At 55.5% G+C, this 48,424-nt stretch carries 39 protein-coding genes; 13 read left to right on the top strand and 26 right to left on the bottom strand.

The annotated features are described in order from the left end of the window. Positions 1 to 126: 126 nt before the first annotated feature. From ABJF76_RS19545 to ABJF76_RS19495, 11 genes are all read right to left on the bottom strand, one after another. Positions 127 to 309, bottom strand: coding sequence for a DUF2783 domain-containing protein (locus ABJF76_RS19545; RefSeq protein WP_413819942.1), 183 nt, complete (start codon positions 307 to 309; stop codon positions 127 to 129). Positions 310 to 311: 2 nt separating this feature from the next. Further along, a complete protein-coding gene (locus tag ABJF76_RS19540; RefSeq protein WP_413819943.1) occupies positions 312 to 1,931 on the bottom strand; it encodes an FAD-dependent oxidoreductase in 1,620 nt (539 codons plus the stop codon). Between the two features lie 11 nt (positions 1,932 to 1,942). Then, positions 1,943 to 2,893, bottom strand: a complete 951-nt coding sequence (locus ABJF76_RS19535; RefSeq protein ID WP_413819944.1) for an MBL fold metallo-hydrolase — start codon at positions 2,891 to 2,893, stop codon at positions 1,943 to 1,945. A 12-nt stretch (positions 2,894 to 2,905) separates the two neighbouring features. Next, complete coding sequence (gene fahA, locus ABJF76_RS19530; protein ID WP_413819945.1) at positions 2,906 to 4,162, bottom strand: fumarylacetoacetase; 1,257 nt, start codon at positions 4,160 to 4,162, stop codon at positions 2,906 to 2,908. Positions 4,163 to 4,164: 2 nt separating this feature from the next. After that, complete coding sequence (gene maiA / locus ABJF76_RS19525; RefSeq protein WP_413819946.1) at positions 4,165 to 4,800, bottom strand: maleylacetoacetate isomerase; 636 nt, start codon at positions 4,798 to 4,800, stop codon at positions 4,165 to 4,167. Next, on the bottom strand, positions 4,797 to 6,158 hold the full coding sequence (gene hmgA, locus ABJF76_RS19520; protein ID WP_413819947.1) for a homogentisate 1,2-dioxygenase: 1,362 nt from the start codon (positions 6,156 to 6,158) through the stop codon (positions 4,797 to 4,799). Before hmgA ends, maiA begins: the two co-directional genes overlap by 4 nt. A 233-nt stretch (positions 6,159 to 6,391) precedes the next feature. Beyond that, positions 6,392 to 7,627 (bottom strand): Tm-1-like ATP-binding domain-containing protein, encoded by a 1,236-nt coding sequence (locus tag ABJF76_RS19515; RefSeq protein WP_413819948.1) that lies wholly within the window; start codon positions 7,625 to 7,627, stop codon positions 6,392 to 6,394. A 10-nt stretch (positions 7,628 to 7,637) separates the two neighbouring features. Further along, the gene (locus tag ABJF76_RS19510) at positions 7,638 to 9,122 is read right to left on the bottom strand and encodes an aldehyde dehydrogenase (protein WP_413819949.1); all 1,485 of its coding nucleotides are present in this window, start codon (positions 9,120 to 9,122) and stop codon (positions 7,638 to 7,640) included. 6 nt (positions 9,123 to 9,128) lie between these two features. Next, positions 9,129 to 10,646: a tripartite tricarboxylate transporter permease gene (locus tag ABJF76_RS19505; RefSeq protein ID WP_413819950.1), complete on the bottom strand. Its 1,518-nt coding sequence runs from the start codon at positions 10,644 to 10,646 to the stop codon at positions 9,129 to 9,131. A 12-nt stretch (positions 10,647 to 10,658) separates the two neighbouring features. After that, entirely contained in the window at positions 10,659 to 11,198 is a 540-nt protein-coding gene (locus ABJF76_RS19500; protein WP_413819951.1) for a tripartite tricarboxylate transporter TctB family protein, read from the bottom strand. Positions 11,199 to 11,273: 75 nt separating this feature from the next. Beyond that, the gene (locus ABJF76_RS19495) at positions 11,274 to 12,218 is read right to left on the bottom strand and encodes a tripartite tricarboxylate transporter substrate binding protein (RefSeq protein WP_413819952.1); all 945 of its coding nucleotides are present in this window, start codon (positions 12,216 to 12,218) and stop codon (positions 11,274 to 11,276) included. Positions 12,219 to 12,331: 113 nt separating this feature from the next. Here ABJF76_RS19495 and ABJF76_RS19490 point away from each other — a divergent pair, with 113 nt between their 5' ends. The 3 genes from ABJF76_RS19490 (at position 12,332) to ABJF76_RS19480 (ending at position 15,272) form a co-directional block, all read left to right on the top strand. Beyond that, entirely contained in the window at positions 12,332 to 13,141 is an 810-nt protein-coding gene (locus ABJF76_RS19490; protein WP_413819953.1) for an IclR family transcriptional regulator, read from the top strand. Continuing rightward, the gene (locus ABJF76_RS19485; protein WP_413819954.1) at positions 13,138 to 14,484 is read left to right on the top strand and encodes an aspartate aminotransferase family protein; all 1,347 of its coding nucleotides are present in this window, start codon (positions 13,138 to 13,140) and stop codon (positions 14,482 to 14,484) included. The genes ABJF76_RS19490 and ABJF76_RS19485 overlap by 4 nt, the downstream gene beginning before the upstream one ends. A 131-nt stretch (positions 14,485 to 14,615) precedes the next feature. Beyond that, positions 14,616 to 15,272 (top strand): GntR family transcriptional regulator, encoded by a 657-nt coding sequence (locus ABJF76_RS19480; protein WP_413819955.1) that lies wholly within the window; start codon positions 14,616 to 14,618, stop codon positions 15,270 to 15,272. Here the strand turns inward: ABJF76_RS19480 and ABJF76_RS19475 are convergent, their stop codons facing one another. Next, entirely contained in the window at positions 15,273 to 15,980 is a 708-nt protein-coding gene (locus ABJF76_RS19475; protein WP_413819956.1) for a type 1 glutamine amidotransferase, read from the bottom strand. A gap of 83 nt (positions 15,981 to 16,063) precedes the next feature. On the opposite strand from ABJF76_RS19475, the gene ABJF76_RS19470 reads away from it, so the two are divergent. Genes ABJF76_RS19470 through ABJF76_RS19460 form a run of 3 tightly spaced genes read left to right on the top strand, consistent with a single transcriptional unit; the run spans position 16,064 to position 18,956 of the window. Further along, entirely contained in the window at positions 16,064 to 17,323 is a 1,260-nt protein-coding gene (locus ABJF76_RS19470) for a cytochrome P450 (protein WP_413822642.1), read from the top strand. Positions 17,324 to 17,340: 17 nt separating this feature from the next. Continuing rightward, positions 17,341 to 18,630 carry a glutamine synthetase gene (locus ABJF76_RS19465; protein WP_413819958.1) on the top strand — a complete coding sequence of 430 codons (1,290 nt, stop codon included), beginning with the start codon at positions 17,341 to 17,343 and terminating at the stop codon, positions 18,628 to 18,630. An 11-nt stretch (positions 18,631 to 18,641) separates the two neighbouring features. Next, positions 18,642 to 18,956 carry a 2Fe-2S iron-sulfur cluster-binding protein gene (locus ABJF76_RS19460; RefSeq protein WP_413819959.1) on the top strand — a complete coding sequence of 105 codons (315 nt, stop codon included), beginning with the start codon at positions 18,642 to 18,644 and terminating at the stop codon, positions 18,954 to 18,956. Between the two features lie 20 nt (positions 18,957 to 18,976). On the opposite strand, the gene ABJF76_RS19455 is transcribed toward ABJF76_RS19460, so the two are convergent. The 5 genes from ABJF76_RS19455 to ABJF76_RS19435 form a co-directional block, all read right to left on the bottom strand. Continuing rightward, positions 18,977 to 19,666 (bottom strand): FkbM family methyltransferase, encoded by a 690-nt coding sequence (locus ABJF76_RS19455; protein ID WP_413819960.1) that lies wholly within the window; start codon positions 19,664 to 19,666, stop codon positions 18,977 to 18,979. Between the two features lie 173 nt (positions 19,667 to 19,839). Beyond that, positions 19,840 to 21,060 (bottom strand): hypothetical protein, encoded by a 1,221-nt coding sequence (locus ABJF76_RS19450; protein WP_413819961.1) that lies wholly within the window; start codon positions 21,058 to 21,060, stop codon positions 19,840 to 19,842. 109 nt (positions 21,061 to 21,169) lie between these two features. Then, complete coding sequence (locus tag ABJF76_RS19445) at positions 21,170 to 21,463, bottom strand: type II toxin-antitoxin system RelE/ParE family toxin (protein ID WP_413819962.1); 294 nt, start codon at positions 21,461 to 21,463, stop codon at positions 21,170 to 21,172. Further along, positions 21,460 to 21,699 (bottom strand): type II toxin-antitoxin system ParD family antitoxin, encoded by a 240-nt coding sequence (locus ABJF76_RS19440; protein ID WP_413819963.1) that lies wholly within the window; start codon positions 21,697 to 21,699, stop codon positions 21,460 to 21,462. The genes ABJF76_RS19445 and ABJF76_RS19440 overlap by 4 nt, the downstream gene beginning before the upstream one ends. A gap of 44 nt (positions 21,700 to 21,743) precedes the next feature. Then, positions 21,744 to 22,553 carry a hypothetical protein gene (locus tag ABJF76_RS19435; RefSeq protein ID WP_413819964.1) on the bottom strand — a complete coding sequence of 270 codons (810 nt, stop codon included), beginning with the start codon at positions 22,551 to 22,553 and terminating at the stop codon, positions 21,744 to 21,746. A 281-nt stretch (positions 22,554 to 22,834) separates the two neighbouring features. On the opposite strand from ABJF76_RS19435, the gene ABJF76_RS19430 reads away from it, so the two are divergent. From ABJF76_RS19430 to ABJF76_RS19405, 6 genes are all read left to right on the top strand, one after another. Beyond that, positions 22,835 to 23,350: a hypothetical protein gene (locus ABJF76_RS19430; RefSeq protein WP_413819965.1), complete on the top strand. Its 516-nt coding sequence runs from the start codon at positions 22,835 to 22,837 to the stop codon at positions 23,348 to 23,350. A 134-nt stretch (positions 23,351 to 23,484) separates the two neighbouring features. Then, the gene (locus tag ABJF76_RS19425) at positions 23,485 to 23,916 is read left to right on the top strand and encodes a hypothetical protein (RefSeq protein WP_413819966.1); all 432 of its coding nucleotides are present in this window, start codon (positions 23,485 to 23,487) and stop codon (positions 23,914 to 23,916) included. A gap of 32 nt (positions 23,917 to 23,948) precedes the next feature. Next, positions 23,949 to 24,575 carry a MotA/TolQ/ExbB proton channel family protein gene (locus tag ABJF76_RS19420; RefSeq protein ID WP_413819967.1) on the top strand — a complete coding sequence of 209 codons (627 nt, stop codon included), beginning with the start codon at positions 23,949 to 23,951 and terminating at the stop codon, positions 24,573 to 24,575. Positions 24,576 to 24,590: 15 nt separating this feature from the next. Further along, entirely contained in the window at positions 24,591 to 25,055 is a 465-nt protein-coding gene (locus ABJF76_RS19415) for an ExbD/TolR family protein (protein ID WP_413819968.1), read from the top strand. Beyond that, complete coding sequence (locus ABJF76_RS19410; RefSeq protein WP_413819969.1) at positions 25,055 to 25,465, top strand: ExbD/TolR family protein; 411 nt, start codon at positions 25,055 to 25,057, stop codon at positions 25,463 to 25,465. The genes ABJF76_RS19415 and ABJF76_RS19410 overlap by 1 nt, the downstream gene beginning before the upstream one ends. Next, entirely contained in the window at positions 25,462 to 27,264 is a 1,803-nt protein-coding gene (locus ABJF76_RS19405; protein WP_413819970.1) for a hypothetical protein, read from the top strand. Before ABJF76_RS19410 ends, ABJF76_RS19405 begins: the two co-directional genes overlap by 4 nt. A 49-nt stretch (positions 27,265 to 27,313) precedes the next feature. Here ABJF76_RS19405 and ABJF76_RS19400 read toward each other — a convergent pair whose 3' ends face one another. The 9 genes from ABJF76_RS19400 to repA form a co-directional block, all read right to left on the bottom strand. Next, the gene (locus tag ABJF76_RS19400) at positions 27,314 to 29,578 is read right to left on the bottom strand and encodes a mechanosensitive ion channel family protein (RefSeq protein WP_413819971.1); all 2,265 of its coding nucleotides are present in this window, start codon (positions 29,576 to 29,578) and stop codon (positions 27,314 to 27,316) included. Positions 29,579 to 29,845: 267 nt separating this feature from the next. Further along, positions 29,846 to 32,110 (bottom strand): serine/threonine-protein kinase, encoded by a 2,265-nt coding sequence (locus tag ABJF76_RS19395; RefSeq protein ID WP_413819972.1) that lies wholly within the window; start codon positions 32,108 to 32,110, stop codon positions 29,846 to 29,848. Continuing rightward, positions 32,107 to 32,922: a PP2C family protein-serine/threonine phosphatase gene (locus tag ABJF76_RS19390; RefSeq protein ID WP_413819973.1), complete on the bottom strand. Its 816-nt coding sequence runs from the start codon at positions 32,920 to 32,922 to the stop codon at positions 32,107 to 32,109. Before ABJF76_RS19390 ends, ABJF76_RS19395 begins: the two co-directional genes overlap by 4 nt. Continuing rightward, a complete protein-coding gene (gene tagF / locus ABJF76_RS19385; protein ID WP_413819974.1) occupies positions 32,919 to 33,638 on the bottom strand; it encodes a type VI secretion system-associated protein TagF in 720 nt (239 codons plus the stop codon). The genes ABJF76_RS19390 and tagF overlap by 4 nt, the downstream gene beginning before the upstream one ends. Positions 33,639 to 33,642: 4 nt before the next feature. Beyond that, positions 33,643 to 36,816 (bottom strand): type VI secretion system membrane subunit TssM, encoded by a 3,174-nt coding sequence (tssM, locus tag ABJF76_RS19380; RefSeq protein WP_413819975.1) that lies wholly within the window; start codon positions 36,814 to 36,816, stop codon positions 33,643 to 33,645. Then, a complete protein-coding gene (icmH, locus tag ABJF76_RS19375) occupies positions 36,813 to 38,288 on the bottom strand; it encodes a type IVB secretion system protein IcmH/DotU (protein WP_413819976.1) in 1,476 nt (491 codons plus the stop codon). The genes tssM and icmH overlap by 4 nt, the downstream gene beginning before the upstream one ends. Before the next feature lie 263 nt (positions 38,289 to 38,551). Then, entirely contained in the window at positions 38,552 to 39,754 is a 1,203-nt protein-coding gene (gene repC / locus ABJF76_RS19370; RefSeq protein WP_413819977.1) for a plasmid replication protein RepC, read from the bottom strand. Between the two features lie 172 nt (positions 39,755 to 39,926). Next, the gene (repB, locus tag ABJF76_RS19365) at positions 39,927 to 40,922 is read right to left on the bottom strand and encodes a plasmid partitioning protein RepB (protein ID WP_413819978.1); all 996 of its coding nucleotides are present in this window, start codon (positions 40,920 to 40,922) and stop codon (positions 39,927 to 39,929) included. Beyond that, a complete protein-coding gene (gene repA, locus ABJF76_RS19360; protein ID WP_413819979.1) occupies positions 40,912 to 42,099 on the bottom strand; it encodes a plasmid partitioning protein RepA in 1,188 nt (395 codons plus the stop codon). Before repA ends, repB begins: the two co-directional genes overlap by 11 nt. 446 nt (positions 42,100 to 42,545) lie before the next feature. Between repA and ABJF76_RS19355 the strand changes: the two genes are divergently transcribed. Then, the coding region (locus ABJF76_RS19355) for a beta strand repeat-containing protein (RefSeq protein ID WP_413822641.1) at positions 42,546 to 48,424 on the top strand (5,879 nt) is incomplete at its 3' end.

Here is a 48,424-nt window from a genome sequence, read left to right as displayed (position 1 = left end):
GACACCAGCCGAGGTCTTCCGCGAAAAGATGCTGGAGGAGATGGACAGCAGCCCCTACCCTCTGAAGCAATAGGAGTCGCGGTTCAGGTATCGCTCACAGTTTCACGTATCGCGCACATCTGTCACTTATTTTGCGGCTTCCAAAGCAGCCCGCAACACGTCCCGATCACCGATGTGATTGGCAAGAATAAGGATCAGCCGTGCATTCAACGCGTCACTGTCTTCCTTGCTTAACCCCTGATGCGCGCCCAAAAGCTCGTCATAGAATCCATCTGGGTCGGAAATGTTCGGATTTAGATTAAGTTCCACGATTAATTCCTTTGCCCTATCGCAATGCGCACAGCTGTTTCGATATCCGAAGCCGTGGCTGTTGCCCAACGGGCAACCACGTGTTGGTCAGGGCGGATCAGATAAATAGCGCCCTCTGCATCCCCCAGATACCGCGCGGCAATGTCGCCATGCGGGTCATCGGTCTTTGTGTTCAATTGCACGGTCTCCAAACCAATCCCGTTCACATCCGAGATGTTCGGACCCTCAGTATTGATGGCAAGAACCGTGAAACCGTCCTGCAACTTGTTCAACAAAAACCCGTCGGCCAGCCGCGCATCAGAGCAAGCCGTGCCAACACGACTGCGCGCAGGGCCTTTCAAGGCATCCGGCCCATTCAGCGAAAGCCCGTCGTAAACGCAGGGCATCGACAACCGGCCAGAATTGACTAAAGGCCGCGCGAAAGCATGCTTTTGTGCCAGTTCCAAAACTGCATTGCGAAAGGTTTTGCTGATCTCGCTTTTAGGTGTCAGGAAGTCGGTGGCACGGGTCGAATTCAAGATGTTTTCATCGGCACCATGCACGCGTTCTTCGGAATAGCTGTCAAGCAAACTGTCAGGCGCAAGCCCTTTGACCACCAGGTCAAGCTTCCAGGCCAAATTGTCCGCATCTTGCACGCCTGAATTGGCACCGCGCGCGCCAAATGGCGATACTTGGTGCGCACTGTCACCTGCAAACAGAACACGCCCATAGCGGAACTTTTCCATGCGACGACATTGGAATGTATAGATCGACGTCCATTCCAATTCGTATTCAGCCCCCTCGCCCAGCATGGCATCAACGCGGGCGCGAATGTTCTCTTCCTTCAATTCCTTCGGGCGGTCGATGTCCCAACCAAGCTGGAAATCAATGCGCCAAATGTCGTCGGGTTGTTTGTGCAGCAAGGCCGAAGCGCCGCTATCTTTGAACGGTGGCTCAAACCAGAACCAGCGTTCGGTCGGGAAATCGGCGGTCATTTTGACGTCGGCGATTAAGAAGTTATCCTCGAACACCCGCCCGTCAAAACTGAGACCCAATAGATCGCGTGTGGGTGAACGCGCGCCGTCACATGCAATCAACCAATCGGCCTCTAACTGGTAGGGGCCATCAGGTGTATCAACCTCAACCGTGACGTGATCATTGTGCTGTTCCAATCCGATGACCGCGTTGCGACCCCTAATTTCAATCGGGCATCCATCGGCTTGCGCCTTGCGGATTTCATCCACGAGGAACTTTTCAAAGTAGGGTTGTTGCAGGTTGATAAACGCAGGGCGGTTGTGGCCGTCTTCAGGTTGTAGGTTGAACTCAAACACGCGTTCATCGCCGTGAAACACTTTGCCCACATTCCAAACCACACCCTTATCGACCATGGTTTGCCCCGCCCCAAGGCGGTCGCAAATCTCCAACGTACGTTTGGCAAAACAGATGGCACGGCTGCCCTGACCGACCCCTTCGTGGTCGTCCAACACAAGAACCGGCGTTCCTTTGCGCCCCAAATCAAGTGCGGCGGCCATACCGATTGGTCCGCCCCCCACGATCACCACAGGGTGACGCACGGGGGCCGTCGCGGCCACTTGTTCATAGGGGTACAGTTTAAACGCGAGGTCGTATCTGACATCTACCATCTGTTTGGATCCTATCCTTGCAACTGTGCCCACATGTCCAAATCGCGTTTGTCCGTCCAAATGCGAGGGTGCCAGATACCGCGCGCCTCGTCATAGGCGCGGCTGACGTTGAACGGCAGGCAGTGTTCGTAGATCGCGTAGTCCTTGAATTTCGGATCGCATTCCGCACGCACAGCGTCCCATGCATCCTTGAGGCTGCCGCCCTTCATCGCGACCTTGTGGGCGGGGCGATAGGTGCTGTCGACAAAATCACGTGTGCTTTCGATCGCACGTTCAACCGCGTCTTTGCCGATCAATGCAGCACCACGACCGGGCGCAATTGCGTCCACATCATAGGCCTTGATGTTGTCGAGCGTTTGGCCCCAATCACCGAAATAACCATCACCACAATAACAAGCGGAATGATCCTCAACGATGTCGCCCGTGAACATGACGTTTTGGTCAGGCACATGGATCACTGCATCGCCAGCCGTGTGCGCGCGGCCAATGTGTTTGATATCAACGCGACGTTTGCCCATATAAACAGTCATGCTGTCGCTGAATGTCGCTGTTGGGTACGTGAGGCCAGGGATGCTTTCATAGCCTTCAAACAAACGTGGGAAGCGTTGGAATTCGCTGTCCCAATCTTCTTGACCACGTTCCACCACCATCGCACGCGCGGCGTCAGACATGATGATCTGTTCTGCGCCGTAAGCCGAGGCCCCCAACACGCGCACCGCGTGGTAATGCGTCAGCACGACGTGACTGATTGGTTTGTCTGTGACTTCCCGCACTTTTTCGATGACCTTGTTGGCCAAACGAGGGGTCGCCTGTGCTTCAACGATCATAACACTGTCGTCACCGATGATCACGCCAGAGTTTGGATCGCCCTCGGCGGTGAACGCCCACAGGCCTTCGCCTACTTCGTCAAAGGTGATTTTCTTTTCAGACATATCCCCTTGGGATGCGAATGCTTTTGCCATTTTCTTAGTCCTTTATGCGGGGAATTTGATTGCAGGTAGGATCGTGCCTTCGCACGCGCCGAACCCAACTTGATAACCGTCACCTTTGGCCGCGCCGCGCAGGGTCAGGGTGTCGCCGTCCTCAATAAATGTACGCGTTTCTCCAGTGTCGAGCGTGAAGGGTTCACGCCCAGCCCAGCTGAGCTCCATCAGCGATCCGTATTCGGATTTTTCAGGGCCAGAGATCGTGCCGGACCCCAACAAATCGCCCGCGCTCATACCGCACCCACCGCTTGCGTGGTGGCATAGTTGTTCGGCGGCGGAATAATACATCCGGCTATAGTTGGTCTTGGAAAGCGAAGTCGCCTTGTCGGCCCCTGCGGGCTGCATCAACACCTCGAGTTCGATGTCAAACAAGCCGTCAGTTGTGCTGTTCAGGTAGGGCAGCAGTTCTTTTTCCCGTGGCGGGGTCGCTGTGCGGAACGGTTCCAGCGCGGCGGTGGTCACGATCCAAGGCGAGATCGAAGTACCAAATGCTTTACCCTGAAACGGGCCAAGCGGCTGGTATTCCCAACCTTGGATATCGCGCGCGGACCAGTCGTTGAGCAACACATAACCAAAGATCATCGCGTCGGCCTGATCAACCGTAATAGTCGTGCCGTGGTCACAAGATGTGCCCACAATCGCGCCCATTTCCAACTCGATATCCAAGCGCTTGGACGGGCCAAACGACGGCATGTCTGCATCAGGTGCTTTGGACTGCCCATTAGGGCGATGGATATCAGTGCCTGACACAACAACCGATGACGCGCGCCCATTATAACCAATGGGGATGTGCAACCAGTTGGCAGGCAAATCGGGTGAACCACGCAGGATCGCACCCATGTTTTGGGCGTGCTGTTTGCCAGCATAAAAGTCAGTGTATTCAGCGACCAACAAGGGCATGTGCAATTCGGCCGCTGCCAGCGGCACCAGATAGGGCTCGACTGCGGCCTGATCAGCAGACCCTTCGACCAGCATGTCTTGCAAGCGCGCGCGCAGTTTGGCCCAGACCTCTGGTCCCAACTCCATGACGTCATTCCAGAACGGCAGATCAAATGCGCCATCCTCGTCCAGCTCGATCAGCCCCGCGTCCTCAACAGCCGCCATATCAAGGATGTAATCCCCAATCGCGACGCCGCATCGCGGCTCGCTGTCATCAACCGAAAACACACCATATGGCAGGTTATTTAGGGGAAACGGAGTGTCCGCAGTGTTCGCGCTGGCAACCCAGCTTTTCATCAATGTCATTATCATACTTTCGCGTCAGGCTGATTGTCGGGGTGTGCATCGGCAAAGGCTTGGTTTTCCAGGCAAAGCTGCTCAATGCGCGTGATGTTTGGAAAAAGACTAAGGTCAACGCCCCAACGGCGGGCGTTGTAAACTTGGGCCGTGATACAGATGTCAGCGATATTTGGCACATCACCAAAAGCAAACTTATCACCTTTGGGTAACAGGGCTTCGACGGCCGAAAACCCTTGCTCCATCCAGTGGCACATCCAATCGGTTGCTTGTTCAGGCGTGGCGCTAAACCGCGATTTAAGCTGACCAATTATGCGCAAGTTGTTCACCGGATGCACATCAAGTGCAATCGTATCAGCCACGGCCATCACCTTGGCCCGCTGCAATGGATCAGCGGGGATCAATTGCGGATTAGGCCATGTGGCATCGATATAGCCCAAGATCGCCATCGATTGGGTCAACACTGTGCCGTCGTCCAGCACCAACGTCGGCACGCCCTTACCCGGATTCAGGCCTGCGTAGCCTTCGGCCCGCTGATCGCCTGCCACAAGGTCAACAGGCACCATGTCATAGGCGATGCCCTTTAGGTTCAGCGCCGCGCGGATCCGATATGATGTGGTTGAACGCCAGTAGGAATAAAGTTTCATTTCTTACCCGGCGTCCCGTCGAATTTCTTCTCCATGTCGGCCCAGCAATCGATGTAATCGTCCTGCAGCGGCGCTTTGGTTCCTGCAAATTCAGTCAACTGCTGAGGAAAGCGTGTTTCGAACATAAACGACATCGTGTTATCGAGCTTCACAGCCTTCAAGTCGGCGTTAGATGCGCCTTCAAACGCGTTGCGGTCCGGTCCATGGGGCAACATCATGTTGTGCAGGCTGATCCCACCCGGAATGAACCCTTTGGGTTTCGCATCGTATTGGCCGTAAATGTTGCCCATCAATTCGGACATGATGTTCTTGTGATACCAAGGCGGACGGAAAGTATCTTCGGCCACCATCCAACGTTCGCGGAATAGCACGAAGTCGATGTTTGCCGTGCCTTCTTGGCCTGACGGGGCCGTCAAAACAGTAAAGATCGAAGGATCAGGGTGATCAAACAAAACCGCACCAACAGGGCAATAGGTGCGCAGATCGTATTTCATTGGCGCATAGTTTCCATGCCACGCAACCACATCCAACGGAGACTGACCGATTTTAGTCTCGTGGAATTCACCGCACCACTTCACAGTGACCGTTGATGGCACTTCGCGGTCTTCAAAGGCAGCAACAGGTGCTTTGAAATCGCGCGGGTTCGCCATGCAATTTGCCCCAATGGGGCCACGGCCGGGCAATTCAAATTTCTGCCCATAGTTTTCACAAACAAATCCGCGGCCCGGGCCTTCCAGTACCTCGACGCGGTAGACCAACCCGCGTGGAATGATCGCGATTTCTTGTGGTGCGACGTCGATGATTCCCAGCTCGGTCGAGAACCGCAAGCGCCCCTCTTGCGGGACGACCAACATCTCGCTGTCCGCCGAAAAGAAGTATTCATCAACCATGCTTTCCGTCACCAGATAGACATGGGTCGCCATGCCCACTTGCGTGTGAACATCCCCCGCCGTGGTCATGGTGTGCATGCCGGTCAACCATGTCGATGGTGCGTCGCTATGGGGCAACGGATCCCAACGGTATTGCCCAAGGCTTACGACATCGGGCACGATATTGGGCGCCGATTTCCAATGCGGCAGATCGATTTTTGTATAGCGATGTGAATGCTTTACTGACGGACGAATGCGATAACACCACGTGCGTTCGTTCTGCCCCTGCGGCGCGGTGAACGCCGTGCCAGACAGCTGCTCACCATAAAGGCCATGGTTGCATTTCTGCGGGCTGTTCATCCCCTGAGGCAAGGCGTCTGGCAGGGCTTCGGTTTCAAAGTCATTGCCAAAACCGGGCATGTACCCAGCATGAGGGCCCGCCAAAGACGGAGCCTGCGTCATGCGAGTTGGATGTGTCTGGTCGGTCATCGTTGCCTCCTTGTCACGAGTTGATATGTACATAAAGGTTACGTTTGTAACTAACAACGCATTTTCAGGATAAATGGCCCTGCTGACCGCGATTTTGTTTCGTCTAATTATAGACCCATATTGTGGTCCAAGCCGTCGAATTGAGTCCGTGAAGTCACCAACACGATTTTCGCGCCTCCAACAGCCTGTTGCAGACCCAACGACGAGTCATAGTGGATCACTGCATCAGACGATTACGCAGTTTTCACAGTTCCATCTGCGCACCACGCGTCAAAAACCTCTAATGCCTTTTCGGCAAATCCTGCGTCGTTGATGTGATGCGGAATTCGTTGGGCAGAAACGTTCGCCGGTAAACTTTTTTCAATCTCATTTAAGAAAGCAGCCAACCCTTCGGCGTTATGCAAGTCAGCGCCTTCTCGGTCCCATTCACCCAAACCTTTTTCCGGCAAGATCATCGTGACAGGCCCCTTTGCAGTGGCAAGTTGTTCACAATGCGCCCGCGCGACTTGCTGGGTTTCCGCCGCTTGCAACACAATCGACGTCAACAAACGGTTGTGCGCGTGTTTCATATGGTTCGCCCATTTGTCATCGATCGGTTTCCAGCCAACCACATCCACCAAATCATAGCACCCTGGCGCCACAATTTGAGGGGTGCCGTTTGCGCCGGCGTTGGTCAAACGGTCTGCTCCGGCAGAGATATTCGAGCCTTGAATATGGTTGCCAAGTTCCTGAGTGCAAAAGTCAAACACGCATGCAAACGCCCCTTGCGCGGCTAGGCTTTCAAATGCGCGCCCACCCATGCCGGTGGCGTGGAATACCGCCACTTCAAAACCACGTTCTTCCAATGCTGGCTTCAACGGCACCATATAACGCAGCGCAGTTTTGCCGAGCGACATCATCCCGATCAATGGTTTGCTCTGGTTCATAGGCTCAACCGCGCGCGCAGCACCCAAAACAGCGCCAGCCGCCTGACTAAGCGACGCTTTGCAAACAGAATTGAGGCCATAAAGCCCGCCCGCCCAAAGGATCATCTGCGTATCTGCGGCCAACCGTTCGGCTGGAATTAAGGGCGAAAAGGACACGGTCGAAACGATGTATTTTGGCACGCCCAATGGCAAAGCCGAACATACATCCAACGCCAAATCCGTGCCCATCGTGCCGCCAAGAACAATCATTGCGTCAATCTTGCCTTCGCGGTGCAGGCGGGCGGTTAGTAATGCAGCCCCCTGCCCCATGATCTGCATCGCGGTGTTTTCATTGCCGCTGTCGATTGCAGCCTTAATCGAACTACCACCTTCTTCAGCAACGTCATGTTTCGAAAAATCACAAGGTTTCGACGGATCACCCAGCACCGACACATCCATCGTAACAACACGCCCACCTTGGTCGCGGATAACGCCGGCAAGATACCCAAGTTCGTCATCTTTGGTGTCATAGGTTCCAATCACGAGGATGGTTTTATCGGTCATTGGAAAGCTCCTACAGTTTGATCCATGCGGTCTTGAGGTTGACGTATTTGTCGATGGCATGCAGCGATTTGTCAGCCCCATTGCCCGATTGGCCAACGCCACCCAAAGGCACGGTGACGTCCGGCCCACCATAAGTATTCACATGCACAACACCCGTCCGCACACCAAGGATCATGCGATGCGCACGGCTTAGGTTTGATGTCCACACGCCGCCCGCCAACCCGTAAACGGTGGAATTGGCGATTTGGATGGCTTCTTGATCAGACGAAAACGGGGTCACACCAAGAACGGGGCCAAAGACCTCTTTTTGGGCCAAGGTCGCGTTTTGATCCACTCCTGTGACAATCGTGGGGGCCATGTAATAGCCCCCCGTTTCTTGAAGAACGCGGTTGCCCCCGGTGACAATGTGGCCACCTTCGGACTTCGCTGTTTCGACAAAGCCAAGGTTCGCATTTAATTGTACTTCAGAATTCACAGCCCCAATATGCGTGTTCATTTTCAATGGATCACCCACGCGCATAGCTTCAGCGGCTTTGGCGACGGCAGCGACAAATTCATCATGAATTGACGCCTCGACCAGCAACCGTGATCCAGCGACACAGACCTGCCCTGCGTTGCGGAAAATGCCGCCCGCCGCAACTTTGGCCGCCTCGTCTAGATTTGGTGCATCGGCAAAAATGATATTGGGGGATTTGCCGCCCAATTCCAGATAAACGCGTTTCATGTTCGAACGCGCTGCATATTCCATCAACCGACGTCCCGTACCGCCAGAACCGGTGAAGACCAAAACATCCACATCCATCGACAGGCCCAACGTTTCACCAACGACTGCCCCTTCGCCTGTGACCGCGTTCAAGACGCCCGGCGGCAAACCAGCCTCAAGCGCAAGATCGGCCATGCGCATCAACGACAACGACGCCGTTTCCGATGGCTTAAGAACAACGGAATTGCCCATCGCCAAAGCCGGCCCAAGCTTCCAAGCACCAATCATCAGTGGAAAATTCCAAGGAATGATCGCGCCGACAACGCCGACAGGCTCCTTGTGGATCATGCCCAAAACGTCAGAGGACGTCGGCGCGATCTCGCCGTACACTTTGTCGAGCGCTTCGGCATAATAACGGATCGTCGCAGCAGCCGATCCCGGCTCTGCCTTGATCGCCATGCTGATTTCAGTGCCATTGTCACGCACGCCAAGAACCGCCAATTCCAGCGCATGCGCCTCGATCAAATCGGCCCATTTCAGCATGACCTTTTTGCGCGCAGCAGGTGGTTGCCCCGCCCAACGCCCATCCTCGAATGCGGCACGCGCGGATGCGATGGCCGCCTCCATGTCCGCCTTTGTACCCTTGGCAGTGGTCGTCAAAACCTGACCGTCGATGGGCGATAGGATATCCATCACCTGCCCATCGCTGGCGGGCACGTGTTTGCCTTCAATCAGATGGTTAAATGCCGGAACTGGCTGCGCGCGGAGGCTATCAATTTGGGTTTGGTCCATGATGTCCTACCGTTGGAACGTATCAGAAAGATCGTGATCGTCATTCTCAGGCGTTGTGCGCCATTCCTTGATCAAGCCACGAATGTGCATGCCTACAACCAAAAGGATCACCACAAAAAGGATCGCCGTGATCGGGCGGTCGATCATATCAAGCGGGGTCTTGAGACGTGGCAACGCCGAGCGCAGTTTAACTTCCATGATGCCGCCCAAAACCATGCCCAAGATAATCGGCACGATAGGCAAATTCAGGCGTTTCAGGATCAAACCGAACACCCCAAAGCCCGCTGCGATCATGCAATCCGTCAGTGAATTTCGCAGGGAATAGACACCCACAAAGGACAACAGCAAGATCATCACACCCAAGAAACGGGTCGGGATGCGAATGATTTTGGTCAGCACATTTGTCGAGAACAGCAAAAAGATCATCACGATGACATTCAACGCGATCAACGCGAAATACAGGCCGTACACCAGATCGATATTGTTCTGGAACAACTGAGGGCCCGGAATAACATTGTGCACATAAAACACCGACAACATCATCGCCGTCAAAGCCTCGCCCGGGATACCAAGCGCCAAAAGAGGGATCATCGCAGCGGCAGGCACCGCGTTGTTAGCGGCTTCGGATGCAATCAAACCTTCAGGTGAACCTTTGCCAAACAGCTCCGGCTCCTTCGACGTCTTTTGCGCGTAGGTATAGCTCATGAACTGGGCCGTGAATTCGCCGGTGCCGGGGATCATGCCAAGCACCACACCAAAAGCGGAAGCCACAGTCGCGACGCGTTTGTGTTTCATCAATTCTTTGATGCCAGCGCCCATTTTACCGGTGATCGGCTTTGCCTCTGGGCTGCCATCGGGGGCCGTCAGCAAGAAAAACGCTTGGCTCAGCGCAAACAAGCCCAACACAACAACAATCAAGTTGATACCAGAACTCAGGAACGAATACCCAAACGTATACCGCTGAGTGTACGTCACAGCATCAAGGCCAACGGTCTGCAAAAAGATGCCGAACATTGCCAGCATGCCAGCGGCAAAAATTTGACCTCGGTGGGCCAGTACCACCAAAATGATACCCAACAAAGCGGCCAAGAAGATTTCCCGACTGCCAAACATTGGTGCGATCAATGCCAACACAGGTGACAGTAATATCAAACACCCGATGCCAAAGATGCCACCCCAGAATGACGCGGAATAAGCCAAAGATACGGCGCGGTGCGCCTCTCCTCTTTCGGTCATGGGGTAGCCGTCATAAGACGTCAATGCATTCACCGCCGTACCGGGAGTATTGATCAAAACCGCAGGTATTGCGCCGCCATACATGGACGATCCGTAAATCCCCAACAGCATCGTCAAACCCACAATCGGATCAAGCGAGAACGTGGCAGGCAACAAAATCGCAATCGCCACAGCAGGTCCAACCCCGGGAATTGCGCCAATGATGACACCCCCGATGGATCCAACCAACAAGGCCACCAACACGTCCCATCGAGCGAGCATTTCTAACCCGGCAAATATGTTTTCCATAACGTTTTCCGATCAGAAATAAGTCAGCATGATTTGGCGAAGCCCATCCGGCAGGCTTTCGTAAATCAGACCAGACGGTAAATTGACTTGCAGGAGCGTCTTAAACAACAAAACGATCACAAGGCTGGTTGCTACAGCCGCAATCAACATGCGTTTGCTGCGATATCCAACGCGAAGACTTAGGGCGACCGCAAAGACAATCGTTGTCAAAAGGTAACCTGTGTAAGGAAGGATGCTGGCGTATGCGATAAACCAAGCCGCATATTCCAAAGCAGAGGCCCAAAGCAAAACTTCCCGCCAACGGCCTTGAATGCGTTCAGACAACGCCGACCCAAGCAGGTGAAAAGCCGCAAACAGCGTCATGCAGCCCAGCGACACCGCAGGCCAAAAGCGTGGCTGTGCAAATAGTTTTGAACCAGATTTCCAGGTCGTCTGATCAGCAACTTGCAGGATCAAAAAGGCCGAAAGCAGAAATACAAACCATGCGAACACAATGTCGCCCGGTCGTCTGTAACGTTTAAACAGGTTTTGAAGAGTCTTAACCCGGGACATACGGTAACTCCGATCCTAAGCATAAGTTTAACCGGGCGGCAGATGCGCTGCCCGGCCAAGTTTAGGAATGTTGGCTTATTGGCCGAGAATTTCGCCAATGTGGCCCATCGTTGCGATGTCCTGTTCAATCTGCGTGACAACTTCGGCGGCAGGTTGCCAGTAAACCAAAGCACCGGTTTCAGCGGCCAATGTTTGTGCGCGCTCGGATGCCATTGTCTTTTCAGCGACAGCGATGATCTTGTCTTGCACGTCTTGCGGTGTGTCCGCATGGACAAACAGACCGTTCCAAAGCGATACGTTCAGATCAGGCGCCAGTTCGGCCACGGTCGGCGTGTCCGGCGTCAAGCTGATGCGTTCTGCACCGATAGAGGCCAGAACTTTGACGTCATCAATGCAAGGCAAGATCAGCTGAAGCGTCGTGTTGATCACATCAACATCGCCCGAGGCCAATGTGTTGCAATCCAAGGCATCAAACGCCGCATCAGACGCATAGGAAAAGCCCAATTCAGCCGCGAGGCCAAGAGTAACCTGCGTGGGCACCAAAGGTGCACCAAAGTGACCCAGAACAACGTCGTTGTCTTTTGCGTGTGCGGCAAGGCCCGCCATGTCATCGTATGGGGCATTGCCGCCAGCTGCGATAACGAATGGGTAAGTCAAAAAGTTGCCAAGGGGCACAAACGGATCAGGGTTCAGCTCTGGGATGCCGATCTGTGGGCCAACAACAGGGATCGCGATGATGAAAGACCCGATTGTGTAACCATCAGCAGGCGCGTTCGCCACTTCGATCGCACCGGGGAATGGGCCGCCGCCGCCGCCGGGCTTGTTCACAACAGCCGTTGGAACGCCATAAGCTTCTGAAAAGTCCTCGGCGATCATGCGTGTCAGCACGTCCTCAAGATCACCAGGAGGCCACGGTACAACAAACTCAACCGGTTTCTCTGGATATTCGGCCTGCGCACTGCCGGCAACCGCCGCCATAACCAACGCCATAGCAGAGGCGGATTTCATGATTTTAGACATTGTATACTCCCATTGATCGGTTCATATATCAAACCGTTGTTATTAAAAATAGCTTGCCCCGTTCACCGGCATGTGTCAAATTTTTTCTTAGATCGGGAAGGATCACGTATCCAATGTCGTCAGCATCCAAAGCACTTGAGCTACTTTCGCTTTTCACTTTGACCCAACCCGAAATCGGGCTGTCAGAAATGTGCCGCCTTGCCAAACGCGACAAGGCGACGACATACCGGCACCTGCAAGTTCTTGAAAAAGCAGGGTTCATCGAACAAAATACCACATCAAAACGCTACCGCCTTGGGCCTGCCTTGCTTCAGCTTGGTCGCATGCGCGAAGCAACGGTTCCCCGTAAAGAAGGGGCTGAAACCGCCCTGGTCGCCCTTGCGGAAAAAACAGGCGAAACGGCACACGTTTCGGTCCTTTCGGGGACAACCATGTTTGCTTTGATATCGCGCGAGTCGCCACAACACAGCACGCGCGCCGTCATCGACGTCACAAAATTCCCGCTTCATGCGACGGCATCAGGTGTCTGCGCAGTCGCATTTGGGCCCGACGATCTTTTCGATTTGGCCTGCAACGATCTTAAAACCTACACGGATCTGACCCCCACAACGCCCGAAGCATTGCAGGCGCTTGTCGCCGATACCCGCACTGTTGGTATGGCGCGTTCAGACGGGCGTTACCAAAGAGACATAAACAGCATTTCAGCTCCGATCTTTGATCAGACGGGACTGCTCGCAGGTGCTGTGTCGGTCGCCAGTGTCGCCTCCCGCTTCACACCCGAACTTGAGAGCATCATCCAAACCGAATTGATGGCAGCAAGCCGTCATATCACAAAAAGCTGGGGCGGAGTCATACCCGCCTCTATTGAAAAAGCATGGCTTCACGCCACATCACCTCATCAAGAATTGGACACGACGTCATGAAAGACTCGAACTTTCTAAAAGAACACAACGGTAAATTGATGTGGCACCCGATGACGTCCCCAAAGGACACGATCGACCAGCCTCCTAAGATCATCACCGGATCGCACGGCGTGAACATTACCGATATTGATGGTCACACAGTCGTCGACGGCGTTGGTGGATTGTGGAACGTCAACTTGGGGTACTCGTGCCAACCCGTGAAAGACGCAATTGCCGCACAGCTGAATGAACTGCCCTACTATTCAACCTTCCGCGGCACATCGAACGACGCCGCGATTGAACTGTCCTACGAGCTGAACCAATTCTTCGCCCCAGACGGACTGCAACGCGCATTTTTTACATCTGGCGGGTCGGACTCCGTGGAAACGGCACTTCGGTTGGCGCGACAGTACCACAAGCTGCGGGGCGAATCGGGGCGCATCAAATTCCTCAGCCTCAAAAAAGGGTATCACGGCACACATTTGGGCGGCGCATCAGTCAACGGCAACGCGAATTTCCGCACGGCTTATGAACCGCTAATGCCGGGCTGTTACCATATCCCTGCCCCCTACACCTATCGCAATCCGTTCAATGAATCCGATCCCGAAAAGCTAGCGCAGCTTTGCTTGCAAGCGCTTGAGGACGAAATCGCGTTTCAAGGGGCGGGCACCATTGCCGCAATGATTATGGAACCGATCCTTGGCGCCGGGGGTGTTATTCCACCGCACAAATCCTTTGCACCCAAGGTACAAGAAATCTGTAACCGCAATGGCATCTTGTTGATCACAGACGAAGTCATCACCGCCTTTGGCCGCACAGGTGCATGGTCCGGCGCGCGCCTTTGGGGCATCAAGCCCGACATGATGGCAACCGCCAAAGCGATCACAAACGGCTACTTCCCTTTCGGAGCCGTGATGCTAGGCGAACGCATGGTCGAAGTGTTCGAAGGCAACCCTTCCGCCAAAATCGGCCACGGCTACACCTATTCCGGCCACCCTGTCGGGGCCGCTGCCGCCCTAGCTTGTTTAGAAGAAACCAAGCGTTTGAACGTGATCGACAATGCCGCCGCACGAGGCACGCAGCTTTATGAAGGCTGTCTTTCATTGATGGAAAAGCACAACATCATCGGTGATGTTCGTGGGGGTCACGGCCTAATGACAGCCATCGAAATGGTCAGCGATCGCACAACCAAAGCGCCAATCGATGGCCCGACCACCGCAGTGGTGCAAGAAGTGGCCTATCAAAACGGTGCAATGGTGCGCGTCTCGGGTCCGAACCTGATCTTGTCCCCGCCTTTGATCCTGTCAGAGGACGAGGCCTCAACAATCTTGTCCGCATTGGACGCAGGTTTTGCAGCTGTCTGAAGCGGACAGATAGAACACAAGACAGCGTCGCGCTTTTAAGCGCCACGGGCGGGCCAGCGAATTGGCCCGCCCCGTTGCATTTGTACTAAGGTCAAATTAAGCCCGATTGCAGGACAAGAAGGCGTTCAGATATGGCCAAACCCAAGCAAACCGCCTCTGTCACCGATACGATCATCGCATGGATTGATCGCGGTGATTTACTTCCCGGCGGCCAGATTGACGAAAAACACCTGATGGATATCTGCGGTGTGTCGCGCACCCCAGTACGCGAGGCGTTGATCCAGTTAGAGGCCGACGGCCTGATGGTGCGCCATCCACGCAAAGGCATCCGCGTTTTCGAACCAACTGTCGAAGAATTCCTGTCTATTCTCGAACTCCATGCAAATCTTGAAGCCCATGCAACTGAACTGGCTGCGTTGCGGATTTCACCGACCCAAAAAACGGAACTGACACAAGCAGTTGCCGCATGCCGCGACTTTGCAAGCGCCGATCAGGCTGGCAATCATACAGAATATTACGCGCTTAACATGCGGTTTCACGAAGTCATCGCACTGGCCTCGGCCAACCCGTTTCTGATCGATCTGATCAAGCTGAATGCACGAAAGTTAATGGCCTACTACCGTCTTCGCTATCGCACCCCATGCGCGATCGAAACATCGGTACGTGAACATGTTACGATCGCTGAATACATTCTGAACCACGACGCCAAAGCAGCGCGGCAGGCCATGGCGGATCATTTCAATTACGACCGCGAAACTGTGATGCACATGATTGCATCGGTGCGGTAATCAGGCCCCCGCGCGCTCAAAGAACCGGACGATGGACTGGGCGAACAAATCCGTATCAGCCACCCGTGTCAAAGACGCCTGCGCCCGTTTCGCCACGTCTGCGGGCAGCTTATCCGCATATTCCGCCACCAATGCCGCGATGAAATCTGGCGTCATTTCGGGGTGATTTTGCGTGGAATAGACTCGATCCCCAATCACATACCCCGCCACCGGACAGCCATTGGTCGCAAAAATCGGCTCGGCACCTTTGGGCAATTGCGTGACCTGTTCGATATGGGCACCGTATTGCAGCAGGCTTTGCGAGGCATCTAGCCACGGCACAGCCTTAGTGACCTGCACATCCAACAGCCCGAACGCCCACCCATCGGGGTTGCGCGTCACCGCCCCCCCCAATGCAACAGCAATCGCCTGATGTCCAAAACAGGCACCGAAAATTGGCGTTTCACTTTGAAAGGCCACGCGAATCTGATCCAGCAATGGCGCAACCCACGGCATATAATCGTGCACAGACGCAGGACTGCCAGTGATGATCACCCCGTCAAAAGCGGTGATGTCTTGCGGGAAAATACCGTCCTTAACGGCAAAAACACTCAACTGCCAATCAGGTCTTACAGTGCTGATAAGGTTTATAAACTTCTCACCATCCTTGGGGTGTTCTTGGGCGAATGGGCTTTCATCCGTGTTCGTCATGAGAACCGCGATGTGCATTAATTCACTCCAAGGGCATGAAATTTATTGTATATTTATAGAATGTATCCGTATATTTTATCAAGCCACAAGGATGCTCCACAATGACGATCTGGATACCAACCGATGATGGGCATGCCGATCTAACCAGCCACGACACGTTTATGGCAGGCCCACCGCACAACACCTTCAAACGCCTGCGCGACGACGACCCGATCCACTGGACCGAATGGGCCGACGGCAAAGGGTTTTGGTCGATCACGCGGCATGCCGACATTTTAGAATTGAACGGAAACGCCAAGGTGTTTTCATCTGCCCACGGCATCCGCATGGAAGACCAAACCCCCGAAGAGGTCATCGCCCGCCGTACTTTCCAAGAAATGGACCCGCCAGAGCACATGAACACCCGCATTAAACTGGCCAAAGCATTTTCCAAAAGCGTGATCGAGGAATTCAACACAGACATCCGCATGCTGTGCACAGAGATTTTGGACGAAGTCCTGCCCGAAGGCGAATTTGACGCGACACGCAAGATCGCGCGGGTTTTGCCGATGCGCATGCTTGGCCGCATCCTTGGCACGCCGGATGAAGACCTACCTTGGCTTGTCGAAAAAGGTGACGCGCTGATTGCCAACACCGACCCCGACTTCACCGATCATGTTTTGGATAAAATGACGACGGATGAATTCCGCATGATGCCGTTCAATTCCCCCGCTGGCGCAGAGCTTTATACCTATGCCAAGGACATGATGGATAAAAAGAACAAAAGCGGCGACACCAGCGGCATCTTGCATATGATCCTGCAACCGGGTCGCGACGAGTCCACAATTTCCGAAAGCGAGTTCCGCAACTTCTTTTGTTTGCTGGTCGCGGCGGGCAACGACACCACGCGGTATTCGATTGCGGCAGGCATGCAGGCCATGTGTCATCAGCCCGAACTGCTTGGGCAAATGCAAGCAGGCGGTGACATTTGGAACACCGCACCGGACGAGATCATTCGCTGGGCCACACCCGCCAGCTACTTCCGACGCACCGCTTTGACCGACTACGAAATCCACGGCAAAACCATCAAAGCAGGCGACAAGGTACTCTATTGGTTTGCCTCGGCCAATCGGGACGAGGCCGTTTTTGACACCCCATTCCAGGTCGACTTGGCGCGCACCCCGAACAAACATGTCTCGTTCGGGCAAGGCGGCCCACATGTATGCTTGGGCATGTGGCTCGCACGCCTAGAAGTCCGCATTCTGTTTCAAGAACTCGCCAAACGCATCACAAAAATCGAAGCCGCAGGGCCACATACCTTCCTGCGTTCAAATTTCGTGGGTGGCATCAAATCGCTGCCTGTCCGCGTCACACTAAAATAACGAAAAGGGAGAGAACCATGGCCGACCGTCTAAGAGCAATGTTCTGCGATCACCTAAGCATCATGCGCGGCAAATACCTGCCCGCGTCAAAGATCAAAGATGATGAAACACGGTTCTGCCGTTCGACCTTTGGTGTGCACTATGACCGTGATCTTCTGCCAGCGCCAGGCGCTAAGATGATGGAAGGCCTGCCAGATATGGCGCTGCATTGGCGCGCCGACGACATTCGTAATGGTTGGGAAGCCAATACCAAGATTGTGTTGGGTGATCTGTTTGATGACGCAGGTGCTCCGCTAGCCTTGTGCCCACGCGGTGCGTTGAAACGTGCGGTTGCCGATTGGGGCGCGCATGGCCTGACCCCCAAAGCCGGGATCGAACTGGAAGCCTTTGCTTTCGTCCATGATGATGACGGCAATCTGGTGCCTTACGAAAGCAAAGGCGCGGTGGTTTACGGCACTGGTCCCTTTACAGACCCACGCGGCTTTAACGACAAAATCTGGGAAACTGCGGAACGGCTTGGTTTCCGCCTTGATATGATCACAGCCGAATATGACGCGCAGCAATTCGAATACACACTCGCGTTTGATGACGCAGTCAAAGCCGTCGACGACATCGTATTGTTCCGCCAAATGAGCCGCGAGGTCGCTTATCAATCGGGTGTGATCCTGACGTTTATGCCGAAACCCGTCGCCGAAGCTGGTGGTTCTGGTATGCACATCAATTTCTCATTCTCAGACAAAGATGGCCGCAATGTTGTCGCGGATGGCGATCAAGGCGGCCCTGACCACCTGACCCCACTGGCGCGTGGTTGTATTTCAGGCCTACTGACCCATCACCAAGCGCTTGCAGGTCTAATCGCACCAACTGCGAATTCGTACAAGCGTTTGGCCCCGGCGTCCTTGTCTGGCTATTGGCAAAACTGGGGCGGCGACCACCGCAACGTGACCACACGGGTCAGCACCGAAGGCGGGGCAAAGGCGCGTATGGAACACCGGATGGCGGATGCCTCTGCCAACCCATACACCGCAGTCGCCGCTGTTTTGCAGGCCGCACGTTTGGGATTTGAAGCAGGCGCTGCCCTTCCAGCCATGGAAACTGGCGACGGGTTTGAAACCACGGACGCTACCGAAGGCACCGCCACAAACCTTGCAGACGCGATCGCAGCGCTTGAGGCAGACACAGACCTTTGCGCAGCCGTTGGTTCAGAACTGTGCGCCAACCATATCTTTATGAAACAACAAGAAGTCGAAAAAACCGAAACGTTGGATGACGCCGGTTTGCGCGATTTCTATATGTATTTCGTTTAGGAGCGATGAAAATGAAAGTGAACTGGACGAAACAAGACGGTTCTTCCGTCACGACCGAAGTTGCAGCCGGCACAAACATGATGGAAGCGGCAATTGCAGGTAACATCACTGGCGTCATCGGCGAATGCGGCGGCAACCTGTCGTGTGCCACGTGCCATGTGGTTGTTGACCCGGCGTGGGCCAACAAAACCGGCGAAGTCGGCGATTTCGAAGACGCAATGCTTGACGCAACAGAGGCCGAGCGCACCCCAACCAGCCGTCTGTCCTGTCAGATCATTGCGGACGATGCGCTCGATGGGTTGCACCTGATCGTGCCATCAATCTAGCGAACCCTAACAGCGCAACCTTACGATTCCGGATCTTTAAATACGCGTCGAAACGCCAACAGCGCACCTCGAGAGCACCCGGGATCATAGGTCAAACCGCTCTTTGACATGCAGTCGACAATGTCTTTGATCTTACTTGCAGGATATCTTTTAGGGTGGATTTCCATAATGACCTGACGAACATGTTGGGGCCAAGGGCGATCAAACAAATGTTGTTCAGCGCCTTCGATGTCGATGATGACAATGTTTGGCCGATGTGCCCGGAACAGATCAGTGATTAAGACTGCAGGCACTTCAACCACATCCTCGGATGGTGACCGAGCGTCGGCGATGGAGGACCCCCAAAACACTCTCCCGACGCGAAACAACACCGTGTCCATATCGGCGTCGCGCCCAACCACCGCCCCATGAATAAGTTGGGCTTTTGATGCGCCATTTAAATCCAGATTATGGCGGATGACGTCCAACGTATTTGGGTTGGCTTCGACTGTGACAATATTGGCCGGATCAGTGATTTGCGCGCAAACAGAACTGATATATCCGACACCGCCACCAAGCTCTAAAACGCGGCTCCCCTTTTTGACCCGCATCCGGGCCGCGCGCGCTTCGCTTTCTTCATACTGACCAGATTGCATTTTTTTGGTCAAATTTGCATCAAGCAAGTGATCGGGCAGCTCAAGAACCACCTTGTCAAATTCAAACCGCTGCATCGTCGCCTCCCGCTTCGCCATCGACGAAGAATTATTCTTATCAAGCCTATACATGGACCTGCATCCGATCACAGGCGCCGTCTGACGACGGATGCCCGCTGCAACTAGCGGTGTAAAAGGTGTAGGCAAAAGAAGACCAGACCCTTTCGGGCCCAAACATTCAACCACTTACACTAGGCCGCAGCCGACAAGGCCTCCTGCACTTTATTTAAGGATGTAATGGCTGCAGCGCGTACGTTGACCGGTTTAAAACCGTTCTTTGCATCAACAGCCTGAAAAAACGGCGTATCCAGTTCGTTTTGATAGGCGCTAATCAGCGAACGCGCCGCTTCACTCAACTTACCACGTCGCGCCGCATCTGTTTCTTGCGCCAATGCTTCCAGCGCGCGTTCCAAACGTGAATCAAACGCGTCCAAATAGGAAATCAAAGTCTTGGATTCATTGGCTATATTGGGGAAATCGTCACCCTGGCACACTGTCACAATCTCGGCTTGCAGCTTGGTGATTTCGTCGCGCATGTCACTACGGGTTTTGATCCACTCAGCCCGCGCACGCTCAATCGGTGCGACTTTGTCCTGACCGCTTACACGGGACACCGCATCGCCCAATGCCTTGGCCGTTCCTGCCGCAATCTTTACGTCACCAGCCGCGATCTGCCCTTCCAAGACACCATGTGCCGCGCGCAATCGGTCAGCACCATCAACGCCCCCCAACGCATCAATGCGTTTGGACAATCCCGCCGCCACATCGGTCAGCTTGCCAAGAGCCGGATTCGGTGCGGCGCTTTGTTTATTCGCAACAGCATCTGCCAGCTTTGTTATGGCCTCTTCAATCTTGGCAAAAGTTGCATCTGCCTTGTCCAGATTTCCGCCCTGCATCGCACCAACAGCGTCCTTAAAGGCGTTCGTCAAAGGTGGTCGTGCTTCGGTCGGGACATCCTTCACCGCCACCTGCAATTTTGCGGCCCGTGATTTCAGTTGGTTCAACTGCTCATCTGCACCGTCATCCGCATCGTCGGCTTCGTCGGGGTCTTCGCCCAAGTCCTCGACGTCTTCCTCAAGGATATTGCCCTCGATATCCATCACCACGATATTCATCGCGATGCTTTCAAATTTGAGGAATTTCTTAAGTTTCTTGGCAGTCTGCGGCAACTCGCGCTCGCAGGTTAGCAACATCACCTTGCCCTTAACCTTGGCCGTACCAAAGCAGATTTTGGTTCCCGAACCTTCTCCGCGCGCACTTCGACCAAGAATCTCGGGATTTTTCTTGCGATCCAGAACGAACACGTCTTCTGCAGGATCGTTGCCCGGGCAGTAGGCAAAGTTCAGGTCACGTTTCTTGGCCAAAGCGACCAATTTCAATAACTCGGGACCGTGTAAGGCAATATCCGCCATTTCAAATATCCTGTTCGCGTGTCAAATGATCCCCGAAATTTGGGACTGCGCTTTGTTTTAGCCTACACGCAAAATCAAAAAGCTGACAATTGCGATATCCTAAATTCCTTCAAAACAAATGCGCATCGACATCCATACGTTGATGTAAGATGCGAACGACAATCGTGTCGCCGTCGTTTTGGCGATAATACAGCACATGCCGTCCGCAAAACGCTTTGCGATATCCGGCTCGAATGTGTTCAGCGCTTTGGTTGACGGTCACGTGGGTTGCAAGCCCTGCACAAGCCGCATCAATCGCGCGCAAATAGGTTTCGGCCTGCGCCAGTCCCCATGTCGTTTTCGTGTAATCCCAGATGTCATCCAAATCCGCACGCGCCGCCGGCGTCAGCAAATAGGCGGTCATCCCGCCGCGCGCCGCCCCGCCACAAAGGCATCAATATCGAAAGGTTCTGGCAGACCAGATGCCTCGCCCGCGTCCAACGCGCTGCGCAAGGCCGTCATCTGCACTTCGCGTTCTTCTAGCAAGCGCAACCCAGAGCGCACCACATCGCTGGCCGAAGCGTAGCGCCCCGCCGCGACTTGTTCATTGATGAATTGTGCAAAGTGGTCGCCAAGCGCCACCGAAGTTGTTCGTGTCATGCAAAAGAATGTAGCAAACTTTGGTACAAAATCAATGCCACACCTTAGCGCAACACACCCGACCCGCCGATGGACAACTTGGGCTTTTTCTTTGCCGCAGGGGCCGCAGCCTTTGGCGCAGGCGCAGCAGCGCGTGGCTTCGTCGCCCGGGTTGTCGTTGTTGTTGTCCTGCGCGTTGTTGTCGCTCGGCGTGTTGTGGTCGCACGCGGTGCCGCGGCCACGGGCGTTGGGCACGCCACATCGCCATTCAATATAATAGCCCGCATAAGATCATTCGTTGGCGCAGCATCCGGCCAATCGACCGACGCAAGTTGACCGAAATACTGGCCCACCGACCGCCGAGACCCCGGCCCCCAAGCACCATCAATGCCAGAGCGGTAACAATTCATACGCGCCAGTTCAATTTGCAAAACCCGGTTCAACTGATCCGCTTCCGGGTCAAGGTGCCCTTCTTCAATCAATCGGCGGAACATGTCAGGATCGCTTTCGCGCAACGCCTCACGCGCGGCCAGATCTTCCAGTGAAAAGCCCACTTGTTCCACTGTCGCAGGCAGCAACCGTTCAAGGCCGAATTCTTCTTCTAGGCCCGGTGCGATCAGCCCCACAATGATAGAAGGTTGCGGCAACCCGCCAGAGGTCCGCGCCGCCACCGTCGTTGCATCACCACGGACCAGTCCCAGCAATGGCGTGTCATTGGGTGCAGCAAAAGCCGCCAACACAAGGTTGTCGCCTTCCTCGGCAACATCGAACCCAATCGGCGCGATCTCAAGACCTTGCGCATAAGCAAAAGGTGCCATCTGCACAGACAAGGCAGCGACAAGACCACTTAGAATAGATCGACAAGACCGAAACACAGGCGATTCACCTTAATGACATTTGATAATGCTACGATACATACAGGCAGGCGGCTGTTTCTGCAAAGCCAAGATACCTTCGTCGACCTGATTCTTGCGAAAACCATGAAAAATCAAAGGACGCTACGGCACTGCAAAGGTGCCAAAACGGCAACAATCCGCTACAACCCATTGGAATTATAGGCGCAAAAACTCCGCAAACCGGCGAAATGTTGCAAGAAGCCCGCATTTGGGCCTGTTTTCGAATTCTTCCCCCTCAAAATTGCAAGAAGCTATGTTATATGTTGGTTATGAAAAACGTAGTCATCCTTTCGCTTTCGTTGGTCGCTATCTCAGGCGGCGCTGGTCTTGGCCTGTCGGCATTGCACGAATTCAACATGAACGTGCAAACATCCGCGCTGGCAACGCCAGACAACATTCCAACAGACAGCGGCTTTGTGATCCCCGATCATGTGCCAGATGCCGCGCAGTTCGCAACGCTCGCGCCGACGCTTCCAACTCCCCAAGTGATCGAAGCCCCCGCGTTAGCTCCAGTGGAAACAGCTGCCTTAGGTGATTTTGACTTAAACCAGATCGAAGTCGCACCTGAAGCAACCAAAGTCGCGCCAATCGCCCCAGCGGTACGCAAAGCAATCGCTGCCCCTGCCAAAGTGATGAAACGCCGCGCAGCAGCCAAACGACCTGCCGCCAAACGACCCGCAGTCGAGGCACCAGTCTTTGTCGCACAAGCACCCGCGCTTTTGGGCAAACAAGGGTCAGCCGCGCGCATCGACTATGTGATTGGGGTCTACCGCTGATTCACCACAAGGCAGCGCAAGGGTGACCTTAGCGCTTCCTCGCAGGAATTGACCAAACAAGAGTTGACAGTCTTCTACGAACTCTCGACTAATGCATACATCATTTTGACGTTTGCATTTTTCTGGAGGTTCGCATGATTCGTACCCTTTTGGCATGTAGCCTTGTACTTACCCTTTCCGGCACATCAGCGTTTGCACAGGACGCGACACCCGAAATTTCCCTTGAATTGAACCGCGCGACAGCCTCTTCCGAAGGGGGGTGCCAGTTGGTGTTCTTTGGCCACAACGGGCTTGATCAAGATTTTGAAGAAGTGACATGGCGCTTAGCCGTGTTCGGATCTGATGGCGTATTTCGCAACCTTCTGGGCCTGCCATTGGGCGCGCTTAGCGCAGGAAAGCGTCGGGTCGTGCAATACAACCTGCCCACAGCCTGCGCCGAACTGTCCGAAATCATCGTGAACGATGTCGCAACGTGTTCGCTGGCTGACGACACCGGCGCGGATTCCGATGCGTGCCTGTCACAATTGACCGTCTCTTCCCGTACTGACATTGCCTTCGGTCTTTAAACGACCCCACGGCGCGAAACGAGTAAACCGACATGTCTATTTTTCAAATTGCTTCCCTTGGGGTTTACGGCCTGCTGGCCATTCTGTCCCTCATCGCTATCGCCATCGGCTTTTACAAAACGGCGCAATTTTCGCGCATGGGTGTTGGTCGACGGGCCGAGGCTGAAACGATCCTTGATGATTGGCTGAATGGGCGCGTCGACCAAGCGATCAGCGCAGCAGGCCGCCGCCGCTCTGTTTTGTCACGCATTTTGCAGGCCGTTTTCTCGGGTATCCAAGCGCGCCCCACCGACGTCACCTATGCCGAAGAGCTCAGCCGCCAAACCGCCATTATCGAATTGGCCACCATGTCCGAACGGATGCGGGCCTTGGATATGGTTGTGCAGGCCGCGCCGATGCTTGGCCTTCTTGGGACAGTCATCGGCATGATCGACGCGTTTTCGGTGCTCGCTGTCGCGGAAGGTGCCGTTGATCCAACGACCCTTGCGGGCGGTATTTATGTTGCTCTGACAACGACGGCCGCCGGTCTTGTTGTGGCGCTGTTTGCCTTCTTTATTGCCACTTGGCTCGAAGGGCGCATCGACCGCGAACGCAACATGATCGAAGCCCTGATGTCCGCGGCCATCCACGGACGGGTCGACCCGAACACTGTCAAGTAATCGGGGCCGCAGGCAATGGCATCCCGCAAAGCACCCCTGCCCGAGCGCCCAAGGCGCTATAAGTTCGTGCTGACACCATTGGCTGACGCCATGTTTCAGTTGCTGATCTTTTTCATGCTGTCCTCAAGCCTTGCGCCCTATTCGCTCATCACCTTGAAAACCGCGCCACAAGACGTGGCGGATGCCGACACCGACAGCCTTGGCGCCGGGGCAGGCAATGATCCTTCGCAACCCGCACCGCCAGCGTCTGCCTCAAACACGACGTTGTGGACTGTCAACAATGGCACCGTGCGCTCGGCGGGACTTGACTACAACATGGACCAGCTCAGCGATCTCGCCTCTGCACTGGGTGAAGGCACACCAGGCAACGTTGTGTTGATCGTCACACCCCAAGCGCGCGTCCAAGACGTAGCGCACGCGCTCGAAGCACTTGAGGGGGCCAATGTCGGCGCCGTTCAGATCAGCCGAGGGGGTGCATAATGTCCAACACCCGCCTACCCGAAGTCCGCCGCGCAAGAACGATCGACAGCTCGCTAGCGATCGTGAACATCGTTTTGCTACTGATCTTTTTCTTTCTGGCCACCGGCACGCTTATCAGCTCGGATTCCGTCGAAATCGACCTGCCTGAAACAACCCAACTGCCTCTGGATCTTTTGCCTAAGCCGTTGTTGACGGTGGATGCAGATGCCGCAATGACATTGGACGGCGTGCCCTTAGAACCCGGCACGCTTGCCGCTTTGCTGGTCGATTTCCCAACTTTACACGTGCTTGCAGACCGCGATCTGGGCGCTGGCACTTTGCTGGACTTGATCGCCGCGGAAAATCTGGTGGCTGTAAACGTCAAACTGGTCACCCTGCACGGCAAAGCCGGAACCGAGGGCGAGCCATGAGCTTTCTGCCCCACGGACGCCCCGGTGGCCTCAGCTGGTATGGCTCATTTGCGGCGTCATTCTCGACACACGCGGCCCTTGTGTCTTTTGTCGTGTATTCAGGCGTCGTGATCCTAACACCGCGCCCACCCGAACCTGATGAAGCCCCGGAATTCACTGTCAGCCTTGAAATTCTTGATGCCAATATCATCGAAGAACTGGAACCCGTCGACGACACCAATCTCGTCCCCGAAGACGCGGTAATCACCGAACCCGACGCACCCGATGCCGAAGCCCCCGATGATCTTGCCGCCCTATCACCTGACGACCAAGAATTGCTTGCCCCAGAGGATGAAGCACTGTTGGCACCGGATGCAGAGGAACTGCTGGAACCCGAAGTTCAAGAACCAGACGTCCTAGAACCAGAAGTGGCCGAACCAGACGTCACGGAACCAGAAGTTACAGAGCCTGAGGTCATCGAACCAGACCCCCTGGAACCCCAGCTTGCGGAACCCGAATTGATCGCACCTGAACCGGTTGAGCCCGAACTTGCGGAACCCGAAATCATCGAACCGGAACCGACATTACCAGAACTGACCGAAATTCAACCCGAGCCCGAAGACACACCGCTCCTCGTGCCTGAAGAGCTGATTGAACCCGAGCCCGTCATTAATGACCCCGCCCCCGAAGAACAGGTGGCCGCGATCCCTGACTTGCCGGATCCGACGCCCCTGCCCTTGCCCGAACCCGATCTTGCGCTGGCCATCGATGATCTTAGCCCGATTGACGACACCGTGTTGAACCCGCTTGCCACCGGCGGCAGCGGTGTGGCCCCATTAGAAGAAGACGTGCTTGCGCTGTTGGCCCCTGAACCCGAACTGCCCGAGGTTCCGACGCTACAACCCGACGTCGTCGAAGACATCGCGCCAATCGTTTTGCCTGATGCAAATGTCGAAACGCCTGCCGTGATTGAACCAGAACCAGAAGTCGCGCCAGAGATCGTCGCAGAACCAGAGCCCGCATCAGAACCAGACATCATCACAGAACCAGACGCGGTCGAGGAACCAAACGTCGTCGAGGAAACGCCAGAAATCCCCGAAGTCGCTCCTGACCTTCCCGACCCAGACGCAGAACCGGATGCCGAAACACAAACTGCCACAGCGCCCACGCGCGCGCCGCTGGCCAATCCTTCGGCCTCAGAAATCGCGATCGGTCAATTGCTGCGTCGCATCCGCGCGACTCCGCAAGAACAGTGCACCCTTGCCCTGCCCCGCCGCGTTGTTGGTGACGGCGCGCTGGCCGGTCTGTCCATGGTCGGCGCACGCGAAGACCAACTTGATGCGCTTGCCCGGCGCATCACTGACGGCCTTGATTTTACGCCTGTGCAGACGCTCGAATTGCTCGATCCCCGCCAATGCGCTGCGCTTGATGCCTTGCGCCAAAGCGAAAGCTATCCCGCCAACCGCATCGGGTTGTCGTTGGACACGGCCACGCTGACCAACGGTGATTTGCTATCCGGCCGCATCGTGGGCGCAGGTGGTCTTTATGTGACGCTGCTTTTGGTGGACGACAACGGCGTGGTTCAAGACCTCGCGCCTTTCGTGACACTGGACGGAAATACGCCGCTCTTCGAAGCGCCCGTGGCGCGGTCAGGCCCATCGCGTGCCACGCGTCAAGTCCTGCTTGCCATAGGCACTGCGGGCGCACCGCTGGATTTGTCCGAAAACATCGGACAAGAGGCCCAAGACGTGTTTGGCCAGATCCCGTCCGAAGTACTGGAAAATATGGTGTTCGGGGTCACGACCTTCGATGTTCAATGATCGTCAAAGGCGCGCACGCATTAAGCCACTTCAGTTAGACCTGCCCGACTCACCGATCGTCTTTCTGCCCATCTTGGGGCAACTGCTCTTGCGCCGCCTGAGTGGCAGCAGCGGCTACCGCCGCACGGTCATCCGCCGTCAGGTCTTTGGCATCCATAGACGGCAAAGCAACACGGACTTCGCGACGGGCAAATTCAATCCCGTTTTCTGCAAAGGCAGCATTCACGCGATTAAAGATTTCCTTGCGCATGGTAAATTGCGTGCCTGGCTTGGCCATAAACTTGCCCCGAAACACCATGCCCACGTCATCAATTTCCAGCATCCCTTGCGATTTGAAAGGTTGTAGGAAATCGTCTTTAAATTCGTCCAACGTCAGCATGTCCTGACCGATTTTCTTAAAGATCTTTTTGACCTTATTCGGATCCGTATCAAACGGCACAGTAAAGCGCAGTTTCATGATCACCCAATCGCGCGAGAAATTGGTGATCTTAGGGATTTCGCCATAAGGAATGGTATGAACCGGGCCTTTGTGGTGACGCAATTGCATGGACCGGATCGAGATTTTCTCAACCGTGCCCATCGTGCCTTCGACCTCGACGTATTCGCCTGTGCGAAAGGCATCATCGATCAAAAAGAACACACCTGACACAACATCAGTGACCAGCTTTTGCGCACCAAAACCAATGGCCAGACCGGCGATACCAGCACCTGCCAACAACGGCGTGGTGTCGACCCCAATGTTGCCAAGCCCAAGCAGCAGGAACACGATGACAATCGTGGTTTGAGACACCAAAAGAATCAATGGCAACACTGTCGAAAGCCGAGACCCACCTGCCCCGCCGCCATCACCGCCAACCGCTTCCTCGTCGGGCATGTAACCTGCTGCCGTCTGTTCCGCCGCAAGCTTGCGATTGAAATACAGCGAAACGATTTCGTAAATAAGATAGCCAATCGCGACAATGAACAGGAATTCCAAAAGTTTGGCGGCAAGCTGCGGACCAAAACCGGCAGTGGCGATATTGGACGCCGTGATACCCCAAAAGCCTGCGATCAACATCAGGACAATCCCAAACACCACCACCCGTCCGATCCGTACAAAGGAGCGTTTAGCGGACAAATAAGCACGTTCGGCCACGGGTCCTTCGCCGCTCATTGCGGGGGACAGATGGCGCACCAGCCCACGGATCAACGTGTCCATTGCTGGTGCAAAAATCATCAACGTCATTGTTTTGTAGTGCGGTGCGCCATTCAACAATTCTAAATTGCCATAGCTGACGATGATCTGGATAAGCCACCAAATGCCCACCGTGACGGCAATGGCAAAATATGGAAAAGCACGCGCAACGCGATCTTCGGCGGGCGAAATATCAGTCTCAAAACCGCGCATCATCGTCACCATAGCCGCACGGTATTTCCAAATCACCGCCGCAAGGTAGACATGAACAGCAAGGTTCAGCCAAAACCTAACGCCCGCTTCACCACGTGGTAGCCCGTTAAATTGATTGAATTGGACCAGAACAATGGAAAACCCGATCAGAAACGCGAAACCAAAGTTGTGGAACACCATGGCCTTTGCGGATCGGTCATCAACATTCAACAGCCTAAAATGTGGGTTATTTGGCGCGACCATGAAGCGGCCAATCGCAACCATCAAACGTGGAAAAGCGATAAGGTACGGGGCGACCAACCCAACGACGCCACCCAAAAAGGGCGGCATAATAGACATACCAATGTTCATCGCGACAAAGATGAAAACAAAGACGGCAACAATCTCTCGGGCGAGGCGCTGCACTAAGAAAACAACAGTTTCCCGAAGCGTAATGTTGTCAAAGTCAGCCGGTGGTTTGATCTGCCACTTTTTGATCAGGCGACGGAAAATCAATTCAGCAATGGTCGCCCCACCAAACATAACGATCAGATAGCCCAGTAACTTAAGCAGGCCGTCCCCCCCAATCTTGCCATAAAACGTTGCAAAAGCCTGAGGCTGCTTTTCAAAAAACACTGGCAGTTTTTCTACGGACAAGGCCACCGCACCCACGACACCTGTCGTCGCATGGTGAAACAATTCAGAAAGGGCTTCGTCGTCATCAGCTTCATCGGCTTGGGTATTCAACTGATCCAGCAAAAGCGAACGCACTTCGCTATCAGAAAGCCGAGAGATAAGCGCGTTTGCGGCATCTTCCGTCAGCGGGTCAGGCAATGTCACAGCCGTATCGCTACTGGACCCTGTCGAGAACAGCGATTGCGCAACAGCTGGCGAATAGGTTGCAAGAATCAAAACAGCGTTGAGAACCAGAATTTTAATGAATTGCACGGAGGTGCTCTCCTTTAGTGGGTCTTTTTGCAGGTTAAGTTCAGCCTGACGTCAGTACACAGAACCTATTAAGCCCTAAGCGCACAAATCGCTGTACCAATTTGGCTGACAGCTAAAGCAGCCCATGTCCGATGCCGCAACGGCGATCTTATGTCACTCATAACTGTCTCACTGTGCATTTTTGCAAATACCCTTTGAATCCGCCGCAATGCGACGATCCATTCAGGTCAAACAGGGTCCTGTTTAAATCTGACGCCACACGCTGATTTAGCGAGTCAATTCCAGATAGGCGATGTCGACAGCCCCCTGCCCGTCTAACGCCAATTCGCGCGTCATCAATGGCAGGATCGTATCAGCCAAGGTTCCGTCCTGCATCGCACCAGCGCGCACAAGCGGCGCATCGGACGCCAAGGCCACAACCATGTAAATCCCCGGCGCGGCCGACGGCAAACGGAAAGAAAAGCGCCGTTCATCACCGATAGGATCATCCAACTGACGCATCAGCGAAAACACCTGCCCATTGGGATCAACCAGCGCCAGCCAATTCTGTCGGCCCGCGCTGCCATGCACTGTGCCCAGCACGCCATTGGCGCGCGACATCGTGTTCTCGGACAAGGCCAGCTCAATGCCGGCCCCTTGTGTGCCCTGGAAGGATTTAACAAGGTCAAGAACGGCGCATTGCGACTCGTTGATGCCACGGGGGACCACCTCAGGGTTGGATCCGAACTGCGCACCAAAAGCAGAACCCAAGTCCTGCAAAGGCGCCAAGTCACGTCCAAACCCCTCAATTAGGCCCGCATTCGGCCCCTGCGACCGCAATCCCGCAAAGGTACAAACCTCTGGCACAGCCTCAGCCAAAAACGCGGCACGCGTGCCTTCAACACGCGCAAGGCCTTCTTCGACGGTTCCGGCGGTCACAGGTTCTTCACCGCCAACACTGGGCAAACCATCACCCATCAGGAAAAATGCTGCCGCCCCAGCCGCCAGCAACGCAACCAAGCCAAAGCCAACAAACAACCCCTTGCCACCGGATTTCTCCTCGACCCGTTCGGCGGGCGGCATGGTGCTTGGCGAACTTGTCGAACTGCGCGCCGCCATCGGGACGGATTGCAGACCCGGTACAACACGATCTTCAACAGGTGGCTTGGTATATCGTGGCCGCCCAGTCCCCAGACCGGTTTCACCCTTCAGAACGCGCAGCTCTTCGATCACAGCCGCCATCGAAGGCAACCGTTCCTTTGGATCAGGTTGCAGCATATGGCCCACAAGACCCTGAAAATCTTCGGGCAAGAAAGACAGATCCGGCACCGACTGGCGCTTTTGTACCGCCTCAACAAAATTGGTACCCATCGGCATCGGCGTACCCGTTAACATCCCGATCATCAAAAGACCCAACGAATACACATCGCTCGGCCCTTCGGCCTGCCCACCAAAAGCGCCCATCTGTTCGGGCGATACATACTTCAACTTGCCCGCAAATTCGTTGCCAATGGTGGCTTCCTTGACGTTGTCACTGCGCGAAATCCCGAAATCAATCAGCACAGGTTTGCTTAGATCACCGTTCTGCAACATCACATTGTCCGGCGACAAATCGCGGTGCACAACGCCAATGTTGTGGGCTCGGTCCAGCCCGTCGGCCAACTTCATAGTCAGATCAATGGTCTGACTTTGTGTCATAGCGCCGTTTTCTTTGATGGCGTCAGACAGTTTTGTGCCCTCAATAAACCCCATGATAATGGCGTGCAGGTTCAATGTTTGATTGGGTGGGACATAGGCAAAGTACCGCACGATCGCATCGTGATGCAGCTGGCGCATTGTGCGGGCTTCGCGCCGGAACATGGCCGTGACTTTGTCGTCCTCGGCCATCTCGGGTAGGATCACCTTGATGGCGACATTCTCGCCTGTGCTTGTCTCGGTTCCACGAAAGACCGAACCCATGCCGCCCTGATCCAAGCGTTCTTCGACCCGGTACATGTTGTTAATGATGGTCCCCGGTTCCAACGAACTTAAAGGGGTTGGCGCAGCCCCCGGCGAAGGTGGAATAACCGAAGCCGTGCTGGTCATCGTCGCCGGTCCAGTCCCTGCCCCCGCAGGTGGGGTATTGGTCATGGGCGGTGGCGTCGTCACCTCAGATGGTGTGGCAGGGGCCGTCGTTTTGCGACGCACATCAGAAACAACGACAGTGCGGTCATCATCGTCGTCATCAACTGCCGCTGCTGCGGCCACCGCAGCTGCACCAACAGCGGCAGATACTTCCGGTACAGGGTCCACAACGTCTTTGGACGTCTCAGCGACATCAGCAACCGGTGGAACAAAATCAGACGCCATAATCGTGCGATCATCGTCGTCTTCAATCACACTTTCAGGCGTGTCTTCGTCGACAGCGGCCACATCATCTGGCGCGGCAACAACGTCTGTTTCCTCGGGCGCAGGATCAGCCTTCGGAATAGGTTGAAACAAAATGGTTTTCTCATCGTCGTCCGACGTTGCTTCGGGCCCATTGCCAAGGCGTTGATCTTTCTTATCGCTCATAACTCGCCCCTGAATTCGGGATAATCGCTTTCAACCGCCAATGCAGGGAAACCGGTCTTGTGACAGCGCACCATAACCACCGACACATTGTCTTTTCCGCCCCGCAGCAACGCCATGGATATCAATTGTTCACATAATGGTTCTAACGAACCGGTCAGCCCGCTGTACAGCACATCTGCCAGCTCTGCGTCTTCAAAATATTCCGTCAAACCGTCAGAGCACAAAAGAAAGACATCACCGTCCAATAATGCTCCTTCCACCATGTCACACTCAGGCAGTTCGGTCACGCCAATGGCGCGGGTAATTACGTTTTTGCGCGGCCAGTCTTCGGCCTGTTCCGCAGTGATGGCCCCTGTATCAAGCAACGCCTGCACTTCGGTGTGATCGCGGGTAATGCGGGTCAACTGATCGCCACGCATCCGGTAAATCCGACTATCACCGGACCAGATGCAGGCAAAATGGTCTTGTTGGATCAGCAGCGCGACGATGGTGGATCCAATTGTGCCAGTGCCCAATTCTTCTGCTTTGGCTTGAATAGTGCTGTTGGCCGCTGTCAACCGCGCCATGAAACGCGCGCGCAAATCCATTGCCCCAGTGGGCAGCCCGACGGTTTCCAAAGCGTTGCAGATGGTCTGGCTCGCGAAATCACCCGCCGTGTGGCCTCCCATCCCGTCGGCCACAACCCACAACCCCGAAGTCGGTGCCGCCATTACTGAATCTTCGTTCAGCGTACGCACACAGCCCACATCCGTGCGCAGGGTCGTTTCAAACGACATCATCTCGTCGGTCGCCATCACCCGTCTGTCCGTCATCTCCGCCCGCTCCCTACGTCGTCTTGTTCTGTGTCGGTCTGTGCACTCTCATCATGCCTTGCACGTACGCGACTTGTCAGCAACCAACACATCGCCTCCGCATCAGGAAGGCCATTTATAGACAACCACCCTGCCTCATGCGTCATTGTGCCGGGCTGCCACCAGTGGCTGCGCCCATACTGCGCACAAAAGGCGTCTGCCTCGATGGCATCGCGAAACAAATGATCCAAATCATCGTCCTTCCGCGTCCCCCATAGCATACCTTTTGTGTCTGCGTCATAGGGCGTTCCAGAAACGGGTGGCAGATTGGCCGCTTCGATCAGCCCTTGCGCATCGCCCTGTTCCGCCGTGCGGTCCGCAATGGCGTCTAAGTGGTCGCTTAGAGCCACATATGTTGCCGCGTCATGTACGCCATGCACAGGCGGCGGCGTCACAACACCACCCGCCCCCAGCATCAACGGATAGCGCCGCCCAACGCGATCACGTGACGCCCGCCATATTCCGCACAAAGGCATGCCCAAAATATCCGGCCCGATCCAAAACCGCAGATCGGGTGCCATGTCCCAACTGTCTTCCCACGCAGACGCCAAAATCTCGCGGGTCGCGGGCAGCATCTCTTGCAGCCATGTTTCGATCACGTCCTGCGCGCGCCGTTCCAACCCAAGGGACAAAAAGTCCCCAAAGCCCGGATGCTTGCCATACAGAACGGCACTCACAGCGCTATTTTATCGCGTTTTGACACGTGATCTCCTGAAAGGACTGCATAAGAAACGGGACATCAGCCCCACCAAACTCAAGTCTGAAAGTCGCCGTATAAGGCCCCAAATCATGGGACACCTGCGCCAACGGTCCGCGCGATTGCAAACTTTCACCGCTCAGCAACGTTAGAATAGACCACCCACCACCCGGCAGTTCAATTGGCGGCTGATCCGGCACCGACAACGCAACAGATCCGCCACCCGTCCAACGCACAGGCAAAAACGCGCCTCCCGGCGTCAGGTCCAGCACTTGTTCGCCAATACGCACCGTCACAAGCGCAATAGGTGGGCTAACGGCCATCAAACGAATGCCAAACAGAACCAAAGGATCTTCCGCACCCTGTCCGAAAAACGCGGCCCTTACATCACGCACCGCCGCAAATCGATCGCGCGCCCGCGTGGACACCGGGCCAGGTACTGACGCAACCAATCGCTCCATCTGTCCACCTGGTCCGAACACCGTGCCAAATCCAACACCGACGGCCGGCCCACCAGCCACACACCGCGTCTGATCCAAAGCCATCAGTTGCGCATCCACAAAGGTCGGCGACAATGCTTCACGGACTTGGCCTAATAAACGCACGATGGTCGCCGGATATGGCGCGTCATCAGGCAAAGTTGCTGCCAAATCCCCCTGCCCCGTACGCGCCACCTCGCGTGCTTGGCGCACTGAAGCCAGCGCATGTTCTATAAACGGCGTCGCATGCCAATCCAGAAAAGGACGTTCGATGACGTCCACCTGTACCTTAGCGAACTCTGATACATTACCGTTATATTTCAATGAATTAGATAAATTCGTGTGCGCCTTGATCGCCCCAGCTAGCCGCACAAATGCTGATGTTTCGGCATCCCCTAAACGGTCAATTTGGCCAAGCGTATCCACCAAAGCCACACGTCCCAAAACCCCACGCCACGCCCGTTCGAATTCACGGGCATAAAGCGCATATAAATCCGTCGACAACTGCGCGTCGGACACCAATGCACCGGTGTCCGCAGGGCCCAAAACCCACGCATCGCGTTCAAGCTGCGCACCCGCATCGCCCACAGCCGGCACAAAGAAATCCCAATAGCCATCAGCACTATACAGGCCCGGCACCTGCAAGTTCGCCAAAGGCCGCCCATCCGAGGTGCCAAGCCCAGACGTATCGTCTACAGGATCAAACATACTCACAGACGGCAAAGTCCCCGCAGCACTGCGCACTGCGCCATAAGCGCGCTCAGCTGGGGACACATCAACAACCACATCGCGTGCACGATCAATCAAAGCACCATTGGCAGCCACCAAAGGCGTCGCGCGACTGTCCAATTCCAACATCGCCGCAAGATGCGCATTTATTGCGCGATATTCTTCATCTGCACCGATGTAATCTTCGGCCCAACTTTGGGCAAAGTAACTCTGGATGGCCAAATCGTCTTCACGACCATCCTGTTCCTTTGCGAGCAATATATAAACTTTCAACGCGCGATAGGCGTCGACCTTGCGCCCTGCCTCAATGAACTGGGCCAGATCGCGTTCGACCTGCAACATCATACGTGGGCGTAACAACTGCTCTAGGCTATCGGAATACGCCTGCACATTGGCACTGGCCAGAACATCGCGACGCGACAGGCCCACCTGTTCAATAAACGGTTGCGAGCGCGGGTTGGCGTAACCAGCAGGAATCGCCCGCATCGTCCCCAAAGCAGGCAAAAGCGGTCGGGTGGCAGGGTCGTCCACCTGTTGCGGTCCCAAAAACGCGGCCGCTCGTTGTTCATAAAGCTGCGCCTGCCCAGCCACTTCGCGCACAAGGGTGGCGTTCTTCCAAAAGCTGATCCCAAGAACCGCCATCAGTGCCACACAGGCCAAGGCGATAGCTGCTTTGCCTGACGCCCGCACAAACGCCCGGCGCATCACACGACCTCGGTCATAGCCAACCCAATCGCGTTCGGCAAAGATCACCCTTTTCAACAAATCATGCAGGAAATAGCTGCGCCCTTTACCTGACAAAAAGCCGGCCTGCCCGCCCCCTGCCCGCGCATTCATCGCACCAAGAACTTGGTCAATCGGCGTGCCCTCTTGGGTCCCGGACGTAAAATAGAACCCACGCAGGATGGCGTGGATTTTTTGCGGGTTCTCAAATATCGCACTTAGGAAAGACGTCACATTGCGTTCAAGCAATGCGATCTGTTCGGGGAACCCGTAAACCGCAATACGCGTGGCACTGTCGGTTTCTTCCATCAGGCGATCTGTGACCTCATCTGACAGCCGTCCGACAAGGGTTTCGAACTCTTTTGCGACGGCACGATGTGTCTCTGTGCGGCGGTTTCGTGTCTGAAATGTCGCGCCCCAAACACCTTTACGGCGATCTTCGTCAAAGCTTCCGAAATACTCGCGAAAGCCAGCGATCATGTCAGCCTTGGTAAAGATAACATAGACCGGAACATGCGTGTTAAATGCTGCATTCAACTCGGCCAATCGCGCGCGTACAGTTTGCGCATGAGCGATCAAACCATCCCCGGTTTCGGTCATCATGTCCGCGCAGGAAAAGGCAAGGATCACCCCATTGATCGGTTGATCGGGTCGCGCGGACTTGAGCTGCCCCAAAAATGCAGTCCAACTGTTTCGGTCCGCCGTTTCGTCACTGTCCTGCGTGGTATAGCGTCCGGCGGTGTCGATCATCACCGCCTCTTGCGCGAACCAAAAATCGCAGTTCTTTGTCCCTCCAAACCCACTGATTGACGCGGCATGGTCTCCGGGAAAATCAAGGCCGGAATGAACAAGGGCAGTTGTCTTGCCAGCGCCGGGTGGCCCGATCAAAACGTACCAAGGCAAATCATACAGTGCGGCAGCACCGCCAATCTTTTTCAGCCGCGACAGGGCTGCGCGCATCCGTTCAGCCAACAACGGTCCATCACCCGCCTGAGACGCCAGCAAACTGGTTTCCAAATCCTCCGCTGCCTTTCGCCGCGCCTGCCACCGCAAAACGGCACTAAGCAAAAGCAGCGATAAAATCGCGACAATCAACCCGATGCGCACAGGCACCAAAGAAAGCCAAGTAATGCCCGAAATTGGCAATCCAACCCATATAGCAACACAAAGCGACACCACGCCAAGAGTCGTGATCAGTGCCGATAACCAAGAAAACACGCGAATCACAACTGTTGCTCCTTACGCAAAAGGATATCCACGCGTCGGTTTTTGGCCCGCGCTGCCGGGGTGTTCGTTGTGTCCAACGGTTTCGACGGCCCTACCCCAATCGCCGACAATCGAGACGGATCCGACAACAAAGGCGCGATCACTTCCAACACGGTTTCAGCGCGGGCTTCGGACAATGCTTCGTTGGTTTTGTACCGCCCTCGTCCGCTTAATGGGATATTGTCGCTATGACCCTCGATGATAATCACGCCCCGTTCGCCCTCAAGGACTTGCCCAATACGTAACAAAACCGGACTGGTTGTTTGCAGCGTCGGCGCTCCTGGGCCAAAGCTTAGGGCTTCGCCAAGGCGAATGGTGATAAAATCACCTTCCTCCTCGATCGTCGTCAAACCCTGAGAAATCTCATTTTCCAAAAACGATGCGATGCGATCGATTTGTCCAGTTGGCGGTGCCTCATATGCGACGACCGCGCGGACATCTTGGACAGGAACGCGATCAATATCGATGTCAGGTAATGGGCGATGCAAGGAAATGATGCGGTTTTGCGTGTTTTGCGTTTCGCCAGTCAGAATCCATGCGAAGGATGCAAATAATGCGACAACCATCGCGCCCGCAATTCCAGCCACAATCCACAGCGGCAAAAGTGGCCGCAATCGTCGACCAGCCAACACCACCGGCTTCCATTTTTTAGATAGGGCAGGGGGCGTTCGCGGAACGGCATTACGCAACCGTTCATACCCAGCCTTACGAAGAGTTGCCAATGCGCGCGGCCCATCAGAAGCACCTCGGTAGTCCCCCTGAAAGCCAAGCGAAAGACAACCAAGCATCAGTTCCAGCAGTGCCGCACGTTTACCAGGGTTGGTCAGAAGAAGTTCGTACCGATCATAAAAACCGGTGCTGGGCCGATCATCATCAAACAGAGTTTTAACCAATGCATGTTCACGCCAAAACGTGGGATCAGACCCCGGCAAGATCATGGCAATGTCATCGCACGTCGCAGCCAAAGCATAACACCCATCATCGATGTCTCGGCGTTTGATTTTCGCCGTCTCGCAAAGGTCGGAAAATCGTGCAATTTCGCTGCGAAGATGATCCCGCAATGGTGCGCCATGCATTTCGACCATCCCGGTGCGGAGCCGTCCCAACAGGCCGAGAATACTCCCTGCCGCGGTCATCATCGAGTTAGAACCGCTTGTCAGATTACGCCCCGAGCTGCGGGCCGCAGCCATTAGCGACAGCTTAGGCAGAGCTTCAGATTTTTGCTCCTTCGCTTGTCGTTTCAATTCGGACGGAAGCGGCGGAGGTGGGGTTGGGTCAGGTAACTTTGCGCCAATAATGGTGGTTTCGTCGGAAGGTGTCAGTGCGCGCACCTGATGCAAGGGAGTCTGGACAGGACTAGGTCTTGTCTCTGGCAGGATTTGACCAAAGATCGTGCGATCAGAATCGTCATCATCTTTATCTGAGCCGGACATAAATTCCGCCACCCTGAGGATACACCGGCATCCGTTTTTTCGGCCCTGTTTTTGTCATAATGACGTTTCCGTTCCGTCCTGTTTCGACGGTATTAATATGATGCCTTGCGCTTCAAATATGTAGAAACGTGGCGATTTTACTGCTCGTGAAAACACTTTGCGGGTTTCAAGGCTTTCGGTCAAGTTTTGCCGCAATGTGCGCGAGGGGTTGCAGAGTTGACAGCTGTCAACTTTTCCTGCGCACAGCCAATTGTTGACAGCTGTCAACCTGCTATCTCTAATGTTTGCGAACGTTGGATTAATGCCATGATCCCTCGGGTAACCGAATATTTCCCCATCTGTGCCTGTTGCGTCAGGCGGCGTAAATAACCGCCCGGAGAACGAATGTCGTTGATGCGTTGGACGAGACAGCAAATGGTTATGCCCGCGACTTCTGGCCCCATAATCGCTACGGCATCGTCCCAAGCAGATGCGCTGATCCCAATCATTCCACGCAAGAAGGCGCCCAAACGCGCGAGGTCGTCAAAGCGAGTGACTGGACCCTGCGCATATTCTAATGCTTCGGGTACGGCTCGTAAAACGAGGGGTAAGGGGATAGAAACATCGGACGTAGCAGGTTTAGCAAGTCGGTCTGTTGGATCACCAACATTTGCAACAGTGTCTTTTCCCAAGCAAGTTTCAGAATCAAAAGGTTCTGTATCTGAATTCTGATGTTGGCGCTCAATATGGTGGGTATTGGCGCTCATTTCTTCTGCATTAGAGACGTGTTTCAACACTTGGTCCAATACGTTTTCAACAGTCTCGGCGATGTCTGTCAGTTCAGACAGTGTTAACTTGCGGCGCATCAAACGGGTCACATCAAGCAGGGTGGCAAGCAAGGCCTCCCAGGGGCCTATGTGACCCTGTTCTAGCCCATAGAGAGCCAACTTATGCGCATCGCGTTTGTGCAAAGAGATACGTTCCCGCGTGTCTCGTAGCCGGATGGCAGCGGTGCGGGCAACGTCGGCAGCTTGGGCGATCTCGGGCGCGCGTATCAGAAGGGGTCGCAAATCAAAGCCAAAGGCACGCAGAAGCTCGCCGTTAGGATCACGACGTGCGTAGCGTTTGCCGTTGGGGCTGTCGTGACGCAGGATCAGGCCTGTATCGACAAGACGGGCGAGGTGACGGCGCAAAGTGCTTTCGGCCATGCCGTGACACCGCAGGGCCAGCGCGCGATTGGAGGGAAACACCACCATGTCAGTGTTGCCGCCCAACAGCTTGCCAGGATGAAAACTTAGCAGTGCTTCGAGCACGCCGATTTCGCGATCCGTGATTTGATAGGCCTCGCGCGCATCGCAAAGCGTGCGCAACAGTTCCCACTTGTCGATATGGGGCAGGGCAGGCACGTCGGCGGCCCGTTCCGTTGCCTGCAAAAGGCCAAGCGTTACCGGCCGCTGCCCAAAGGGCGTCGTTGAAAGTCGTTCCATAAGCTGATCACAAGGCAAAAAAGTACCGTTCACCCGCCAGGTGTTGTTGACAGCCGACTCATGGAAAGCGTAGATTCGGAGGTGCTAGAACCAAATCGGAGTCTCTCAGGTCGTTATGATCTGGGGGGCTTTGTTTTTTCGGCTATGCCCGTCCTGTGCCTCCTGTTGTTTTTTACTGCTCGGTGTCTTCATCGGCGCGGGTTTCCACCCACGTCCGGTGAATTTCGGAAAGATGGTCGACAAGCCAATCTTCGAACCCGCCGCCGCCTTCGCGGGGCAGGGTAAGGACGACTTTGTCGTGGCCCATCATGGCGCGCGCGATCGGTGCGCCAGAATTTGTGCCTGTGATTGTGCGTCGCGAGGCGCGTGGTTTTGAACCCCCATCCGGCTCCGTATGTTTGGCCGCGGCGGGCGTGGTGTCATCGCCAGTCCGGATCGCGATTTCAAAGCGGTCATTGCTGTCGCTGGTCGTTGTCCCCTTGGTGGCGATCATGTCGATCATCGTCACCGCGTCTGTGTCACCCGTTTCCAGTTTATTAGCGAGTGCACTCCAGCGGTCGCGGCCTACGGAGGGGGCTGCACCGATTGTGGTGATCAGATCAGCACCAATGCGGTCCACGATCTGTAACATCCGTGACACAACCGTTTTGTCGATGGCCAGCGCGTCGCACATGGCGCGTCGGTCATAGCCTGCGTCGCGCATTTGGGCGGCAAAATTTGCCTTTTCGATGAAGGACAGGCCGCGGCGTGCATTGTTTTCCTGACCTTGCGCCATAACAAGCGCACTGTCGTCCAACTCGCGCAGCAGCGCTTTTACCGGCTGACCAAGGTCGCGCATCGCAAGCACGCGGCGTCGGCCATAGACGATTTGATAGCGTTCAGGATCGGTGGGGTGGGGCCGCACAAGCACAGGGACTTGTTGGCCGTAATCTTGGATCGAGGCAAGCAAAGCCGCGTCTTCGGTGTCGTCGCTTTCTAGCCTGTCCGTAAGCCCGCCTGCGTCGATCAGAAACGGATCCAGGTCAAGCAATGCGCGCGCCTTGAGCGCTTCGATAGATTGCGAAACAGCGCCGATCGCGCCCTTGAGAGGCCGTTTGGCAGCAGGCGCGATTTCGGCGGGTTTTGCGCCTTCGGCCATAAGACCCTGAAGCAGGTTTTTACGTGCCATTGCGCCCCCAAGCGGCTTGCACCAGTCCTTCGATTTCGCCGTTCACTGCGTTGATGGATTCCATCGCGCGGTCATAGGTGGTGCGGGTGAATTGGCCTTTTTCAACCTCGTATAGAGTCTGTTTTGTGATGCCGGCGTCCGAAATCGCAGTGGATTTCAGCACCGAGTTGTTAAGCACATGATCGCCAAAGAGCGAGCGCATAAACGTCACCATTTGGTTTTGTGGCCCGTCACCCGGTTCATAGCGCGTCACCACATATCGCAGCCAATCGTAGGACATGTCGCCCCCTGCGTCGGCGACCACGCCAAGCAGATTACTGGTCATCAAAAGGAATTGACACATCGACATCACATCAAGCATTTGCGGGTGCACTGTGACCAATACCGCCGTCGCGGCCGACAGGGCCGACATGGTCAGGAACCCAAGTTGTGGCGGACAGTCGATCACCACCACATCGTAGTCGTTTTCCACATCTGCGAGGGCTGCCCCGACACGGGTAAAGAACATCGCGCCTTCCCGCGCAGCAAGAGCGCGGGGGGTTTCGTGTTCGAATTCCATCAGGTCAAGATTGCCGGGGATGATATCAAGGTTTGTGAAATAGGTTTTGCGGATCAGGCTTTGGATCGGCACAGGATCATCATAGCGGATTGCGTCGTAAATCGTGCCTCCGTCCAGCAGATCGAATTCCGGCTGGAACCCGTGAAGGGCTGAAAAGGATGCTTGCGGATCAAGGTCGATGGCAAGAACGCGGTAGCCATCAAGCGCCATTTTCTGCGCAAGGTGGGCCGCAGTGGTCGTCTTGCCGGAACCGCCTTTGAAATTGATCACTGTGATGACTTGCAGACCGTCCTGTTCGCGTCGTCCGGGCAGGTAGGTGCCGGGGGCTTTCGCCCCCTTTTCTAGCATTTCGCGTAAGGTTTGGATATTCTGTGGCGTGTAGTGGCGCCGCCCGCCTGCGCGGATTTCGGGCTCGGGACCGCGTCCATCAAGGTGAAGTTTGCGCAAATACGCGTCTTTGACCCCGAGTAGATCGGCGACCTCGCCAGAGGTGAAGGTGCGCAAGGTGCGTTGGGCATCCGGGGGAAACAGTTGCTCGCGGTGTGCTTGCAAACGTTCAGAAAGACGCGCGGCATGCGCACCCACGAGGGTATCAATACGTGTGACATGCTTTTGCATGCGTTGTCCTGCCTGTCCTGTGTCGCCGGACTTGCTGCCCGTGCGATTCTGCCTTTGACGGAGGTCCGTCGGTTGTTCTTTACGCTGATATGCGCTTGTTTTATTGGCCTTCATCGATAGTCACACTGGGCGGGTACAACCAACTGACCTGCGTGAGTTACGTTAAAAGGCGTTTTATTCAGTCTCTAGCGTAAGTGTTTTACGGGCTTTTGTGATTCCTGCAAGACATTTCTAAATGTTGTGGGTTTCGAAACACAGGACCATAGGCCCACAACGTGGATCACATGCATCATCGATCCATACAACTAATGCGTGCTCAAAGGCCACAGTAAGGGCTTTTTTCGGGCAGTTTGCTTTATAAACTATTGCAAAAGATTTGCTCGTACGACCGCAACGTGGTTCTTTATGGTCAAATCAATTCAAGATAAATTTACGTAGGTAATATTATGACCGTTTTTCGTAGCACCTTTATTCAAACTGGTATCCGTCAACGCAGCCTGCGCAAACATTGTAGAGTAGGGCGCGCGACCGAATTGATTTTCGTTTTAGCGACGGGCGTTGCTGTGGTCATTGGCGGCAGCTCGGCACAGGCGCAAGGGGTTGATTGGCTTGGCACAACCAATGCCGTCTTTGAAAACGACGGCAATTGGGACACAGGCGTTTCGCCGATCTCAACGGATGACGTCACCATTACCAATAATACGACCAATCGGACTGTTGTGTTCGGTGTATCCGATGTGAACACATTGACCGTCAACGGTACTGGTGAACTTGTAATTCGCGATGGCGCGTCTTTGGATTCCTCCACCACAATTGGGAACGGAGGCGACCTAGAAGTCAGAGGCGATCATATCGGCACCATCGACAACCAATCTGGCGGCCTTCTGGACATCACTGCCACGGGTGATGCGGACGGTGCGGTGACGAACCGCGGTGATTTGAACATTAACGGTGGGTCTTTGACCTCGCTGACCAACTCCAACACCGGGGATGTCGATATCACTGGCGGCGGGACGGTTGATACCACCATCCTCAATACCAACAATGCGACGCTGGATGTGAACACGGGCACGCTGACCGCATCGGGGGGCACCACGAACCGTGGCAATGCCACTTTGACCGTTGATGCGGGGGCCGAACTGGCCTCGAACACCACCAACTCGGGCAATGCGACGTTGAACAATGACGGCATGCTGACGGGCACGCTGACCAACAACGCCACTGCGAACCTGAACGTGGGCAGCGACGTTGACGGAGCAGTCACCAACGCGGGTGATCTGAATGTCGGTGGCGGATCTTTGGACAGCCTTGATAACAACGCAGGCGGCGATGCGGACTTTGATGGGGCGGCGACTGTCGATACCACCATCACCAACGCAGGTGCGCTGGATGTAAACACTGGGACGTTGACGGCTTCGGGCGGTACCACCAACGAAGGCACCGGTGTGCTGACGATTGATTCCGGTGCCACGCTGGCGTCGAACACGGTGAACCAATCGGGTGGCGATCTGAACGTTGACGGTACGCTGACTGGGACCCTGAACAACCAAAGCGGCGCTGTTGTCGACATCAGTTCGACCGGCGATGTGGACGGGACGGTCTTTAACTTAGGAGATCTGAACGTTGATGGCACACTGACTGGGGCCCTGAACAACCAAGGCGGCAGTGTCGCTGATATCACGGCCACGGGTGATGCGGACGGAGTAGTCACCAACCTTGGCGATCTCAATGTGGATGGCGGCTCGCTGGACAGCCTTGTTAACGGTATCGGCGGCGATGCGGATTTTGACGGCGCGGTGACGGTGGGTACGACCATCACCAACGCAGGCGCGCTGGATGTGAACACGGGCACATTGACCGTGTCGACGAACACAGACAACTTAAACGGTGGTGTGCTGACGATTGATGCTGGGGCGACGCTTTCCTCGAACTTCGGGAACTTGAACGGTGCTGACGCGAACATCGATGGGACATTGACAGGCCTGCTGACCAACCAAAACGGTGCTGTTGCCGACATCAGTTCGACCGGGGATGTGGACGGGACGGTCTTTAACTTTGGCGACCTGAACGCTGATGGCGGGTCTTTGGGGAGCCTTGCAAACAATGCGGGCGGCGATGCGGATTTTGACGGCATAGTGACGGTTGACACCACCATCACCAACAGCGGCAATTCGACGCTAAATGTGAACAGCGGCACGTTGACCGCTTCCAGCAGCACCACGAACCGAACGAATGGGGTGCTAACAATCGATAGCGGTGCCACGCTGGCCTCGAACACCGTGAACCAATCGAGCGGCGATTTGAACATCGACGGGACGTTGACCGGCACGCTGACCAACCAAAGCGGCGGTGTGACGGACGTTACTGCCATGGGTGACGTTGACGGAGCTACCACCAATAACGGTGATCTAAACGTCGATGGCGGGTCGCTGGCCAGCCTTGATAACAACACAGGTGCGGACGCTGACTTTGATGGGGCGGCGACTGTCGACACCACGATCACCAACGCAGGCGCGCTGGATGTGAACACCGGGACGCTGACGGCATCGGGTGGCACCACCAACGAAAGTGGCGGTGCGTTGACCATCGATGCGGGTGCGGCGCTGGCGTCGAACACGGTGAACCAGTCGGGTGGTGATCTGAACGTTGACGGGACGTTGACCGGCACGCTTGATAACCAAAACGGAGGTGTTGCGGACATCGCAGCCACGGGTGATGTGGACGGTGCGGTGACGAACCGCGGTGATTTGAACATTAACGGCGGGTCTTTGACCTCGCTGACCAACTCCAACACCGGGGATGTCGACATCACTGGCGGCGGGACGGTTGATACCACCATCCTGAACACCAACAATGCGACGTTGGATGTGAACACGGGCACGCTGACCGCATCGGGGGGCACCACGAACCAAGGCAATGCCACGTTGACCGTTGATGCGGGGGCCGAACTGGCCTCGAACACCACCAACTCGGGCAATGCGACGTTGAACAATGACGGCACGCTGACGGGCACGTTGACCAACAGCGCCACTGCGAACCTGAATGCGGGCAGTGATGTTGATGGAGCAGTCACCAACGCGGGCGATCTGAATGTGAACGGCGGGTCTTTGGGCAGCCTTAACAACAACACAGGCGGCGATGCGGATTTTGACGGTACGGTGACGGTTGATGCGACCCTCACCAACCAAGCGGCGCTGGATGTGAACAGTGGCACGTTGACGGCTTTGAGCACCATCAACTCAAACGGCGGTGTGTTTACCATCGATTCCGGTGCCACGCTGGTCTCAACTCTCGGGAACTCGAGCGGTGGCGATGTGAACATTGACGGGACTTTGACCGGCCCGCTGACCAACCAAAACGGTGCTGTTGCCGACATCAGTTCGACTGGCGATGTGGACGGGACGGTCTTTAACTTTGGCGATCTGAACGTTGATGGCGGGTCGTTGGGCACCCTTGCAAACAACGCGGGCGGCGATGCGGATTTTGACGGTACTGTGACGGTGGACACCACCATCAACAACGCCAGCAACGCGACGCTGGATGTGAACAGCGGCACGTTGACGGCGTCCGGCGGCACGACCAACAGAATGGATGGTGCGCTGACGATTGATGCGGGTGCGGCGCTGGCGTCGAACACGGTGAACCAATCGGGCGGTGATCTGAACATCGACGGGACTTTGACCGGCACGCTGACCAACCAAACGGGTGGTATCACTGACATCACGGCTGCGGGTGATGTTGACGGCGCGCTGACCAACAACGGCGATCTGAATGTGACGGGCGGGTCGCTGACCAGCCTCGATAACAACCTAGGGGCGGACGCTGACTTTGACGGCGCGGTGACGGTTGACACCACGATCACCAACGAAGGTGCGCTGGATGTGAACACCGGGACGCTGACCGCTTCGGGCGGCACCACCAACGAGAGTGGCGGTGCGTTGACGGTTAATGCAGGGGCCACGCTGGCCTCGAATGTCACCAACGACAGTGGTGCGGCTTTGGTTGTGAACGCCGGTACTGTGGATGGAAACGTCATCAACAATGGTTCCGCGACGCTGAATGGAGTTGTCTCTGTCACTGGCAATTACACGCAAACGGCAAGTGCAGGATCATCAACCACCGTCGATGGCACCACCACAATCGGTGGTGCGCTGAACATCACGCAGGGTGATCTGAACGTGACCAACGGGTCTTCGTTCACCGCGACGGGTGGCGCAACCACCGTGGGCGGCACAATTAGCGGAACCGTGAATAATGATCTCAGTTCGACTGGTGATGTCGATGTTACCAGCACGGGATCCGTCACCGGGACACTTACCAATTCTGGCATAGGTTCAAGCAATGCCGGTACGGTTGGCGCGTTGATCAACGCTGCTGGTACGTTTGAGAACACGGGCACCATCACAGGTCTTGCTGATATCAACGCAGGCACCTTCACCCTGAATGGCGGTTCGGTTGGAAGTGTCGCAAACGACGCCACGGTTGAAGTTTCCTCGGCTTCGACTGTGACCGGCGTCTTTACCAACAACGGCACCACCAACATTGCGGATGGCCAAACGCTAAGCGCGGATACCATCGAAAATGAAAGTGGTTCGATCAATGTCGGTGCGAATGCGACGCTGGCCGGGACGGGCAATACGATCAACAACGCAGCGGCGACGAATGTAGCCGATGGCGGTACGGTGATGGACGCAGGTGCCATCAACAATCTTGCGACCGGGTCCTTCGTCTTTAATGGCGATGGCACCTTGGCTGCGGATACTGACGGGGCCGGAAACGAAGGTATCTCGAACGCTGGATCCATCAACTTCAATGGTGGCGCGGGCACCACCGTCACCGTCACCACGGGCGGGACGGGGACATTCGTCAACGATGGAGGAACTGTTACCGTCGCAACAGGGTCCAATGTCGATGTGACAGGCGTCGGTGCGTCTGGCCTGACCAATGCTTCAGGCACTGCCACCCTCGACGGGACGTTGACCGGTGCGTTGACCAATGCGGGCACTGCAAACCTGAATGCAGGCAGCGACGTTGACGGTGCGGTCATCAACACTGGCGATCTGAACGTTGATGGCGGGTCTTTGGCGAGCCTTGATAACAACACAGGCGGTGACGCGGACTTTGATGGGGCGGTGACGGTTGATACCACGATCACCAACGCAGGTACGCTGGATGTGAACACCGGCACGTTGACCGCTTCGGGCGGCACCACAAACGAGAGTGGCGGTGCGTTGACGATTGATTCCGGCGCGGTGCTGGCGTCGAACACGTTGAACCGGTCGGGCGGCGATTTGAACGTCGACGGGACGTTAACTGGTACGCTATTCAACCGAAACGGCGGCGTCACTGACATCACCGCAGCCGGTGATGTTGACGGTGCGGTCACCAACACTGGTGATCTGAACGTCAACGGTGGGTCGCTGACCAGCCTTGATAACAACGCGCGCGGTGATGCGGACTTTGATGGTGCGGCGACTGTCGATACCACCATCACCAACACTGGTGCGTTGGATGTGAACACCGGGACGCTGACTGCATCGGGTGGCACCACGAACCGTGGCAATGCCACTTTGACCGTTGATGCGGGGGCCGAACTGGCCTCGAACACCACCAACTCGGGCAATGCGACGTTGAACAATGACGGCACGCTGACGGGCACGCTGACCAACAACGCCACTGCGAACCTGAACGCGGGCAGCGATGTGGACGGAGCAGTCACCAACGCGGGTGATTTGAATGTTGATGGCGGGTCGCTGACCAGCCTTGATAACAACACAGGCGGCGATGCGGACTTTGACGGGGCGGTGACGGTTGACACCACGATCACCAACGCAGGTGCGCTGGATGTGAACACCGGCACGCTGACCGCTTCGGGCGGCACCACCAACGAGAGTGGCGGTGCGCTGACGATTGATGCGGGTGCGGCGTTGGCGTCGAACACGGTGAACCAGTCGGGTGGCGATTTGAACGTCGACGGGACGTTGACGGGCACGCTTGATAACCAAAGCGGCGGCGTCACGGACATCACTGCAACCGGCGACGTTGATGGCGCTGTCACCAACGCGGGCGATCTGAATGTGAACGGCGGTTCGCTGACCAGCCTCGATAACAATCTAGGTGCGGACGCTGACTTTGATGGGGCGGCGACTGTCGACACCACCATCACCAACGCAGGTGCGCTGGATGTGAACACCGGGACGCTGACGGCATCGGGTGGCACCACGAACCGTGGCAATGCCACTTTGACCGTTGATGCGGGGGCCGAACTGGCCTCGAACACCACCAACTCGGGCAATGCGACGTTGAACAATGACGGCACGCTGAC

It is taken from the genome of Tateyamaria sp., assembly GCF_039940735.1.
In the GTDB taxonomy this organism is placed as follows: domain Bacteria; phylum Pseudomonadota; class Alphaproteobacteria; order Rhodobacterales; family Rhodobacteraceae; genus Tateyamaria.
This window is presented reverse-complemented; position numbering and strand designations above follow the sequence as displayed.

Excerpts from the sequence above, each read along its gene's own strand:
- ABJF76_RS19540 (WP_413819943.1), bottom strand. The coding sequence starts at position 1,931 with ATGGTAGATGTCAGATACGACCTCGCGTTTAAACTGTACCCCTATGAA.
- ABJF76_RS19535 (WP_413819944.1), bottom strand. The coding sequence starts at position 2,893 with ATGGCAAAAGCATTCGCATCCCAAGGGGATATGTCTGAAAAGAAAATC.
- fahA (WP_413819945.1), bottom strand. The coding sequence starts at position 4,162 with ATGACATTGATGAAAAGCTGGGTTGCCAGCGCGAACACTGCGGACACT.
- maiA (WP_413819946.1), bottom strand. The coding sequence starts at position 4,800 with ATGAAACTTTATTCCTACTGGCGTTCAACCACATCATATCGGATCCGC.
- hmgA (WP_413819947.1), bottom strand. The coding sequence starts at position 6,158 with ATGACCGACCAGACACATCCAACTCGCATGACGCAGGCTCCGTCTTTG.
- ABJF76_RS19515 (WP_413819948.1), bottom strand. The coding sequence starts at position 7,627 with ATGACCGATAAAACCATCCTCGTGATTGGAACCTATGACACCAAAGAT.
- ABJF76_RS19510 (WP_413819949.1), bottom strand. The coding sequence starts at position 9,122 with ATGGACCAAACCCAAATTGATAGCCTCCGCGCGCAGCCAGTTCCGGCA.
- ABJF76_RS19505 (WP_413819950.1), bottom strand. The coding sequence starts at position 10,646 with ATGGAAAACATATTTGCCGGGTTAGAAATGCTCGCTCGATGGGACGTG.
- ABJF76_RS19500 (WP_413819951.1), bottom strand. The coding sequence starts at position 11,198 with ATGTCCCGGGTTAAGACTCTTCAAAACCTGTTTAAACGTTACAGACGA.
- ABJF76_RS19495 (WP_413819952.1), bottom strand. The coding sequence starts at position 12,218 with ATGTCTAAAATCATGAAATCCGCCTCTGCTATGGCGTTGGTTATGGCG.
- ABJF76_RS19490 (WP_413819953.1), top strand. The coding sequence starts at position 12,332 with ATGTCGTCAGCATCCAAAGCACTTGAGCTACTTTCGCTTTTCACTTTG.
- ABJF76_RS19485 (WP_413819954.1), top strand. The coding sequence starts at position 13,138 with ATGAAAGACTCGAACTTTCTAAAAGAACACAACGGTAAATTGATGTGG.
- ABJF76_RS19480 (WP_413819955.1), top strand. The coding sequence starts at position 14,616 with ATGGCCAAACCCAAGCAAACCGCCTCTGTCACCGATACGATCATCGCA.
- ABJF76_RS19475 (WP_413819956.1), bottom strand. The coding sequence starts at position 15,980 with ATGCACATCGCGGTTCTCATGACGAACACGGATGAAAGCCCATTCGCC.
- ABJF76_RS19470 (WP_413822642.1), top strand. The coding sequence starts at position 16,064 with ATGACGATCTGGATACCAACCGATGATGGGCATGCCGATCTAACCAGC.
- ABJF76_RS19465 (WP_413819958.1), top strand. The coding sequence starts at position 17,341 with ATGGCCGACCGTCTAAGAGCAATGTTCTGCGATCACCTAAGCATCATG.
- ABJF76_RS19460 (WP_413819959.1), top strand. The coding sequence starts at position 18,642 with ATGAAAGTGAACTGGACGAAACAAGACGGTTCTTCCGTCACGACCGAA.
- ABJF76_RS19455 (WP_413819960.1), bottom strand. The coding sequence starts at position 19,666 with ATGCAGCGGTTTGAATTTGACAAGGTGGTTCTTGAGCTGCCCGATCAC.
- ABJF76_RS19450 (WP_413819961.1), bottom strand. The coding sequence starts at position 21,060 with ATGGCGGATATTGCCTTACACGGTCCCGAGTTATTGAAATTGGTCGCT.
- ABJF76_RS19445 (WP_413819962.1), bottom strand. The coding sequence starts at position 21,463 with ATGACCGCCTATTTGCTGACGCCGGCGGCGCGTGCGGATTTGGATGAC.
- ABJF76_RS19440 (WP_413819963.1), bottom strand. The coding sequence starts at position 21,699 with ATGACACGAACAACTTCGGTGGCGCTTGGCGACCACTTTGCACAATTC.
- ABJF76_RS19430 (WP_413819965.1), top strand. The coding sequence starts at position 22,835 with ATGTTGGTTATGAAAAACGTAGTCATCCTTTCGCTTTCGTTGGTCGCT.
- ABJF76_RS19425 (WP_413819966.1), top strand. The coding sequence starts at position 23,485 with ATGATTCGTACCCTTTTGGCATGTAGCCTTGTACTTACCCTTTCCGGC.
- ABJF76_RS19420 (WP_413819967.1), top strand. The coding sequence starts at position 23,949 with ATGTCTATTTTTCAAATTGCTTCCCTTGGGGTTTACGGCCTGCTGGCC.
- ABJF76_RS19415 (WP_413819968.1), top strand. The coding sequence starts at position 24,591 with ATGGCATCCCGCAAAGCACCCCTGCCCGAGCGCCCAAGGCGCTATAAG.
- ABJF76_RS19410 (WP_413819969.1), top strand. The coding sequence starts at position 25,055 with ATGTCCAACACCCGCCTACCCGAAGTCCGCCGCGCAAGAACGATCGAC.
- ABJF76_RS19405 (WP_413819970.1), top strand. The coding sequence starts at position 25,462 with ATGAGCTTTCTGCCCCACGGACGCCCCGGTGGCCTCAGCTGGTATGGC.
- ABJF76_RS19395 (WP_413819972.1), bottom strand. The coding sequence starts at position 32,110 with ATGAGCGATAAGAAAGATCAACGCCTTGGCAATGGGCCCGAAGCAACG.
- ABJF76_RS19390 (WP_413819973.1), bottom strand. The coding sequence starts at position 32,922 with ATGACGGACAGACGGGTGATGGCGACCGACGAGATGATGTCGTTTGAA.
- icmH (WP_413819976.1), bottom strand. The coding sequence starts at position 38,288 with ATGTCCGGCTCAGATAAAGATGATGACGATTCTGATCGCACGATCTTT.
- repC (WP_413819977.1), bottom strand. The coding sequence starts at position 39,754 with ATGGAACGACTTTCAACGACGCCCTTTGGGCAGCGGCCGGTAACGCTT.
- repB (WP_413819978.1), bottom strand. The coding sequence starts at position 40,922 with ATGGCACGTAAAAACCTGCTTCAGGGTCTTATGGCCGAAGGCGCAAAA.
- repA (WP_413819979.1), bottom strand. The coding sequence starts at position 42,099 with ATGCAAAAGCATGTCACACGTATTGATACCCTCGTGGGTGCGCATGCC.